At 73.6% G+C, this 57,671-nt stretch carries 44 protein-coding genes and 1 pseudogene (2 of these 45 cut by a window edge); 29 read left to right on the top strand and 16 right to left on the bottom strand.

Annotation, left to right across the window (positions count from 1 at the left end; genetic code table 11):
- Positions 1–908, top strand: partial view of a peptidase C39 family protein gene (locus QFZ71_RS03090; RefSeq protein ID WP_307666703.1) — the 3' portion only. 451 nt of this gene lie to the left of the window's left edge; 908 of the gene's 1,359 nt are visible here — the last part of the coding sequence; its start codon lies off the left edge, out of view; it ends in the stop codon at positions 906–908.
- 201 nt (positions 909–1,109) lie between these two features.
- Here the strand turns inward: QFZ71_RS03090 and QFZ71_RS03085 are convergent, their stop codons facing one another.
- Positions 1,110–1,517 (bottom strand): metalloregulator ArsR/SmtB family transcription factor, encoded by a 408-nt coding sequence (locus QFZ71_RS03085; protein WP_307666702.1) that lies wholly within the window; start codon positions 1,515–1,517, stop codon positions 1,110–1,112.
- 95 nt (positions 1,518–1,612) lie between these two features.
- On the opposite strand from QFZ71_RS03085, the gene QFZ71_RS03080 reads away from it, so the two are divergent.
- The 3 genes from QFZ71_RS03080 (at position 1,613) to QFZ71_RS03070 (ending at position 6,452) form a co-directional block, all read left to right on the top strand.
- Positions 1,613–3,589: a heavy metal translocating P-type ATPase gene (locus QFZ71_RS03080; RefSeq protein ID WP_307671327.1), complete on the top strand. Its 1,977-nt coding sequence runs from the start codon at positions 1,613–1,615 to the stop codon at positions 3,587–3,589.
- A 173-nt stretch (positions 3,590–3,762) separates the two neighbouring features.
- Positions 3,763–4,605 (top strand): DUF1963 domain-containing protein, encoded by an 843-nt coding sequence (locus QFZ71_RS03075; protein WP_307666701.1) that lies wholly within the window; start codon positions 3,763–3,765, stop codon positions 4,603–4,605.
- 104 nt (positions 4,606–4,709) lie between these two features.
- Positions 4,710–6,452, top strand: a complete 1,743-nt coding sequence (locus QFZ71_RS03070; RefSeq protein ID WP_307666700.1) for a LamG-like jellyroll fold domain-containing protein — start codon at positions 4,710–4,712, stop codon at positions 6,450–6,452.
- A gap of 154 nt (positions 6,453–6,606) precedes the next feature.
- Here the strand turns inward: QFZ71_RS03070 and QFZ71_RS03065 are convergent, their stop codons facing one another.
- Positions 6,607–7,017 carry a RidA family protein gene (locus QFZ71_RS03065; protein WP_307666699.1) on the bottom strand — a complete coding sequence of 137 codons (411 nt, stop codon included), beginning with the start codon at positions 7,015–7,017 and terminating at the stop codon, positions 6,607–6,609.
- A gap of 77 nt (positions 7,018–7,094) precedes the next feature.
- Here QFZ71_RS03065 and QFZ71_RS03060 point away from each other — a divergent pair, with 77 nt between their 5' ends.
- From QFZ71_RS03060 to QFZ71_RS03035, 6 genes are all read left to right on the top strand, one after another.
- On the top strand, positions 7,095–7,469 hold the full coding sequence (locus QFZ71_RS03060) for a helix-turn-helix domain-containing protein (protein ID WP_307666698.1): 375 nt from the start codon (positions 7,095–7,097) through the stop codon (positions 7,467–7,469).
- Between the two features lie 301 nt (positions 7,470–7,770).
- Positions 7,771–7,938, top strand: coding sequence for a hypothetical protein (locus tag QFZ71_RS03055; RefSeq protein ID WP_307666697.1), 168 nt, complete (start codon positions 7,771–7,773; stop codon positions 7,936–7,938).
- Between the two features lie 205 nt (positions 7,939–8,143).
- Positions 8,144–9,211 (top strand): TrkA family potassium uptake protein, encoded by a 1,068-nt coding sequence (locus QFZ71_RS03050; RefSeq protein ID WP_307666696.1) that lies wholly within the window; start codon positions 8,144–8,146, stop codon positions 9,209–9,211.
- Positions 9,212–9,337: 126 nt separating this feature from the next.
- Complete coding sequence (locus tag QFZ71_RS03045) at positions 9,338–10,249, top strand: aldose 1-epimerase family protein (protein ID WP_307666695.1); 912 nt, start codon at positions 9,338–9,340, stop codon at positions 10,247–10,249.
- Positions 10,250–10,393: 144 nt separating this feature from the next.
- Positions 10,394–11,371 (top strand): 3-hydroxyacyl-CoA dehydrogenase NAD-binding domain-containing protein, encoded by a 978-nt coding sequence (locus QFZ71_RS03040; protein ID WP_307666694.1) that lies wholly within the window; start codon positions 10,394–10,396, stop codon positions 11,369–11,371.
- 56 nt (positions 11,372–11,427) lie between these two features.
- Positions 11,428–12,345: a hypothetical protein gene (locus tag QFZ71_RS03035; protein WP_307666693.1), complete on the top strand. Its 918-nt coding sequence runs from the start codon at positions 11,428–11,430 to the stop codon at positions 12,343–12,345.
- A 13-nt stretch (positions 12,346–12,358) separates the two neighbouring features.
- On the opposite strand, the gene QFZ71_RS03030 is transcribed toward QFZ71_RS03035, so the two are convergent.
- Together QFZ71_RS03030 and QFZ71_RS03025 are read right to left on the bottom strand one after the other, a co-directional pair.
- Positions 12,359–13,639, bottom strand: coding sequence for a YhgE/Pip domain-containing protein (locus QFZ71_RS03030; protein WP_307666692.1), 1,281 nt, complete (start codon positions 13,637–13,639; stop codon positions 12,359–12,361).
- On the bottom strand, positions 13,636–14,514 hold the full coding sequence (locus QFZ71_RS03025; protein ID WP_307666691.1) for a 3-hydroxyacyl-CoA dehydrogenase family protein: 879 nt from the start codon (positions 14,512–14,514) through the stop codon (positions 13,636–13,638). Before QFZ71_RS03025 ends, QFZ71_RS03030 begins: the two co-directional genes overlap by 4 nt.
- 489 nt (positions 14,515–15,003) lie before the next feature.
- On the opposite strand from QFZ71_RS03025, the gene QFZ71_RS03020 reads away from it, so the two are divergent.
- Positions 15,004–16,176, top strand: a complete 1,173-nt coding sequence (locus QFZ71_RS03020) for an acyl-CoA dehydrogenase family protein (protein ID WP_307666690.1) — start codon at positions 15,004–15,006, stop codon at positions 16,174–16,176.
- Positions 16,177–16,603: 427 nt separating this feature from the next.
- Here the strand turns inward: QFZ71_RS03020 and QFZ71_RS03015 are convergent, their stop codons facing one another.
- On the bottom strand, positions 16,604–17,002 hold the full coding sequence (locus QFZ71_RS03015) for a hypothetical protein (RefSeq protein ID WP_307666689.1): 399 nt from the start codon (positions 17,000–17,002) through the stop codon (positions 16,604–16,606).
- 198 nt (positions 17,003–17,200) lie between these two features.
- Between QFZ71_RS03015 and QFZ71_RS03010 the strand changes: the two genes are divergently transcribed.
- The 4 genes from QFZ71_RS03010 (at position 17,201) to fxsA (ending at position 21,407) form a co-directional block, all read left to right on the top strand.
- Positions 17,201–17,641: an Lrp/AsnC family transcriptional regulator gene (locus QFZ71_RS03010; protein WP_073769944.1), complete on the top strand. Its 441-nt coding sequence runs from the start codon at positions 17,201–17,203 to the stop codon at positions 17,639–17,641.
- 69 nt (positions 17,642–17,710) lie between these two features.
- Positions 17,711–19,357, top strand: a complete 1,647-nt coding sequence (locus QFZ71_RS03005; RefSeq protein WP_307666688.1) for an amidohydrolase — start codon at positions 17,711–17,713, stop codon at positions 19,355–19,357.
- Positions 19,358–19,879: 522 nt separating this feature from the next.
- The gene (locus tag QFZ71_RS03000; protein ID WP_307666687.1) at positions 19,880–20,650 is read left to right on the top strand and encodes a polyprenol monophosphomannose synthase; all 771 of its coding nucleotides are present in this window, start codon (positions 19,880–19,882) and stop codon (positions 20,648–20,650) included.
- 148 nt (positions 20,651–20,798) lie between these two features.
- Positions 20,799–21,407: an FxsA family membrane protein gene (gene fxsA, locus QFZ71_RS02995; RefSeq protein WP_307666686.1), complete on the top strand. Its 609-nt coding sequence runs from the start codon at positions 20,799–20,801 to the stop codon at positions 21,405–21,407.
- A gap of 148 nt (positions 21,408–21,555) precedes the next feature.
- On the opposite strand, the gene QFZ71_RS02990 is transcribed toward fxsA, so the two are convergent.
- The 4 genes from QFZ71_RS02990 to QFZ71_RS02975 form a co-directional block, all read right to left on the bottom strand.
- On the bottom strand, positions 21,556–21,930 hold the full coding sequence (locus tag QFZ71_RS02990; RefSeq protein ID WP_003959706.1) for an RNA polymerase-binding protein RbpA: 375 nt from the start codon (positions 21,928–21,930) through the stop codon (positions 21,556–21,558).
- Between the two features lie 265 nt (positions 21,931–22,195).
- Positions 22,196–23,569 (bottom strand): MFS transporter, encoded by a 1,374-nt coding sequence (locus QFZ71_RS02985; RefSeq protein WP_307666685.1) that lies wholly within the window; start codon positions 23,567–23,569, stop codon positions 22,196–22,198.
- A gap of 46 nt (positions 23,570–23,615) precedes the next feature.
- Positions 23,616–24,377, bottom strand: a complete 762-nt coding sequence (locus tag QFZ71_RS02980; protein WP_307666684.1) for a glycerophosphodiester phosphodiesterase — start codon at positions 24,375–24,377, stop codon at positions 23,616–23,618.
- Positions 24,374–25,093, bottom strand: coding sequence for a YitT family protein (locus tag QFZ71_RS02975; protein ID WP_307666683.1), 720 nt, complete (start codon positions 25,091–25,093; stop codon positions 24,374–24,376). The genes QFZ71_RS02980 and QFZ71_RS02975 overlap by 4 nt, the downstream gene beginning before the upstream one ends.
- A gap of 102 nt (positions 25,094–25,195) precedes the next feature.
- Between QFZ71_RS02975 and QFZ71_RS02970 the strand changes: the two genes are divergently transcribed.
- Positions 25,196–26,695, top strand: a complete 1,500-nt coding sequence (locus QFZ71_RS02970; RefSeq protein ID WP_307666682.1) for a PLP-dependent aminotransferase family protein — start codon at positions 25,196–25,198, stop codon at positions 26,693–26,695.
- A gap of 85 nt (positions 26,696–26,780) precedes the next feature.
- On the opposite strand, the gene QFZ71_RS02965 is transcribed toward QFZ71_RS02970, so the two are convergent.
- Together QFZ71_RS02965 and QFZ71_RS02960 are read right to left on the bottom strand one after the other, a co-directional pair.
- Positions 26,781–28,439, bottom strand: coding sequence for a hypothetical protein (locus QFZ71_RS02965; protein ID WP_307666681.1), 1,659 nt, complete (start codon positions 28,437–28,439; stop codon positions 26,781–26,783).
- A gap of 37 nt (positions 28,440–28,476) precedes the next feature.
- On the bottom strand, positions 28,477–28,671 hold the full coding sequence (locus tag QFZ71_RS02960) for a hypothetical protein (protein WP_030589427.1): 195 nt from the start codon (positions 28,669–28,671) through the stop codon (positions 28,477–28,479).
- Positions 28,672–29,001: 330 nt separating this feature from the next.
- Here QFZ71_RS02960 and QFZ71_RS02955 point away from each other — a divergent pair, with 330 nt between their 5' ends.
- From QFZ71_RS02955 to QFZ71_RS02930, 6 genes are all read left to right on the top strand, one after another.
- The gene (locus QFZ71_RS02955; protein ID WP_307666680.1) at positions 29,002–29,394 is read left to right on the top strand and encodes an ankyrin repeat domain-containing protein; all 393 of its coding nucleotides are present in this window, start codon (positions 29,002–29,004) and stop codon (positions 29,392–29,394) included.
- A gap of 290 nt (positions 29,395–29,684) precedes the next feature.
- Positions 29,685–31,103 (top strand): HEAT repeat domain-containing protein, encoded by a 1,419-nt coding sequence (locus QFZ71_RS02950; RefSeq protein WP_307666679.1) that lies wholly within the window; start codon positions 29,685–29,687, stop codon positions 31,101–31,103.
- Between the two features lie 171 nt (positions 31,104–31,274).
- Complete coding sequence (locus QFZ71_RS02945) at positions 31,275–35,012, top strand: hydantoinase B/oxoprolinase family protein (RefSeq protein WP_307666678.1); 3,738 nt, start codon at positions 31,275–31,277, stop codon at positions 35,010–35,012.
- Between the two features lie 136 nt (positions 35,013–35,148).
- Complete coding sequence (locus QFZ71_RS02940) at positions 35,149–36,684, top strand: hypothetical protein (protein ID WP_307666677.1); 1,536 nt, start codon at positions 35,149–35,151, stop codon at positions 36,682–36,684.
- A gap of 91 nt (positions 36,685–36,775) precedes the next feature.
- Positions 36,776–37,720 carry a hypothetical protein gene (locus QFZ71_RS02935; protein ID WP_307666676.1) on the top strand — a complete coding sequence of 315 codons (945 nt, stop codon included), beginning with the start codon at positions 36,776–36,778 and terminating at the stop codon, positions 37,718–37,720.
- Between the two features lie 136 nt (positions 37,721–37,856).
- Entirely contained in the window at positions 37,857–42,647 is a 4,791-nt protein-coding gene (locus QFZ71_RS02930) for a hypothetical protein (protein WP_307666675.1), read from the top strand.
- A gap of 132 nt (positions 42,648–42,779) precedes the next feature.
- Here QFZ71_RS02930 and QFZ71_RS02925 read toward each other — a convergent pair whose 3' ends face one another.
- A complete protein-coding gene (locus QFZ71_RS02925) occupies positions 42,780–43,133 on the bottom strand; it encodes a hypothetical protein (protein WP_373465181.1) in 354 nt (117 codons plus the stop codon).
- Positions 43,134–43,756: 623 nt separating this feature from the next.
- Between QFZ71_RS02925 and QFZ71_RS02920 the strand changes: the two genes are divergently transcribed.
- Genes QFZ71_RS02920 through QFZ71_RS02905 form a run of 4 tightly spaced genes read left to right on the top strand, consistent with a single transcriptional unit; the run spans position 43,757 to position 48,318 of the window.
- Complete coding sequence (locus tag QFZ71_RS02920) at positions 43,757–46,843, top strand: nitrate- and nitrite sensing domain-containing protein (RefSeq protein ID WP_307666673.1); 3,087 nt, start codon at positions 43,757–43,759, stop codon at positions 46,841–46,843.
- Positions 46,840–47,283, top strand: a complete 444-nt coding sequence (locus tag QFZ71_RS02915; protein ID WP_307666672.1) for a roadblock/LC7 domain-containing protein — start codon at positions 46,840–46,842, stop codon at positions 47,281–47,283. Before QFZ71_RS02920 ends, QFZ71_RS02915 begins: the two co-directional genes overlap by 4 nt.
- Before the next feature lie 11 nt (positions 47,284–47,294).
- A complete protein-coding gene (locus QFZ71_RS02910; protein WP_307666671.1) occupies positions 47,295–47,729 on the top strand; it encodes a DUF742 domain-containing protein in 435 nt (144 codons plus the stop codon).
- Positions 47,710–48,318: an ATP/GTP-binding protein gene (locus QFZ71_RS02905; RefSeq protein ID WP_307666670.1), complete on the top strand. Its 609-nt coding sequence runs from the start codon at positions 47,710–47,712 to the stop codon at positions 48,316–48,318. Before QFZ71_RS02910 ends, QFZ71_RS02905 begins: the two co-directional genes overlap by 20 nt.
- 284 nt (positions 48,319–48,602) lie before the next feature.
- Here the strand turns inward: QFZ71_RS02905 and QFZ71_RS02900 are convergent, their stop codons facing one another.
- Both QFZ71_RS02900 and QFZ71_RS02895 read right to left on the bottom strand, forming a co-directional pair.
- A complete protein-coding gene (locus QFZ71_RS02900) occupies positions 48,603–48,962 on the bottom strand; it encodes a DUF962 domain-containing protein (protein ID WP_307666669.1) in 360 nt (119 codons plus the stop codon).
- A gap of 123 nt (positions 48,963–49,085) precedes the next feature.
- Positions 49,086–49,886 carry a M15 family metallopeptidase gene (locus QFZ71_RS02895; protein WP_307671326.1) on the bottom strand — a complete coding sequence of 267 codons (801 nt, stop codon included), beginning with the start codon at positions 49,884–49,886 and terminating at the stop codon, positions 49,086–49,088.
- A gap of 167 nt (positions 49,887–50,053) precedes the next feature.
- Here QFZ71_RS02895 and QFZ71_RS02890 point away from each other — a divergent pair, with 167 nt between their 5' ends.
- Entirely contained in the window at positions 50,054–50,617 is a 564-nt protein-coding gene (locus QFZ71_RS02890) for an NUDIX domain-containing protein (protein WP_307666668.1), read from the top strand.
- Positions 50,618–50,712: 95 nt separating this feature from the next.
- Here the strand turns inward: QFZ71_RS02890 and QFZ71_RS02885 are convergent.
- Positions 50,713–53,077 (bottom strand): annotated as a pseudogene (locus QFZ71_RS02885) (glycoside hydrolase family 31 protein).
- Between the two features lie 218 nt (positions 53,078–53,295).
- On the opposite strand from QFZ71_RS02885, the gene QFZ71_RS02880 reads away from it, so the two are divergent.
- Both QFZ71_RS02880 and QFZ71_RS02875 read left to right on the top strand, forming a co-directional pair.
- Positions 53,296–55,275 (top strand): acetoacetate--CoA ligase, encoded by a 1,980-nt coding sequence (locus QFZ71_RS02880; protein WP_307666667.1) that lies wholly within the window; start codon positions 53,296–53,298, stop codon positions 55,273–55,275.
- Between the two features lie 76 nt (positions 55,276–55,351).
- Positions 55,352–56,299, top strand: a complete 948-nt coding sequence (locus tag QFZ71_RS02875; RefSeq protein ID WP_307666666.1) for a hypothetical protein — start codon at positions 55,352–55,354, stop codon at positions 56,297–56,299.
- Positions 56,300–56,407: 108 nt separating this feature from the next.
- On the opposite strand, the gene ptsP is transcribed toward QFZ71_RS02875, so the two are convergent.
- Positions 56,408–57,671, bottom strand: partial view of a phosphoenolpyruvate--protein phosphotransferase gene (gene ptsP / locus QFZ71_RS02870; RefSeq protein ID WP_307666665.1) — the 3' portion only. It continues 407 nt past the right edge of the window; the window shows 1,264 of its 1,671 coding nt (coding positions 408–1,671); its start codon lies beyond the right edge, outside the window; it ends in the stop codon at positions 56,408–56,410.

Here is a 57,671-nt window from a genome sequence, read left to right as displayed (position 1 = left end):
GCTGGGCGTCGGGCGACGGAGACGTCCGGCGGACCTCCGTGGACGACCAGGGTGACGCGTACGGCTCCGTGTGGACGGACACCTTCTCGGTGGACGACCCGGCGAGCGGCGTGCGCCTGGTCTCCCACCAACTGCGGCTCACCCTGTACCGGGCACCGGGCAGCCGCCTCACCCCGACCGTGTGGCGGGTCGGTGCGATGGCCTCCGACGTACCCGACCGCTTCACGGTGCCCGCGAGCGCCCCGGCCATCGCACGCGAACTGTCCGTGCCCCGCTACTCGCAGAACGTCCACATCGGGCAGTACCCCGAGTACGACAACGGCGGCGAGGCCTGGTGCAGCCCCACCTCCTCGCAGATGATCATCGAGTACTGGGGCCGGCGGCCCACCGCGCAGGATCTCGCCTGGGTCAAGCCCGGCCTGCCCGACCCCCAGGTCTGCCACGCGGCCCGCCACACCTACGACTACCAGTACGCGGGCTGCGGGAACTGGCCGTTCAACGCCGCGTACGCCGCCACGTACCGCGATCTGAACGCCGTCGTCACCCGGATCGGCTCCCTGACCGACGTGGAACGGCTGATCCGCGTCGGCATCCCGGTCATCACCTCCCAGTCCTTCCTGGAGGAGGAGCTGACCGGCGCGGGGTACGGGACGGCCGGGCATCTGATGACGGTCATCGGTTTCACCCGCGAGGGTGACGTCATCGCCAACGACCCCGCGTCACCCGACAACGAGGCGGTGCGCCGGGTCTACCGGAGGCGCGAGTTCGAGAACATCTGGCTCCGCACCAAGCGGTACGGGGCCGACGGCCGGGTGAGGAGCGGTACGGGCGGGGTGTGCTACGTCTACTGGCCGACGCGGCCGACGCCGTCCCAGCACCGTGTGCTGCGGTCGCTCGGCCTGTCGTAGGGTGTGCGGCCCGCCGGCCCGAGGGGGACGGGAGGCCGGCCGGGCGGCCGGCCTCCCGGTTCGCCCCGCCGGACGTGGCCGGGCCGGCGTGGCGAGGGGCCGTGACGCCACGGCCGTGGCGGGGGGTGAGCACGCTGCGCCCGTGTGCCGGTGAGGAGGGCCTCCGCCGCGTCGAGGCCGCGACGATCCGCTCGCCGTCGCCTACGACGTGCCCCTCGCGCCACCACCGGCGGCGGCCGGGGCGGTTTCGCGGGTCCGGGTTTCGTGCAGTCCCAGGCGCAGGTGCTCGACGTGGTAGAGGGCCTGGTCGAGAAGTTCGGCGACGTGATCGTCGTAGAGGGAGTAGACGATGCTGCGGCCCTGGCGTTCGCCGGTGACCAGGCCGAGGTTGCGGAGCAGGCGGAGCTGGTGGGAGCAGGCCGAGCTCTCCATGCCGACCGCCTCGGCGAGTTCGCCGACGGGGCACGGGCCCTCCTGGAGGCGGGCGAGGATGTAGAGCCGCGAGGGGGTGGCCAGGGCCTGGAGGGTGGCGGCGACGTCGGCGGTGCCGACCGCGTCGAGCCGCTCGCGGGTGCTGGCGCTGCTGGTGGTGACGCGTCCGTGGCCCATGCGCCCATCATACGGGCAACATATGAAGAATTGTTCATGTGTTCCTGTATGCTGAGGTCTTCGTCCTCGCCCCACCCGTGAAGGGGTCCTCCACCATGCCCTCTGCTCTGGACCGGCGGCCCGCGCTGCCCGTCGGCGGCCCCCGCCAGGTCGTTCCCCGGCGCCGTACCCGTCTGCTGGCGCTGTCGGAGGTCCGGTGGGCGCTCGCAGCGCTGGTGCTGTTCCTGCTCGCCCTGCCGGTGCACCTGCTGGACGGCCCGGTCTGGCTGTCGGGATCGCTGTTCGCCGCCACCTACGCCACCGGCGGGTGGGAGCCGGGCTGGGAAGGGCTGAAGGCCCTCGGGAACAGGACGCTGGACGTGGACCTGCTGATGGTGGTGGCCGCGCTCGGCGCCGCCTCGATCGGTCAGGTGCTCGACGGCGCGCTGCTGATCGTCATCTTCGCCACCTCCGGCGCCCTGGAAGCCCTCGCCACCGCGCGGACGGCGGACTCCGTGCACGGTCTGCTCGATCTCGCGCCCACCACCGCGACCCGCCTGCTGCCCGGAGGCGGCGAGGAGTCGGTGGACACCGGCGATCTGGCCGTCGGTGACACCGTCCTGATCCGCCCCGGAGAGCGGGTCGGCGCGGACGGGCGGGTGACGGGCGGGGCCGGCGACGTGGACCAGGCCACCATCACCGGCGAGCCCCTGCCGGTGGCCAAGCGGACCGGCGACGAGGTGTTCGCCGGCACCGTCAACGGCGCCGGAGCCCTGCGCGTGCGCGTCGAACGGGATCCGGCCGACTCGGTGATCGCCAGGATCGTGAAGATGGTCGAGGAGGCATCCGGGACCAAGGCCCCCACCCAGCTCTACATCGAGAAGATCGAACAGCGGTACTCGATCGGCATGGTGAGCGCGACCCTCGCCGTCTTCGGTATCCCGCTCGCCTTCGGTGACGCGCTCCAGCCGGCCCTGCTGCGGGCCATGACCTTCATGATCGTCGCCTCCCCGTGCGCGGTGGTGCTCTCCACGATGCCGCCGCTGCTGTCCGCCATCGCCAACGCCGGCCGCCGTGGCGTACTCGCCAAGTCCGCCGTCGTCATGGAACGCATCGGCCAGATCGACACCGTCGCCCTGGACAAGACCGGCACCCTCACCGAAGGCATCCCCTACGTCACCGATCTCCGCCCGCTGCCCGGCAGCGGTCTCGACGACAGCGCGCTCCTGACCCTGGCCGCGTCCGCCGAGCATCCCAGCGAACACCCCCTGGCCCGCGCCGTCGTCGCCGCCGCCCGCGAACGCGGCCTGCCCCTCGCCGACGCCGGGGACTTCGTCTCCACCCCCGGCCGGGGCGTCCGTGCCACCGTCGACGGGCGCACCGTCGCCGTCGGCGCCCCCGACCGGCTCCTCGCCGACGCCGCCGACACCCCGCACCGCACGGCCGTCACCGAACTGCAGGCCGACGGACGCACCGCCGTGACCGTCCTGGTGGCGGGGACTCCGGTCGGGGTGATCGGCGTCGCCGACCGGCTGAGGCCTGACGCGGCCGCCACCGTCGCCGCCCTCACACGCCTGACCGGCCGCTCACCCGTCCTGCTGACCGGGGACAACGAGCGGGCCGCCCGCCGCCTGGCGGCCGAGGTCGGCATCACCGAGGTCCGCGCGGGACTGCTGCCCGAGGACAAGGTCGCCGCCGTGAGGGAGTGGGAAGCCGAAGGCCGCCGGGTGCTCGTGGTCGGCGACGGCGTCAACGACGCCCCCGCCCTGGCCGCCGCGTACTCCGGCATCGCCATGGGGCGCGTCGGATCGGACCTCGCGCTGGAGACCGCCGACGCCGTCGTCGTCCGCGACGAACTGGCCGCCATCCCCTCGATCGTGCAACTCTCGCGCACCGCCCGGCGCCTGGTGCTCCAGAACCTGGCGATCGCCGGGACGTTCATCGCCGTCCTCGTCGCCTGGGATCTGACGGGCACTCTCCCTCTTCCGCTCGGAGTCGCCGGGCACGAGGGCTCCACCATCATCGTCGCCCTCAACGGCCTGCGGCTGCTGCGCGGATCCGCCTGGCCTCGCCTCACCCCGGCCACCGGCTGAGCTGACACACCCGCTGTGCCCCCCGCCGTCGGCCGACAGGAACCCCGGACCGATGGGCGCCGTCCCGGCGGACGACGGCGACGGACGGGCCGCCGATGCGACCCGGCGCGGGGGCCGCATCCGGGGCCGATCCGTTGTCGGTGGCGCGTGGCAGGCCGGCCGTATGGTGAGTCATGAGGGATTTCGTGCGAAAGCCCGTGGGTTGGGCGTCTCCGACGGGGCCCTCGACCAGGATTCTGAGCTGTTCGCACCCTGCCTACGCTCTGACCACAGGGCATTCCGACGAGGGCGCGGGCGGCCGGCCCGGCGGGCTGCCGGACTTGCCGTCCGGCATGACCCGGGACGGCGAGGGGCTCCTCGTCGCGTCCATCGACCTCGCCGCCCTGCCTTCCCGCTCCCTGGACACCGGGCTTCCCGGTGACGGCCGCCTGCTCCTCTTCGCGGGGCCGTTCGCCGATCTCATCGACCTGGACGACCTCTGGCCGCCCTCGTTCCCCCACGCGCTGTACGTCCCGCCCGGCACGGAGACGACGCCGTGGAAGCCTCCGATGGGAGGATCCCGGATGATGAATACGTCCTCGCGCGGCGGCCGCTGCACGCGAGGGCCTTCTGGGACATGGATGTCAACGACGCCTCCGAGGCCTTGGACGCGGCAGTCGAGGAGTTCAGGACGCACGCCGGACACCACCCGGGCCCCCTCCGTGCTGAACGGTTGTCACGACCTCAAGCTGGGCGGGACGGCGCAGGCCCAGCAGGACACCGTCGAGGGCGAGGTCCTCGGCAGGGTCGGCACCCGACGAGGACAGCCGTGGGAGGACGATCCGGACGCGGGCCCGTCGCAGGACGGTCCGGATCTCATCGACCGGGAGGAGCTGGGGTCCGCGTGGAAGCCCCTGGCCGAGGGCAGCCGGAGCGGGACCTTCGGTGAGGGGGACGGTGCGCTGTACTGGCTCACCCCGCGAACGGACCTGGCCAAGGCGCGCTTCGATCGCACCGAACTGGTCCACCAGTGCTGATCATCCAGTTCGTCCCGGTGCGTACGGTGCGTCAGTGAGCGGCACCCTTCCGGGACTTCGCCGTCCCCGCGTCTCCGTCGAACCCGCGGACGGTGGGCAAGTCCGTGGCCCGTAGGCTGCGGCGGTTCGGTCAGTGCGTGCGGGAGGGGTTCGTGGTGGTGCAGCCGTTGAAGCAGGGGGATCCGACTTTTCTGGGCGACTACCGAGTGGTGGGCCGACTGGGTGAAGGCGGGATGGGGCGGGTCTTCCTGGGGCGTTCACCGAGCGGGCGGTCCGTCGCGATCAAGGTGGTGCACGCTTCGCTGGTGCACGAGCCGGAGTTCCGCACCCGCTTCCGCAGTGAGGTGCGGGCTTCGCGCGCGGTCGGTGGCGCCTTCACCGCTCCGGTGATCGACGCCGACACGGAGGCGGAACAGCCCTGGATGGTCTCCAGTTACATCCCCGGCCCCTCACTCCACCAGGAGGTCGCCGAGAAGGGGGTTCTGCCGCCGGTGACGCTGGCCGCGCTGGCGGCGGGCCTGGCCGAGGCACTGGTCTCCATCCACCGGGCCGGGCTGGTGCACCGCGATCTGAAGCCCTCCAACGTGCTGCTCGCCGACGACGGTCCGCGCGTCATCGATTTCGGCATCGCCCGTGCGTTCGATGCCACCAGCCTCACCAGGACCGGGCTCACCATCGGCTCAGCGGGGTACATGTCCCCCGAGCAGGTCAACGGTGGTGATGTCACCCCGGCCTGCGATGTCTTCTCCCTGGGCGCGGTGCTGGCCTTCGCGGCCACCGGCGCCGGGCCGTTCGGTGTCGGCCCGACACCCGTCATGTTCTATCGGGTGGTGTACGAGGCCCCGGACCTGGCAGGCGTCCCGGACCCCGCGCTGCGTGCCCTGCTGGCCGATTGCCTGGCCAAGGATCCGGCTCTCCGCCCCACGCCGCAGCAGATTCTCGGCCGGGTCGCCCCGGCCGTCCCCCGGGTCGGTCGTGTACGGGCGGCCGACCGCGCGGACTGCGGCAGCCAGGCCGGAGTGCCCGCGCGGCCCGCCACCCTCGCCGAGATGTTCAGCCAGTACGGCGGGGTCGAGCTCACCTCGTCGGCAGTCTCCGGCGGGCAGCCGCCCGCGCGGCGTGACGCCGCACCGGCTCTGGCCGCACCTTGGGCGCCCGGCAGCCGTGCCGGCGGCCGCGAGCAGGTGGGGGAGGCCCCGGCGGCTCCGTCGCCCACCTGTGGATCCGGACCGACCGCCGAAGGGCTTCGCCCCGTCGGAGCCTGGCGGCTCGACGAGCGTTCCGGCGTGCGCGCGCTGGACATGACCGGACGCCACCATGCCGTGGCGACGGCGGTCAGGTGGGGCACGGGTCAGGGTGAGGGCGCGGAGTTCAACGGATTCAGCAGTGAAGTGGTCACCGACGCCGCGGTGATCGACACCGCGCGCGGCAGCTTCACCGTCGGCGCATGGGTCCGGCTCGGTGTGATACCCCCGCACTTCGTCACCGCGGTCAGCCAGGACGGCGAGGAGACCAGCGGTTTCTACCTCCAGTACTCCTCCCACGAAGGCCGCTGGGCCTTCGCCCGCCCGGACCTGCGCGTCGCGTCCAGGACCCGGCCGGTCGCCGGGGAATGGACCCACCTGACCGGTGTCTGCGACAGCTTCGCCGGGGAACTGCGTCTCTTCGTGAACGGCGTCGAGGAGGGAGCGATCCACGACCGGATCCTGATCGTGTCCGAGGGGCCTTTCGTCATCGGCCGTGCTCGCTACGGCCGGATGCCGGTCGATCACTTCCCGGGCAGCATCAAGGACGTCATGGTCTTCGACCGCGCCCTCACGGCGACGGAGATCAGCGGCCTGATGTGATCACGGCACCGTACGCCGGTGCCGTGAGCGTCGGTCGAGGCGCTGGTCGGGAAAGAACGAGGCGCCCGCACTCCACCGGGGGAGTACGGGCACCTCGGGCGGCCCTTCGCGGGCGAGGTGGAACGGCAGGCCGTGCACCTCGCCCGGAAGAGGTTCAGTCCAGGAGCGCGGTCGCCTCGACCTCGACGAGGACGTCCGGCTCGAAGAGGTACTCGACGCCGATGAGGGAGGCCGGGGGCATGGGGAGGCCGAGGCCGAGCTCGTCGGCGACCGACTCGACTCCGGCCATGAAGTCGCCCGCCTTCTCCGGGCTCCACCCGGTCACGTAGAACGTCAGACGCAGGACGTCCGCGAACGACGCACCCGCACCGGCCAGTCCGACGGCGGTGTTGTGCAGCGCCTGGGCGACCTGTCCGGCCAGGTCGCCGGGTGCGACCGGAGTCCCGTCGGCCTGGCGTGCCACCTGGCCGCTGACATGGACGTGCCTGGTCCCGGTCCCCACGGCGACATGGTGGTACGGGACCGGCTGCAGCATGCCGTCAGGGGTGAAGTGCTGAACAGTCATGGTTCTCTCTCCTCCGAAGTAGGTATCTGTAAGCTACCTAGTAGGAGAAAGACACTTCAACGAGACCAGGTTTCGCCATGGATACCGACGACGAACTCCGCATCGACGCCCCGCACCGGGAACTGCTCGACCAGATCCTCGACAAGTGGTCCCTCAGCGTCCTCAGCGAACTCTGCGAACGCCCCTGCCGCTTCAACGAACTGCGCCGGGCCATCCCCCGGGTCTCGCAGAAGTCTCTGACCGCGACGCTGCGGCGGCTCGAACGCAACGGCGTGATCGAGCGCGAGGTCGTCTCCACCCGTCCCGTGGCGGTCAGCTACCGGATCGCTCCGCTCGGCAAGACCCTTCGACACCCCATCGACGTGCTGCTGGCGTGGGCCTCGCAGAACATGCCCGCCATCGAACACGCCCGCGAAGGCTTCGATACGCGGGAGGACGAGTCCGGCCGCTGAGCTTGCTCTTCCCGCTGTTCCCCCGGTCGTGCGGTTCCGGCACCCGTGCGAAGCTCGTTCCATGAACCGGGGCGAAGGCGACATCGCGGAGCGGGTGGCCGTGGGCGGCGACTCCGGAGCCGCCACTCCCTCTGGCCCCGGACCCGGCGTTCTCGCCTCGGAGAGCGCTGGTTCCGAGCCGCGGCATCACCTCACGGGCGCCCGCGGCGCATCCGTCGCCGCGCCGCCTCGCCGCGGCCGAGCCGACCGGTACGTCAGCGGCCGTTCTCTGCCCGCCGCCTCCGAAGACAAGGAGTGACCGATGGCCCATCACCACCACAAGTCGAACGAAGAGGTCGAGGGCAACCCCGACACCGGTCACGGACGCGGCATGCCTCGCCGCCCCGACGAGAGGAGGCTGGAGGAGCGCCTGGAGGAGGACCGTGAGGAAGTGGGCCTTCCTCCGGACCCGGAGAACCGCGACGACTGACCGGCTCCCCCCACGTGGCCGTCTCCGCCGAACACCAGGCGGAGGCGGCCACGCGCACGCAGCCTGCCCGATCCGGCCTGCCCGGCCGTCCGGGAACCGGATGACGGCCCGCCCGGACCGCCGGTGCGGCCGGATCGCCCGGCACGTTCGCCCGGCCCGCGCTCTCCGGTGGTCGCCGTTCCGGTTGTGCCGGAGACTCTGCCCTGTGGACGTTCAGGACGAGGACCAGGCCGGCCGGCGGTCCCGTTTCGAGTTTCCCCACCGGGCACGCGGACCGCTCCGGATCATCCTTTCGCGGCTCACCCTCGCCTTCGGGTTCATCGTCCTCGGCACGGTGGTGGTCTTCCTCGGGCGCAGTGGCTACCGGGACTCCACCGGGCACCCTCTCGGCCTGCTGACCAGCTTCTACTACTCGGCCGTCACCCTGACCACGATCGGGTACGGGGATGTCGTCCCGGCCAGCGACACCGCACGGATCGTGAACACCCTGGTGATCACACCCCTGCGGCTGGGCTTCCTGCTGGTCCTGGTCGGCACCACGATCAGCGCGCTGACGGAGCGGACCCGCGCCGAGTGGCGTGAGCAGACCTGGAGGAACAAGGTGCGACAGCACACCGTGATGGTCGGCTACGGCACCAAGGGCCGGGCGGCGGTGGCCACGCTGAGGACGCGGGGAACGCTGCCCCGCGAGATCGTGGTGGTCGACGTCAGCGCGGCCGCCGTCGGCGAGGCGAACCGGCACGGCCTCGTCGGCATCGTCGGTGACGGGACCCGCTCCGACGTGCTGGAACGGGCGGAACTCGGCAAGGCGGGGCACGTGCTGATCGCCACCGCGAGCGACGACACAGCCGTCCTCGCCGCGCTGACCGCCCGCCGGATGAACGCCACCGCCGTCATCACCGCCTCCGTGGCCCGCGCGGAGAACGTCGTCCTGCTGCGTGAAGGCGGCGCGGACAACGTCATCACCTCCTCCGAGACGGCCGGGCACCTGCTCGGCGTCGCATCGCTGAGCCCAGCGGTCGGCACCGTGCTGGAGGAACTGCTCTCCGCCGGACTCGGGCTGGAGGTGGCGGAACGCTCCCCGAAGCCGGAGGAGGTCGGCCAAGCCCCCCGGCAGATCTCCGAACCCGTCCTCGCCGTGGTCCGCGACGGGCGGCCCCTGCGCTACAGCGACCCCCGGATCGGCGCCGTCCGGGCCGACGACCGCCTGGTCATCGCCCGCGAAGCGCCCGGATCCCACCGGCGGGCAGCCGACCAGGACGGGAAGAACTGAGCGACGGCGCACCCGGGGCGGCGCCCGGCAGCGCGGAGGAGCCGTACGGAGCAGGAAACCCGCCCGATCGGCCGACAACGGGCGCCGACCGGTACCAACCCGCCTTCGGTGGACAGCCATCAGCCCATGAGCGAGGACACCACAGGAGAGCAGTACCGACTGGCGGCCGGTGACTACGCGGCGACCGTCACGGAGACGGGCGCGGGCCTCAGGGAGCTGAGCCACCGGGGCGAACCGCTCCTGCTCTCGTACGGCCCCGACGAGCCGGCCCCGGCGGCCTTCGGCCAGCTGCTGATCCCCTGGCCCAACCGGGTCGACCGCGGCCGCTACACCTTCGGCGGCACGGAATACCAGCTCGACGTCTCCGAACCCGAGCTGGACTGCGCGATCCACGGCCTCGTGCGGTGGACGACCTGGCGGCCGGTACGGCAGGACCCGCACGGCATCACCCTCGCCTACAGCCTGCTCGGGTCGACGGGCTACCCGTTCCGCCTCGATCTCGCCGTCACGTACACCCTGGACGCGGGTACGGGTCTCACCGTCCGGGTCGTGGCCCGCAACGCCGGCACCCGCCCCGCCCCGTACGCCCACGGCACGCACCCCTACCTGACGGTCGGCGAACCGCTCGACGACTGCGTGCTGACCCTGCCCGGCCACCGCTACCAGCCGGTCGACGAGCGGATGCTCCCCTCCGGCCCGACGATCGACGTCACGGGCACGGAGTACGACTTCACCGCCCCGCGCCGCATCGGTACGCAGACCGTCGACGTGGCCTTCACCGGTCTCGACCGCGACGCCGACGGGCGGGCCTGGGTCCGTCTGGAGGGCTCGCGCCGCGCCACCCGCTTCTGGCTGGACGAGGCCCAGCCGTGGCTGGAGGTCTACACGGCGGACCAGGTGCCGTCCGCCTCGCACCGCCGCGGCATCGGCGTCGAACCGATGACGGGCCCGCCCAACGCCCTGGCCAGCGGTACCGACCTGATCACGCTCGCCCCGGGGGAGTCGTACACGGGCAGCTGGGGCGTTGTTCACGGCTGACCCCGGCAGGAGAACGTCTGTGCGGGCTGTCCGGGGCGGCCCGGCCATCGGGGCCCCGAACGACCCGTCGGCGAGGTCCCGCCGACGAGGGCCCGTACGAGCCGTCCCGGGTGGCCGGGCCCCGCCCGGCCACCCGAGTTGCCGGTGCCCTGCCGCTCCCGTTCCCTGGAACAGGAGCAGCGGCCGAGCAGCTCCGAGCAGGTCTTCCCCTCTCAGCGGGTGGTGGTCTTCGTGGCGGTCGTGACGATCGTCGGTGCCGGCGTCATCGGTGTCTCCTGGGCGCGGTTGTTCGCCGCGGGTGGCTGGGAGGTCCGGGTCAGCGACCCGCGGCCCGATCTGCGGGAGGTGGTGGCGCGGGATCTGGCCGGTGTGGCGGTCACGGCCACCGCGGATCTGGCCGGGGCGGCGGACGGTGCGGACTTCGTGCAGGAGGCGGGGCCCGAGCGCGTCGAGGTCAAGGAGCAGGTGTTCGCCACGCTGGCCGCGCACACGCGTGACGGTGTGGTGCTGGCCTCGTCCTCGTCCTCCCTGCTGCCGTCGGTGATCGCGCGGGGCAATCCGGCGGCGGAGCGCATCGTGGTCGGCCATCCGTTCAATCCGCCGGAGCTGATGCCGCTCGTCGAGGTCGTGCCGGGGCCGGGTACGTCCGGCCGCACGGTCGACCGTGCGGTCGAGGTCTACCGGGAGCTGGGCAAGCTGCCGATCCGGCTGAGGAAGGAGATCCCCGGTTTCGTCGGCAACCGCCTCCAGAAGGTCTTCAACGACCAGGCCGCCCACCTCGTCCAGGAGGGGGTCATCGACGTGCGGGACCTCGACGATCTGGTGCGGGCCTCGCTCGGGCTGCGCTGGGCGACCGTCGGCCCGTTCGAGAGCGGTGTCCTGGGCGGCGGTCCCGGCGGCATGCGGCACCTGGCCCGGCACGTCGGATCCCAGATGGCCTTCGAGACCGGCACCGCGGACCCGGCCCGGATGGGCGAGGTGCTCGACGCCGTCGAAGAGGCGTACGGCACCGGCCAACCCGCCTACGAGCGCCTCGCCGAGCTCCGCGACGGCCGCACCCGCGCCGTCCTCGGGCCGCTCGGCTGGACCGAACCGCCATCCGGCGACGACCGATCGCGGTGACACCCCCCGGCCGGGGATCCAAGGGGCCCGGCCGCTCAGGAACAGGGACGGCCATCATGGAGCGAGAGCTGCTGGCACTGCAGGTGATACCCGGAAAGGTGCTGCGGATCAGCACCGTCGACGGCCGGGCGGACACCTTCGTCGAGGACGCGGGCGACGCGCCCGACGGCATCGTCGTGGACTCGCACACCGCCTACTGGACCACCATGGGCGAGCCGCTGACGGACCCCGGTACCTCCGGCGAGGAGGGGCAGGACTATTCCCGTCGCAACGGCGGTGTCCAGGCCGTGGACCTGGACGGCGGCCTCCGGCGCGACGTGGTCCCACCGGGTGCGATCACCACCGGCAAGCAGCTGACCTCCGACGGCGCCGGAACGCTGTACTGGGGGGACCGGGAGGGCCACCGGGTCAGCCGGGTCCGGGTGGACGGCGGCGGCCCGACCGACCTCGTGGTGAACCCCGCCGAGGACGGCATCATGGCCGAGTGCGTCGGGGTCGCGGTCGACCCGGACCGGGGCTTTCTGTACTGGACCCAGAAGGGCCCGGCCAAGGGCGGTCGGGGCCGCATACTCCGCGCGGGTCTGGAGATCCCGCCCGGCGGGACCGCCGCGAACCGCTCGGACATCGAGGTGCTCTGGGACGGGCTCCCCGAGCCCATCGACCTCCACCTCGACGGCGACCGGCTCTACTGGACCGACCGCGGCGCACCGCCCTCGGGCAACACGCTCAACCGCGCACCCGTCCCCGAACCCGGCGCACGAGGACGCAGCCCCGAGATCCTCGCGGACGGGTTCGCCGAAGCCATCGGCCTCGCCGTCGACGGCGAGGCGGGCATCGCCTACGTCTCCGACCTCGGCGGCCACCTCCGCGCGGTGCCCCTGCCCGACGGCCCCGCCGCCGGACGGCAGCCGTACGAAGTCGTCGACGTGCCGTTCCCTCTGACCGGGCTCTGCCTCCTGCCCGAGGGGTCCTGACGGACCCCCGCCGTCAGCTCGGCTGCGGCACCATGCGGTGCAGGCCCTTGCGGTCGTAGTAGCGGGTCATCAGGAAACCGAAGACGAGTGCGAGGCCGAACCCGACCGCGAGCATGATCCAGGCGCGGGCCAGCCCGGCGTCGGCGCGGGCGTCGAAGTAGAGGATGGCCCGGACCCCGGAGACGAGCTGGCGCATGGGCTCGAAGGTGCCGAGGAACCGGTAGAAGCCGGGTACGGCTTCCAGCGGGATCGTGGCCCCGGAGGACGGCAGCGCCAGGGCGATGAACACGAACATCGACACGATCTGGCCGATGTGGCCGAAGGCCGCGTTGATCGCCTGGACACCCAGGCCCACGGTCAGGCACGAGCAGTACGAGAACAGTGCGAGCAGCGGCACGTGCGAGGCGTCCATCCCCAGCATCGTGATGCACGCGAGCATGACCAGGGCGGTCATCGGCAGGCACAGCACCGCCGTCATGACCGACTTCAGCAGCAGGGTCTCCGTGCGGTTGACGGGAACGGTGCGGTGGCGCGTGTGCCACGGCCCGATCTCCGCGTCCGCGTAGCCCAGGGCGGTGTCGACACCGTTGTGGATGATGTTGCCCCCCAGGAACCCCGCCAGTACGAGCAGCAGCGTGTAGTAGAACGCGCTGAGCCCCAGGCCGCTGTGGTCGCCGATCGGATGCCCGACCTTGGTGACCACCGCGACCGGGTCGTCGAGCAGCAGCCCCTCAGCCGGGCCGGCGTCGGCGAAGGCCGGTGAGGACGTGAGCTGCTTCCCGATCCTCGTCGACGCCTCCTGCGCGGCGTGCTGCCCGATCCGGGACGCGAAGGACGAACCGAAGCTGCCCATGCCGGGGTTGGTGAGCACGGTCAGGGTGGGCCGGGTGGCCTCGCGCCCGCCGAGCGACCGGACGTCGTCCGTGAAGCCCTTCGGGATGACGAGGGCGCCATAGATCTTCCCGGAGGCGAGCTCGCCCTTGAGCTCCGCGGTGTCGAGACGGCGCCACCGCACCTCGTCGGACGAGGTGGCGTCGATGACCTGAGCGCTGATGAGGGCGCCCAGGTTCTGGTCGGCCCCCGGCAGCGGCCTGCCCGCGTCCTCGTTCACCAGAGCGACCGGGAACTTGTGCAGACGGTTCTCCGGATCGAGGATGCCGCCCATGTAGAGCAGGGACAGCACCAGGGCGACCACGGCGGTGAGCAGTCCGGGCATGATCCACAGCTTCGGCCGTCCGAGCAGCGCCCGGAGCCTCCCGGCATCGACGGCCGTACGGTGGCGTTCGGCGGTCATGCGGTCGCGTCGGGCCGGTCGTACGTGTAGAAGCCCTGCCCCGTCTTGACGCCGAGGTGGCCCGCGTCCACGTACTTCTTGAGCAGCTCCCGCGGGCCGGGGGAGAGGTGGGGGTTCTCTTCGGCGTAGTGGTTCTCGATGTCCAGGACCACATCGAGTCCGACCTGGTCCATCATGCGGAAGGGACCGGCCTCGAGACCCATGTTGATCTTCCACATCTCGTCGACGTCCTGCGGGGTGGAGACCCCCTCCGCCACCACGGAGAGCGCCTCACGTTTGATGGCGGCCCAGATGCGGTTGAAGATGAAGCCGGTCGACTCCTTGTGCGCCTCGAACGGGAACACCCCGTACTTGGGCAGCACCTTCTTCAGCAACTCCATGACGGCGGGAGCGGTCGCGCCGTCCGACATGATGTCGACGGCGTTCTGCCGCGGCGGCATGTAGAAGTGCATGTTCAGCACCCGCTCGGGGTGCCTGACCCGGTCGATGAACTCGCTCGACGCGTACGAGGAGGAGTTGCTCGCCAGGATCGCGTCGGAGGCCGCCGTACGGTCGAGCTCGCCGAAGATCTCCTTCTTCAGGTCGAGGTGCTCGGGCACGGCCTCGACCACGAGCCAGGCGTCGGACAGGGCCTCGGCCAGGTCGTCGGTGACGACCACCCGCCCCGCCCTGCCGCCGTCGATGCGGGTGACCAGGTCGGGAAGCTGCTCCTCGACGTAGCTGCGCGCGGCGGCGCCCGCCTCGCCGGACTTGTCGTGGATGCGGACCAGCCCGCCGCGGTCGGCGAACATCAGCGCGATCCGGCGCCCGAGGGTGCCCGCGCCGATGACCGCGACCGGTCGTTCCTCGATGTTCCCGGGGAGCGTGAAAGACATGGGTGTGCCTCTTCTCGTACGGATGCCGCTGCCGCGCGTCGGCTGCCGGATCAGTCTCGGTCCGGGGCCCGCCGGCGGCGATCGGAGACCGCCGTACGGGGGACACGGCGCGCGGCGGGCCACAGGGCGCACCTCTGCGGGACGCCGGTCGAACTACCGGGCGGACGGCGCCCGGTCGGCATCGACATGTCGGACGTGCGAGGGCGCCGTGGAAGGACCGGACCCGTGGGGTCGACGGCGCGGACCGATGCGGCGGCCTTCCAGGGCACGTCGGGCCGTTGACCTGCTCCGTCACCCCGTGACGGGAGCCGTCCGATCGGGCATACTCAACGCGCCACAGCCGATGGCCGTGCCCCCGTGATCCGGAAGGGCAGGATCGGCGCGGCAGTCTGTTTTTCCCCGGCTCACTTCCGGGGGATCACCCGGCGGCGCCTCTCCCACCCCGAGCGCGCGACCGCCGCAACGCCCGACAGGGAGGAGAGCGCCGTCATGACCGACCGTGCCCCGCAGCCGGTGGAACGCCGTCTGCCCACCGAGGAGTCCTGGCAGCTCGTGGAGCTCGTCCGCGACATCGCCTCGAAGGAGATCGCTCCCCGGACGGCCGAGGAGGAGGAAGCGGGTGTCTTCCCGCGCGAGGTCTTCTCCCTCCTGTCCGAGTCCGGACTCCTGGGCCTCCCGTACGACTCCGCCCACGGCGGCGGTGACCAGCCCTACGAGGTCTACCTCCAGGTCCTGGAGGAGCTGGCCGCCGCCCGGCTCACCGTCGGACTCGGCGTCAGCGTCCACTCCCTCGCCTGCCACGCCCTCGCCGGCTACGGAACGGACGAACAGCGCGCCGCCCATCTGCCGGACATGCTCTCCGGCGGTCTGCTCGGCGCGTACTGCCTCTCCGAACCCGCCTCCGGCTCCGACGCGGCCTCGCTGCGCACCAAGGCCGTGCGGGACGGGGACGACTGGGTCATCACCGGGACCAAGGCGTGGATCACCCACGGCGGCGTCGCGGACTTCTGCACCGTGCTGGCCAGGACCGGCGTCGAGGGTGCCCGCGGCATCACGGCCTTCCTCGTCCCCGGCGACGCCGAGGGGCTGAACGCCGCGCTCCCCGAGAAGAAGATGGGGATGAAGGGCTCGCCCACCGCACAGCTCCACTTCGACGGCGTACGGGTCGGCGACGACCGGCGCATCGGCGAGGAGGGCCAGGGCTTCGCCATCGCCCTGTCCGCCCTCGACTCCGGGCGGCTCGGCATCGCCGCGTGTGCCGTCGGGGTCGCCCAGGCGGCCCTGGACGAGGCCGTCCGGTACGCCACCGACCGGCGGCAGTTCGGCCGTCCCATCGCGGACTTCCAGGGGCTGCGGTTCATGCTCGCCGACATGGCCACCCAGATCGAGGCCGGGCGGGCGCTGTACCTGGAGGCCGCGCGGCTGCGGGACGCGGGGAAGCCGTTCTCCCGGCAGGCCGCCATGGCGAAGCTGTTCTGCACGGACGCGGCCATGCGGGTGACCACCGACGCCGTCCAGGTGCTCGGCGGATACGGCTACACGCTCGACTTCCCGGCCGAACGGCTGATGCGCGAGGCGAAGGTGCTCCAGATCGTGGAGGGCACCAATCAGATCCAGCGCATGGTCATCGCGCGCCACCTCGCGGGTCCCGAGACGCGCTGAACCGCGAGGCCCCCTCGGTCCAGGAGGGCAGCGCCGCGGCCTGGTTCCACTCCGCGTCGCGGCGGCCCGGCACCGTACGGCCGGAGCTCTCCCACTGTCGGAGCAGCGCGCTGTAGATCGGCGGGTCCGCGGGGGAGCCCATCGGCGAGGCCCCCGTGGACCGGGGCAGCGGCTGAGCGGGCGCTCCCGGCTGCGGAACCGATTCTTCCGGGGCGGGCGGAGCGAGTCGGCGACGGCCCGACCCGACGGGCGAAGGCAGCGTGGTCATACCCGGCCAACGCGGCGGGGCGGGCCGGGGTCACTGCCACGCCGATTCGACCGCCCGTTCGTGGGTGTCCGCCCTTCGCGCCGGTGCCCCGCGGAGGGAGACCGCCGGCACCACGGCGGCCGGGCCGACATGGTGCGGGGCGCCTCCACGGCGTACGGATCAGGCGGCGTCGCGCCGCATCCGCGGTACGCGCAGCGGACGGGAGCCGGGTCCTCCGGCGTGCGAGAAGGGCTGCATCCGCCAGTCGAGGCCCTGGGGGAGCGTCAACAGCAGCCCGGCCTCCTGCTCCTGGAGCTCCAGCGTCTCGTCCGCCGGCCGCGCGTCGGCCACGCCGCGGCCGGTCCCGGCGCAGACGGTGAGGACGAAGGGGTTCCACGGCGAGGGGCACCTGGCGTGCTCCGGCAGCGCGTCCTCGTCGGCCAGCAGCGCGATGGGCTGGGCGCAGTCCGGGCAGATCACCCGGACCATCTCGCACATGTCGTACGCGTCGGCGGTGCCGTCCTCGTCCGGATCGACAGGCTCCGGTTCGGTACGTCCGGTGAGCTTCAGGCTCTGCATGAATTCCCCCTCGGGTGGGCCGACAAGGCCCGTGGCCTCGACCACAGCAAGCACTTCCCGCCGCGCATGGCCGGTAACCACGCGAGGGCTTGCTACCGACCCGTAAACATGTGGCATTCGTCACATGCCGCCCGCAGGTGCCCCTCCATGGCCCGCAGGGCTGTGCCGACCGGCTCCCGGGGCCATAGGTTGATCCGTATGGAGGAGCTGGACCGTCAGATCGTCGATTTGCTCGTCAAGGACGGGCGGATGAGCTACACCGACCTGGGCAAGGCCACGGGCCTGTCCACCTCGGCGGTTCATCAGCGCGTCCGCCGACTGGAGCAGCGCGGGGTGATCCGCGGTTATGCCGCGGTCGTGGACCCCGAGGCCGTCGGACTGCCCCTCACCGCGTTCATCTCGGTGAAGCCGTTCGACCCGAGCGCCCCCGACGACATCGCCGAGCGGCTCTCCGGCGTGCCCGAACTGGAGGCGTGCCACAGCGTCGCCGGGGACGAGAACTACATCCTCAAGGTGCGGGTGGCGACCCCGCTGGAGCTGGAGCACCTGCTCACGCGGATCCGTACGCTCGCGGGCGTCTCGACCCGGACCACGGTCGTGCTGTCCACCCCGTACGAGGCCCGGCCGCCGCGGATCTGAGCCCCGGGCGCCGCCCTCGCCGGAGGGGGCGGGGGCCGGGCGGTGGGCGGCAGGCGCGAGACTGGTCCCATGAGTGAGAGCACCGCCCCCCAGAGCGCCCCCGACCACCGCACCGTGCTGCTGCGCGGCGGCGACGTCCACAGCCCCGCCGACCCGTTCGCCACCGCGATGGTCGTCGAACGCGGCCATGTCGCCTGGGTGGGGTCCGAGGGGGCGGCGGACGCCTTCGCGAGCGGCGTGGACGAGGTGGTCGACCTCGAAGGCGCCCTGGTCACCCCGGCGTTCACCGACGCCCATGTGCACACCACCGCCACCGGCCTGGCCCTGACCGGACTCGACCTCTCCGACGCCCGCACCCTCTCCGACGCCCTGGGCCTCGTCCGCGCGTTCGGCGCCGGCCGCCCCGCCGGGGACGTCCTGCTCGGACACGGCTGGGACTCCGCCCGCTGGCCCGAGCGGCGTCACCCCTCGCGCGCCGAGCTCGACGAGGCGGCCGGCGGCCGGGCCCTCTACCTGCCGCGGATCGACGTCCACTCCGCCGTGGTCACCACGGCCCTGCTGGACCTCGTCCCCGGCGTCACCGCGATGCACGGGTACCACCCGGAGGGGCCGCTGACCGGCGACGCCCACCACGCGGTACGGGCCGCCGCCCACGGCGCGCTCTCCGCCGCCCAGCGGACCGCCGCCCAGCGCGCCGCCCTCGACCACGCCGCATCCCTCGGCATCGGCAGCGTGCACGAGTGCGGCGGGCCCGAGATCTCCGACGAGGAGGACTTCACCGCCCTGCTCGCGCTCGCCGCGGACCGGCCGGGGCCGCGCGTCCTCGGCCTCTGGGCCGAGGAGGTCACGAACGAGAAGGACGCCCGGCGCATCCGCGAACTCGGCGCGATCGGCGCGGCCGGCGACCTCTTCGTCGACGGCTCCCTCGGCTCGCACACCGCCTGCCTGCACCAGCCCTACGCCGACGCCCCGCACACCGGCACCGCCCATCTGGACCCGGCCCGGATCGCCGGCCACGTCACCGCCTGTACCGAGGCGGGACTCCAGGCGGGCTTCCACGCCATCGGCGACGCGGCGGTCACCGCCGTCGTGGACGGGATCAGGGCCGCCGCCGAGACGCTCGGCCTCGACCGGATCCGGGCCGCCCGGCACCGTGTCGAGCACGCCGAGATGCTCACCCCCGAGACGATCGCCGCCTTCGCGGAACTGGGCCTCACCGCCTCGGTCCAGCCCGCCTTCGACGCCGCCTGGGGCGGCCCGGACGGCATGTACGCCGAGCGGCTCGGCGCGGAACGGGCCGCCGGGCTCAACCCTTACGCGGCGCTGCTGCGCGCCGGGGTGCCCCTCGCCTTCGGCTCCGACAGCCCGGTCACCCCGCTCGACCCGTGGGGCACCGTGCGGGCCGCCGCCCACCACCGCACCCCGGAGCACCGCGTCTCCGTCCGCGCCGCCTTCACCGCCCACACGCGGGGCGGCTGGCGGGCCGCCGGCCGCGACGACGCGGGCCTCCTGGTGCCCGGCGCCCCGGCCGACTACGCCGTCTGGCGCACCGCCGAACTCCTGGTCCAGGCCCCCGACGACCGGGTCGCCCGGTGGTCCACCGACCCCCGGTCCGGCACGCCCGGTCTGCCCGATCTCACACCCGGAGCCGACCTCCCGGTCTGCCTGCGGACCGTGGTCCTCGGACAAACGGTCTACGTGCGACCGAACGAGTGACGTCAGGACATTTCGTACCGCCGCCCGGTGGTCCGATCACCCGTCCGCGACCTGCGGCCCTTCGGTGCTGACCAGGTGATTCCGGAAGAAGTCGCAGGTCACCCGGCTGTTGACAGAAAGCGGCCGGGGGCCGGTAGGTTCGGCCGGGTCCACCACAGGACGTCCGACCGGTCGAACCTCCACGCAGTCGTCGAACGCCGCTGGGTCATGAGGTGGTGTGCCGCACCGGCCCACCACCACTGACAGCCAGGTTCAGCGCCCGCGCCTCGGGGGCGAGGGAAGGTCTCGGCCGGACGGAGGGTGCGACCCGGGTGGGGCCCGGACGTTCAGTAGACAACGGCTTTCGGTCGACCCGCAGCCAGCGGGTCCCAGGTCGGCCCGAAGGGCGCCGGGCCCCGATCCGCAGCTCCGCGGCGAGATCCCTGTGGGTCCCGCGAGCCGGACACCGTGGTGGGGGCGGCCCCCCGGCGGCCCGTGCGCTGGATATGGTGTCCCCCTGTGCACGGACTCTAAGGGGCAGTAGTGAACGACGGCGGTCAGAGGCGGTTCGGCCCGCTCGGCAAGGTCCTGGTGATCATTCCGACCTACAACGAGGTCGAGAACATCGGACCGATCGTCGGCCGGGTGCGCGCCGCCGTCCCGGATGCGCACATCCTGGTGGCCGACGACAACAGCCCCGACGGCACCGGCAAGGCGGCCGACGAGATCGCGGCCGCCGACGACCAGGTCCACGTCCTGCACCGCCAGGGAAAGGAAGGGCTCGGCGCCGCCTACCTCGCCGGCTTCGCCTGGGGCCGCGAGAACGGCTACGGCGTACTCGTCGAGATGGACGCCGACGGCTCCCACCAGCCCGAGGAGCTGCCCCGGCTGCTCACCGCGCTCAAGGGCGCCGACCTGGTCCTCGGATCGCGCTGGGTGCCCGGTGGCCGGGTGGTCAACTGGCCCAGGAGCCGTGAGGTCATCTCGCGCGGCGGCAGCCTCTACTCCCGGCTCGCCCTCGGTCTCTCCGTCCGGGACGTCACCGGCGGCTACCGCGCCTTCCGCACCGAGACGCTCGACGGCCTCGGGCTGGGCGAGGTCGCCTCGCAGGGCTACTGCTTCCAGGTGGACCTGGCCCGCCGCGCGGTCGCGGCCGGCTACCACGTGGTCGAGGTCCCCATCACCTTCGTCGACCGGGAGATCGGTGACTCGAAGATGAGCCGCGACATCCTCGTCGAGGCGCTGTGGCGGGTCACCGGCTGGGGCATCACCTCCCGCGCGAACAAGGCCCTGGGCCGCAAGACCACCCCCTGACACCACGGGCGGCGGACCGGAGGCCGCAGACGGCGGACCGGGCCCGGATACCGGGCGCGGCGGATCGCCGATCGCGGGCGCCCGGCCCACGCCGCTCCATGATCACCCCCTTACGCGGCTCGCACCCCGGTACGGGCACACTGGGAACATGACGACCGGCACCCCGCCCCCGACCCGTCCCCGGCGCTCGCGCGTCCGCAGATTCCTGCCGCCGGCCCTGGCCGCCTGGCTGGTCCTGGAGATCTGGCTGCTGACCCTCGTCGCCTCTGCGGCGGGCGGCCTCACCGTCCTGCTGATCCTGGTGGCCGGCGCCGTGCTCGGCTCCGTGGTCATCAAGAGCGCCGGCCGACGCGCCTTCAAGAACCTCACCGAGACCCTCCAGCAGATGCCGGGACAGCCCGGCGCGTCCGCCGAGCCCGCGGGCGCGATCACGGGCGGCAAGGGTACCCGCGGCAACGGACTGCTGATGCTGGGTGGGCTGCTGCTCCTGATCCCCGGCCTGATCTCGGACGCGGCCGGACTGATCCTGCTGGTGCCGCCGGTGCGCACCATGATCAGCCGCTCCACGGAGCGCTCGCTGGAGCGCCGGATGCGGGCCGCCGCGCCCGGCACCTTCTCGGACGCCTTCCAGCAGGCGAGGATCCACCGGCCGGACGGAAAGGTCGTCCAGGGCGAGGTCATCCGCGAGGACGGCCCCCGGACCTCCGCCGGGCCGGACGACGAACCACGGGGCCCCCGCCCGCCTCTCGCGCCCTGAGGCGGAACGCGGCTCCCGGCCCCGGCCGGGAGCCGCGCCGCACGTCATCGGCAGCCGTGCCGCGGGGGCATGCCAAGAGCCGCGGGCCGTGACACAGGATCTGTGTCACGGCCCGCGGCTCTCAGTGCTGCTGTGCGGTGTTACGCGGTCAGGCAGACTTCCTGCTGTCCCGCGGGTGCACGGCGATGTTCATGGCTCCGGAGCGCAGAACCGCCAGCCTCTCGGCCAGCACCTCCTCCAGCTCCTCGCGGGTGCGCCGCTCCATGAGCATGTCCCAGTGCGTGCGCGCCGGCTTGCCCTTCTTCTCTTCGGGGCCGTCCCCGTCCACCAGGAGTGCCTGGGCGCCGCACGCCTTGCACTCCCACTCCGGCGGAATTTCCGCCTCCACCGAGAACGGCATCTCGAATCGATGTCCGTTCTGGCATGCGTACTCCACCGCCTGGCGCGGGGCCAGATCGATGCCGCGGTCCGTCTCGTAGCTGGTAACCACAAGTCGCGTGCCGCGGAGAGCTCGCTCACTCATGAATCGTGCCTCCCGGGCTTGTCGCCCACAGGACAAAATGTCGCTGTCGTCGTCATCCGGTCAACGTCCGGTCGGCGGCAAAGATTCCCGTTGCCGGTCATGCGTCGCCCGTCGTGCCGCTGCCTTGTCTGGGTTGAGTACCCGCCCATGCCCGGTTTGTCACCTCTCGTGGATGTTGTCACTCAACGGTCGAGCTGCTTCCACCGGCAGTAACGGTCCTCCGGGCAGGCCAAAGGCGTACACTACCGGCCTTTGACTTCAACGTCTAAATCCGTTCCGGCACGGGATTGCCCGCGGCCTCCACCGCGCGCCGCACCGGGACCCGCGCGAGCAGCACCGCGCCCAGGGCGAAGAACACGATCAGCGAGATGATCGCGTCCCGGTAGCTGCCGGTCACCTGGTAGGCCAGACCGAACACCAGGGGCCCCAGCCAGCTCAGTCCGCGATCGCTCATCTCGTACGCGGAGAAGTACTCCGCCTCCTTGCCGCGCGGCACCAGGTGCGAGAAGAGCGACCGTGACAGAGCCTGGCTGCCGCCCAGCACCAGACCGATCGCCGCCGCCAGGACGAAGAAGAACACGGGCGCGTCGGCCGGCAGCAGGTAGGCCGAGAGCAGGATCAGGGTCCACACGGCCAGCGACACCAGGATCGTGCGCTTCGCCCCGTACGTGCGGGCGAGCCGCCCCATGCCGAGCGCCCCCGCGACGGCCAGGACCTGCACCAGGAGCACGGCCACGATCAGCGTCGTCTGGTCCAGGCCCAGCTCCTCGGAGCCGTACAGCGATGCCTGGGAGATCACCGTCTGGATGCCGTCGTTGTAGACGAGATAGGCCAGCAGGAAGGAGAGCGTCAGCGGATGGCGCCGCATGTCGCGCAGGGTCGCCCGCAGTTGCTTCCACCCCGAGCCGACCGCTCCCTCGCCGCTCGGCACCACCCGGCGGTCGCGCAGCCGGCGCAGTGGTACGAGGGTGAACGCGCCCCACCACAGACCGGCCGAGGCGAGGCAGATCCGTACCGCGTCGGACTCCGCCAGCCCGAACGACTCGTGGCCGGTGTACAGGATCAGGTCGAGGACCAGGACGAGGGCCCCCGAGGTGTAGCCGAAGGCCCAGCCGCGCGAGGAGACCGCGTCGCGCTCCTCCGGTTCGGCGATCTGCGGCAGATAGGCGTTGTACAGCACCATCGACACGGAGATCGAGGCGTTCGCCACGATCAGCAGGAAGGCGCCCAGCAGGTAGCGGTGGCCGTCCAGGAAGAACATCCCCGCGGTCGCCGCCGCCCCCGTGTAGGCGGCCGCGGCCAGCAGCGGCTTCTTGCGTCCCGTACGGTCCGCCGCCGCGCCGACGACCGGCATCAGGACCACGGCCACCACGATGGACGCCGAGACGGAGTACGCGAACAGCGAGCCCGCGCGCACGGGTATGCCCAGCGGGTGCACGAACCCGTCGGGATCGGCCGCCGCCTTGGCGATCGACGTCAGATACGGGCCGAGGAAGACGGTCAGCACGCTGGTGGAGTAGACGGAGCACGCGAAGTCGTAGAAGTACCAGCCGTGCTGCTCGCGCTTGCGGGCGGCGGCCGTCCCGTCGTCCGGGCGGCCCCCGGACGGATCGGCCTTCCCTGCGGTGCCGGTGCTCATGCCGCGCCCCCTCGCTCGTCCCCTGCGCACGCGGACGGACCGGGCGTCAGGACCAGGCCCCCCGCTCGCTCAGCACCGTACGCAGCGTCTCGATGTGATCGGTCATGATGCCATCCACGCCGAGGTCCAGGAGAGCCGCCATCCGATCCGGTTCGTTCACCGTCCACACGTGGACCTGGAGCCCGAGCGCGTGCGCCGCGCGGACGAAACGGGCGTCCACCACCGGGATGCCGCCCTGGCTCTCCGGCACCTGGGCGCAGACCGCGCCCGCCCGTAGCGGAGCCGGGACGCCGTACGAGCGCAGCCGCAGCGCCAGTACGCCGCGCACCCCGTACGAGGTGGCCAGGCGGGGGCCCGCCAAGCGGTGCGCGCGGGCCACCCGCGCCTCCGAGAACGAGCCGACGCAGACCCGGTCCCAGGCGTCCGTCCGGCGGATCAGGTCCAGCAGCGGCTCCAGCGCCGACGCGGCCTTGAGGTCCACGTTCCAGCGGGCCTCGGGGAACTCCTCCAGCAGCTCCTCGAAGAGCGGCAGCGGCTCGCTGCCCCCGACCCTGGCCCGCCGCACCTCGCTCCACGGCAGATCGCCGATCCGGCCGCGGACGTCGGTGACCCGGTCCAGCGTCGCGTCGTGGAAGGCGACCAGCCGACCGTCCGCCGTGGTGTGCACGTCGGTCTCGAAGTAGCGGTAACCCGCGTCGGCCGCCCGGCGGAAGGCGGTCACGGTGTTCTCCACGCCGTCCGCCGCCCCGCCGCGATGGGCGAAGGCGATCGGCGAGGGATGGTCCAGATAGGGGTGGCTCGGTTTCACTGCGGCAGTATGGCCTGCCCGGACTCCGGGGCGGCAACGGGGCCGGAACCGGCGGGCGGCGCGGGGGCGGACGGGCCCTCCGGGGCGGCGGTGGCGGCCGCGTCGGCGGGTTCGGGCAGCGCGAAGATCCGCAGGAAGAACTGGGCCAGCGGGCCGATGGCCAGGGCGTAGAGCACCGTGCCCGCCCCCAGCGAGCCGCCCAGCACGAAGCCGGTGACCACGACCGCCACCTCGATCGCCGTGCGGACCAGCCGGATGGAGCGCCCGGTGACCCGGTTCAGCCCGGTCATCAGGCCGTCGCGCGGCCCCGGCCCGAACCGGGCCGCGATGTACAGCCCGGTCGCCACCCCGTTGAGCACGATGCCCAGGACCATCACGGGAACGCGGAACCCGAGCCCGTCCGGATTCCCGACCACGGCGAGTGTCCCGTCCATCGCCAGCCCGACGACGAAGACGTTCGAGACGGTGCCGAGCCCCGGCCGCTGGCGCATCGGGATCCACAGCAGCAGTACCACCGCGCCGACGATGATCGACACGACCCCGATCGAGATCCCGGTCAGTTCCGCGAGCCCCTGGTGCAGTACGCCCCACGGCTCCAGGCCGAGCCCGGCCCGGACCAGGAGCGCGGAGCTCACGCCGTAGAGAGCCAGACCGACGTACAGCTGGACCAGCCGCCGGGTGAGGTGGGTGCTGCTCCGGTCCGTGGTGCCGGCCACGTTGTGCCCCTCGACGTAGTGATGGTGGACTGCTTCGTGTCACTCTGTGGCAGGGGATCGGTCACCAACTATGGCCAATTCGAGGAAGGTGGACTGATTTCGATGGTGCAGTGGACATCGACGGTGGGCGCGGCCCAGCTCGCCCGTCAGCTCCGGAGCCAGCAGGCCCGGCCCACCGGGCCCGCCGGCCGCAAGCCGCCCGCCTACCGCGCGCTCGCCGACGGCGTACGCCTGCTGGTCCTGGAGGGCCGGGTCCCGGTCGCCGCCCGGCTCCCCGCCGAACGCGAACTCGCCCTCGCCCTGTCCGTCAGCCGCACGACCGTCGCCGCCGCCTACGAGGCGCTGCGCTCGGAGGGCTTCCTGGAGTCGCGGCGCGGCGCGGGGAGCTGGACCGCCGCCCCGGCAGGCAACCCGCTGCCCGCCCGCGGCCTCGAACCGCTGCCGCCGGAATCGCTCGGCTCGATGATCGACCTGGGCTGTGCGGCGCTGCCCGCGCCCGAGCCGTGGCTGACCCGCGCGGTCCAGGGCGCGCTGGAGGAGCTCCCGCCGTACGCCCACACGCACGGCGACTACCCGGCCGGGCTGCCCGCCCTGCGCCGGATGATCGCCGAACGCTACACCGCGCTCGGCGTCCCGACCATGCCCGAGCAGATCATGGTCACCACCGGGGCGATGGGCGCCATCGACGCGATCTGCCATCTCTTCGCCGGCCGCGGCGAGCGGATCGCCGTCGAGTCCCCGAGTTACGCCAACATCCTCCAGCTGATGCGCGGGACCGGCGCCCGGCTGGTCCCGGTCGCGATGGAGGAAGGGCTCGGCGGCTGGGACATGAGCCGCTGGCGTCAGGTGCTGCGGGACGCCGCGCCCCGGCTCGCCTACGTGGTGGCCGACTTCCACAACCCCACCGGCGCGCTCACCGACGAGCAGCAGCGGCGGGACCTGGTGGACGCGGCCCGGTCCGCCGGAACGGTCCTGGTCGTCGACGAGACGATGATCGAACTCCGCCTGGACCCCGACACCGCGATGCCGCGCCGGGTCTGCTCCTTCGACCCGGCCGGCAGCACCGTGCTGACCGTCGGCTCGGCCAGCAAGGCGTTCTGGGCCGGGATGCGCATCGGCTGGGTGCGCGCGGCCCCGGACGTCATCCGCAGCCTGGTCGCCGCCCGTGCGTACGCCGACATGGGCACCCCCGTACTGGAGCAGCTCGCCATCAACTGGCTGATGGGCACGGGCGGCTGGGAGGAGGCCGTGGAGCTCCGCCGGAGCCAGGCGCGGGAGAACCGGGACGCCCTGGTCGCGGCGGTGCGCCGGGAGCTGCCGGACTGGGAGTTCGCCGTGCCGCGCGGCGGCCTGACCCTCTGGGCGCGCACCGGGGGCCTCTCCGGGTCGCGGCTGGCGGTGGCGGGCGAACGCGTCGGGGTCCGCGTGCCGTCCGGCCCCCGCTTCGGGGTGGACGGAGCGTTCGAGGGGTACGTACGGCTGCCGTTCACGGTGAGCGGGCCGGTCGCCGACGAGGCGGCCGTACGTCTGGCGGCGGCGGTGGAACTGGTGCGCTCCGGGGCCGGCGCGGCCTCCGACACCCCGCGGTCCTTCGTGGCCTGATGCTTTCCGGGGGAACGGACGGCTGCGGGCGGCGGACCGGTGACGGTCCGCCGCCCGCCCGCGGTGGGGCGGCCGTGCTCCCGGCTCAGCTCTCCGCGCCCGCCGGCTGCGCCTCCGCCGGCAGCCCGGACGGCCCGGCCGCGCCGCCCGTCGCCCGCGCCGTCTCCACGGACACGGGGACCTGCTCCGTCGTGCGGCCCTCGGCGGCGGACTCCCACGCGGGCTCCGCCTCCGCCGGGGCGTGCCGGCCGGGCAGCAGGCCGAGGACCGCCTCCCGGTGCGCGTCGCTCGCGTCGTCGTCGTACGGGTCCGGGGTGGCCGGCACCTGGAGGCGCAGGACCGGTCCCGTGCCGAGGCGGACATAGCCGCGCCCCGGCGGGACGCGGGGCGGCGGGGTGGTGTGCGGTTCGGCGCCCAGGACCGCGGCGATCTGCTCGCGGGAGGCCGGACCGAGGACCGCGCGGGCGCGGGTGTGGTTCAGCACGGTCCCGGTGAGGGTGTCCAACGCGTCGAACTGCTCGGCCAGGACGACGGTGACCTGGGCGGCCCGGCCGTGCCGCAACGGGACACGGAGCAGCTCCTGCGGGTCGCACCTGCCGTCGGCCGCCGCGAGATGGCCCAGCGCGCCGGGGCGGTCCAGCAGGATCCACAGTGGCCGCAGGATGTCGTCCGGCACGGGGTGGCCGCTCTGCCGGGCCCGGTTGGCGGTGATCAGCCGGCGTTCGGTCTCGTGCGCCGCCCACTCCAGCGTGGCGAGCGCCCCGCCGGGTCCGGACTCGACGGCGAGCACGCCGGCGCGCCCGGCGAGCGCGGCGTACTCGCCGGTCCCGCTGCCGTCGATGACGATGACGTCCCCGCCCTGGAGGGCCTGCAGGGCGATCGAGCGGACCAGGGTCGTGGTGCCGCCGCCGGGCTGGCCGACGGCCAGCAGGTGGGGCTCGGTCGAGCGCCCGCCGGTCCGCCAGAGAACGGGCGGGGCGTCCACGGTGGAGTCGCCGTCGCGCACGGGGACGGTGCGGGACACGGCGTCCGGGTCCGTGAAGCCGAGGACCGTCTCGCCGGGCGCGGTGACGAAGCGCTGTGCGGCGATGGTGGTGGGGAGCGCGTCCAGCACGGACATGACGAGGCGGTTGGCCTCCTCGTCCCAGCCGAAGTGGTATTCGCGGCCCCGTCCGGACTTGGCGTGGAGCAGCTGTTCGATCCGGGAGCGGGCGGCGGCCTCGCCGTCCGTGAAGTACGCCGGGTAGGCGATCCGGAGCCGGGTGAGCCGCCCGTCCCGGTCGAAGGCGTACGCGTCGAACGCCTTCGTCCAGTCGCCGCCGTGGGCGAACAGCGGCTCGGGGTCGTCGGCCGTCGAGAAGTACGGCACGAGCGCCTCGTACAGGGAGCGCAGGCGGGCGCACTCCGACTCGTCGGGCCCGGTTCGCGCGGGGGTCCGCTCCCGCCCTTTCCAGGCGGCCACGCCCATCACCGTGACCAGGGCCAGGATCGGCCCGAACGGGACGAGCGCCGCCGCGAGCACGCAGGCCGCGGCGAGGAACAGCTTGGGACCACGCCGTTCCCTGGGCGTCGCGGCCCAGTTCCGCCGACCGGCCACGGCCAGCAGCCGCAGACCGCGGACCACCGTGATCAGCGGATGGAGGACATCGGTGGCGCTGTCGGCGGCCGTGCGCGCGATCTCTCTGCCACGAGTGATCGAAACGCTGCCGCTGCTCAGAATGCGGGGGAGTGGTCGCCGGGCCACATCGGTCTCCTGAAGGGGTGGGAGCGGTTGCGGAGCGTCAGAACTTGATCCCGCCCAGCAGGCCGGCGAGGCTCGCCCCGCCCGCCGTGATGCTCGGTGCGATGGCGGTGCCGGCCAGGTAGAAGCCGAACAGTGCGCAGACGATGGCGTGGGACGCCTTGAGCCCGTCCTTCTTGAAGAACAGGAAGACGATGACGGCGAGCAGTACCACGCCCGAGATGGAAAGGATCATGAGCGGTTCTCTCCTGGTCGAAGGGGACGGTCACCATGAGTTCTTCCAGGATCACGCGAAGTATCTATATGACAAAAGGTGCAATCGAGTGAATATGGCGCACTTTCACTTGACCGGCCCAGGGAAAAGGGCTCGCGGGGAGCGGCATCGCCCGGTCCGTGCGGGGAAGGATCAGCCGCGGTGATCCCTCGCCGGGTCGGGGCCGGGCCATGTGGGCTCAGGACCAGTACCCTGTCGATTCACTCGTACGGCCCCCGTGCCGTACGGCCCACACCAGGTCGATCGCGGCGGTGACAGCCGCGACAGCAGTCGAGGAAGGCGGCCCGTCCGATGAGCGAAACCCCTGATCCCGAGGTGGTCGAGCTGGCGACCAAGGTCTTCGACCTGGCCCGCGGCGGCGAGACCGAGGCGCTCATCGCGTACGTCGAGGCCGGGGTGCCCGCCAACCTCACCAACGACCAGGGCGACACGCTGCTGATGCTCGCCGCCTACCACGGCCACGCGGCCACGGTCGCCGCCCTCGTCGCCCGCGACGCCGACCCGGACCGGGCCAACGACCGCGGCCAGACCCCGCTGGCCGGAGCCGTCTTCAAGGGCGAGGACGCCGTCGTCGACGCCCTGCTCGCCGCCGGCGCCGACCCGGCGGCCGGAACGCCGTCCGCGCTGGACACGGCCCGGATGTTCGGCAAGTCCGACCTGCTGGAACGCTTCGGTGCGCGGTGAGTCGGCGGCGGGGCCGCTGCTCGGGGCGTCCGCCGTGGGCTCCGCTGACCGGTCCGTCGTAAATGTGGTCGCGGTGGCGAAATGGCTGGGTCATCATGACGTCGCGGGCCCGCCCAGGGCCACCGACGAGAGGCAGAGGAAGATGCTCTACACCAGGCGAAGGACGGCGGTCGGCCGATCATGTCACTGCGCGGCGTAACGGTGTCCCCCCGGACACCCCCGCGTGCCGAGAGGCACGGGGCACTGCACAGTCCCGGTTGCGTCGACAGCTTGATGTGAGGCTTTCTCCCATGTTCGATCCGTTCATAGCGCCGAGCGGCACCCTGCTCGGCCTGCTGCAGAGGGGCCGCGGCGACGGCACGCTCCACGCGCTCGCCGCACCGCGCCCCGAGGCCCTCGCGGCCCTCAACCACTGCGTCGTGAGCGACCCCCGCCACGACTGGCAGGTGGAGAACCGCTCCCTCTACTACGCGCGCCTCTATCTCGACCTCGACGGCGGCATCGAGGAGATCGAGCGGCACCTCCTCGATCCCGACGACCACACCGACACCGACGACACCCGTACCGGGCTGGCGCTCTCGGTCCTCGGCCACCTCGCCTCCTACGGGCGCGACGACGCCCTGGCCCTGCTCCGCCGCTACGCGACGACCGGCGCCAACTGGGCCTGGGCCCTGGACGAACTCGCGCTGCGCGACGACGACGCAGGCCTGCGCTCCCTCGCGCTGCCCGTCCTCGCCCGCTTCCCGGCCACCGACCAGGGCACGGCCGACCTCGCCGCCGCCGTACGCGACGCCTTCGAGCCACGCCCCTGGCGGCTGTGGGCGGACGACCCGCGCGAAGCGGTCGGCGCCCGCGTCCGGGCCGCCGGCGAACAAGGCTCGTTCGACCGGTGGCAGCGCCAGATGCGCCCCGGCGGCCCCCGCCCCGGCTGGAGCGTCCAGGCGGTGTTCGACTGGGCCGAGGAGGCCCTGGAACGCGGCAGCGAACTGCACGTCCCCGCAGCCCGCTGCCTCACCGCCGTCGCCGGACCCGACGACCTCCCCCGGATCGTCGAGGCCGCCCGCCGAGGACCCGACGGCGCCCGCTGCGCCGCCCTGCACTACCTCGCGGAGGCCGGCGAACCCGTCGTCCTCGACCTCATCGAGGCCGCCGCGATCAGCCCCTCCCGCACCGTCGCCGACACGGCCGTCGCCGCCTTCGAGCGGATGACCGCCGACGACGCCGTGCGGCGGGCCCGGCGCTGGGCCCACCGCCCCGACGCCCTGGGAGCCTCCGCCGCCGGAGTGCTCGCCTGCCGAGGCACCGCCCAGGACGCTCCCCAAGTCCTCGGCGCGCTGCGGGAGGCCGTACGCGGCGACGGACCCGACGCCCCCCGTCTGTGGACCCTGGTCGACGGAGCCGGCCGCCTCGGCATCAGCTGCGCCGCCCCCGTGCTGCGCCACGTCTACCGCGAGACGTCCTCCTCGCACCTGCGGGGGAGGGCCGCCCGCGCCCTGGCCGCCACCGACCCGTCCTTCGCGACCGGGTTCGCGGTGGAGTGCCTGTGGGACTGCGAGGAGACCACCCGCGAGGTGGCCGCCCTGCACGCCGAGACCGGCGACATCCGCGTCGCCGAACGGCTGCGCCGCCTCGCCGCCGATCCGGCCGAGGAGGCCGAGGTCCAGACCGCGGTACGGAGCCGGATCGGCCCGGACGCCTCGGCGGTCTGACCGCACGGATTCCCGGAGGAGGGCCGCTCCCGGACCCTCCTCCCGGAGCCTTCCGGGGCGGCGCTCCTGCCGGACCGGGCCGGCCCTGCGGCCCCGGAGACTCCGCGCCCCCTCGGCCCGCCCCTCCCGTCCGCCCCTGCGGGGGCGCGGCCGCGGGCCCACAATGGCGCCATGACCGGACGCTGGGAGTTCTGGATCGACCGGGGCGGAACCTTCACCGACATCGTGGGCCGCCGCCCCGACGGCCGCCTGATCACCCGCAAGCTCCTCTCCCACGACCCCGGCCGCTACGACGACGCGGCCGTCGCCGGGATCCGCCTGCTCCTCGGGCTGGACCCCGGCGATCCGGTGCCCGCCGACCGGGTCGCCGCCGTGCGGATGGGCACCACCGTCGCCACCAACGCCCTGCTGGAGCGACGGGGCGAGCCGACCGTCCTGCTGATCACCGAGGGCTTCCGGGACGCGCTGCGGATCGCGTACCAGAACCGGCCCCGCCTCTTCGACCGGCACATCGTCCTGCCCGAAGCCGTCCACGAGCGCGTGATCGAGGTCCCGGAACGCCTCGACGCCGAAGGCCGCACCGTACGGCCCCTCGAACTCGGCCCCGTACGCGAACAGCTGCGCGCCGCCCACGCGGACGGGCTGCGCAGCGCCGCCGTCGTCCTGATGCACGGCTACCGCCACCCCGCCCACGAACGAGCCGTCCGGGAGGCGGCGCGCGAGGCGGGTTTCCCGCAGGTCAGCACCTCCCACGAGGTCAGCCCGCTGATCAGGCTCGTCCCCCGCGGCGACACCACCGTCGTCGACGCCTACCTCTCGCCCGTCCTGCGCCGGTACGTCGACGAGGTGGCCGCCCGCCTCGACGGGATCCGGCTGATGTTCCTCCAGTCCAACGGCGGCCTGCGCGAAGCCGCCCGGTTCCGGGGCAAGGACGCCGTCCTCTCCGGCCCGGCGGGCGGCGTCGTCGGCATGGTCCGCACCTCGCGGCTGGCCGGACACGACCGCGTCATCGGGTTCGACATGGGCGGCACCTCCACCGACGTCTCCCACTACGCCGGCGCGTTCGAACGGGGGCTGGGCACCGAGGTCGCGGGGGTGCGGATGCGCGCCCCGATGATGAGCATCCACACCGTCGCGGCCGGCGGCGGCTCCGTCCTGCACTTCGACGGCAGCCGCTACCGCGTCGGCCCCGACTCGGCCGGTGCCCATCCCGGCCCCGCCTGCTACCGCCGGGGCGGCCCCCTCACCGTCACCGACGCCAACGTGATGCTCGGCCGCGTCCAGCCCGCCCACTTCCCGGCGGTCTTCGGAGAGAACGGCGACCTTCCGCTCGACGCCGGCCCGGTCCGCGAGCGGTTCACCGCGCTCGCCGACGAGGTGGGGCGCGCCACCGGGCGGCGACCGGACGAGGCGGAGGTCGCGGCGGGCTTCCTGGAGATCGCCGTGCTCAACATGGCCAACGCCGTCAAGAAGATCTCGGTGCAGCGCGGCCACGACGTCACCCGCTACGCGCTGACCGGCTTCGGCGGCGCGGGCGGCCAGCACGTCTGCGCCGTCGCGGACGCCCTGGGCATCGACACCGTCCTCGTCCCCCCGCTCGCCGGAGTGCTCTCCGCGTACGGCATCGGGCTGGCCGACGCCACGGCGATACGCGAGCGGTCGGTGGAGGAACAGCTCGACGCGGCCTGCCAGGGGCGGGTGGCGCGGCTCTGCGCGGAGCTGGCCGACCGTACCCGCGAAGCCCTGCGCGCCGACGGAGTGGCCGACTCCGCGATCACCACGCGGGCGCGCGTGCTGCTGCGGTACGCCGGTACGGACGCGGCGCTTCCGGTGGACCTGGACGCGGAGGGCGCCATGGCCGAGGCGTTCGCCGCCGCCCACCGGGCCCGGTTCGGCTTCACCATGGACCAACCGGTCGTCGTCGAGACCGTCACCGTGGAGGCCACCGGGGCCACCGCCACGACCTCCACCGGGGCCTGCGGCACGAGCGACGGCGCCGGGCCCGCCTCCGGCCCCGGGCCCGGCCCGGAAGGCATCGCGCCCGCCCCCGGCCCGGACGCCGACCCCGGCTCCGGGACCCCGCCCGGCCCGGCCGACACCGTGGACCTGTACGCCGAAGGGCGGTGGCAGCGGGCTCCGCTGTACCGCCGGGCGGACCTGCGCCCCACCGACGCCCTCACCGGGCCCGCGATCGTCGCCGAGGAGGACGCCACCACCGTCGTCGACCCCGGCTGGCGCGCCGAAGCGTCCCCGACCGGCCATCTCGTCCTCACCCGCAGCAGCCCCCGGCCCGAACGCACCGCCGTCGGCACCCGGGTGGACCCGGTGATGCTGGAGGTCTTCAACAACCTCTTCATGTCGATCGCCGAGCAGATGGGCGTCCGCCTGCAGAACACCGCCCACTCCGTCAACATCAAGGAGCGCCTCGACTTCTCCTGCGCCCTGTTCGACGCCGAGGGCAACCTGATCGCCAACGCCCCGCACATCCCCGTGCACCTCGGCTCGATGGGCGAGTCGATCAAGGAGGTCCTGCGGCGCAACAAGGGCGCTCTGCGCCCCGGCGACGTGTACGCCGTCAACGACCCGTACCACGGCGGCACCCACCTGCCCGACGTCACCGTGGTCACCCCCGTCTTCGACGAGGACGAGGACGAGCACCGGGACGGGGAGGGCGACGGGGACGGGGGTGCGGACGGCGTCCGGGGCGGCCGGCTCCGCTTCCTGGTGGCCTCGCGCGGGCACCACGCCGAGATCGGCGGCATCACCCCCGGCTCCATGCCCGCCTTCAGCCGGACGATCCACGAGGAGGGCGTGCTCTTCGACCACTGGCTCCTCGTCCGCGGCGGGCGGCTGCGCGAGGCCGAGACCCGCGAACTCCTCGCCTCCGCCCCGTACCCCTCCCGCGACCCGGACACCAACCTCGCCGACCTCCGCGCCCAGATCGCCGCCAACGAGAAGGGCATCGCCGAACTGCGGCGCGTGGTGGGCCAGTTCGGCTCGGACGTCGTGCACGCCTACATGGGCCACGTCCAGGACAACGCCGAGGAAGCGGTACGCCGCATCGTCGCCCGCCTGCACGACGGGGAATGCCGCTACGAGACCGACAGCGGGGCCGTGATCCAGGTGCGGCTCACCGTCGACCGGGACGCCCGCGCCGCCCATCTCGACTTCACCGGGACCTCGCCCCAGCTGCCCGGCAACGCCAACGCGCCCCGCTCCGTCGTCATGGCCGCCGTCCTCTACGTCTTCCGCACCCTCGTCGGGGAGGACATCCCGCTCAACAGCGGCTGCCTGAAGCCCCTGGAGGTGACGATCCCGCCCGGCTCCCTGCTCGACCCCGCGTACCCGGCGGCCACCGTCGCGGGCAACGTGGAGACCTCCCAGGCGGTCACCGGAGCGCTGTACGGGGCGATCGGCGGCCAGGCCGAGGGCTCCGGCACCATGAACAACCTCACCTTCGGCAACGACCACGTCCAGTACTACGAGACGATCGCCAGCGGGTCCGGCGCGGGCGACGGCTTCGACGGCGCGGACGCCGTGCAGACCCACATGACCAACTCGCGGCTCACCGACCCGGAGATCCTGGAGTGGCGGCTCCCCGTCCGCCTGGAGTCCTTCACGGTCCGCGACGGCAGCGGGGGAGCGGGCCGATGGCACGGCGGCGACGGCGTCGAGCGCCGCCTCCGCTTCCTGGAACCCGTCACGGCCACCCTGCTCTCCGGCCACCGCCGCGTCCCGCCGTACGGAGCGGGCGGCGGGGAGCCCGGAGCGCTCGGGGAGCAGCACATCGAGCGTGCGGACGGCGGAGTCGTCCCGCTGGAGGGATGCGACACCGCCGGACTGGAGGCGGGAGACGTGCTGGTGGTCCGCACTCCGGGCGGCGGGGGATACGGCCCCGCGCGACCGTAGGGCCTGTTCCCGTCCGCCGCGCCTCCCCCTGCGGGCGACGACGGGAACGGCCGGACAGGCCGCGGGGCCCCGTGCCGCACCGGTCGCATAAGCGCCGTTTCGACCGTTGTCCGTGCGAGGACCTAATCTGTCCCACGTGACTTCGCCTGCCTACCCGGACACCGCCTCGCCGCAGCTCGGCGCGGGGCCGCGGCCTGCCCCGGGCCCCGCCGCCGACGAGGGGCTCTCGCGGCGGCTGCGCGCGCTCGCGTGCACGGCGCCGCTGCACGACCTGGACGTCCGCAAGGCGAATCTGGCCGGCGAGTACACGGTGTACGCCATGGCGGAGGTCGCGCTCGCCGCGATCGACCACGTCACCCTCAACATGGACTTCGACACCGGGGCCGACCACGACCAGATAGTGGCCAGACTGCTGCCCCGGGTCGGCGCCCAGGCCCCCGACCGTCCCGTCGCCGAGCACGAACGGGTCGCCCGCTGGGTCCTGGAGAACCTGATCAACGTCGGCAGCGTCGACCGGGGCTTCCGCGCGGTCTACGGAACCTTCGGCCCCGACGGGACCTACGTCCGCCGGGACTACGACTTCAAGCTCATCGAAGAGGTGCCGGGCCACGGCGGCACGGTCTACCTCCGCGCCACCGACGAAGCGGTCAACGTCCTCGTCGGCGCGCTCGACACCGATGTCACCAGCGCCCAGATCGCCGCCGAGGTCAAGCTGGAGGTCCTCATCAGCCGGGGGCGCCTCGCGGACGCCCAGCTCGCCGCCGAACAGGCCCGCTACCGCACCGTGCAGTACGCCGAGACCCTGCGCCGGACCCTGGAGGCCACCCGGCGCAACGTCCGCGCCGTCGACTGGCTCCACACCGTCCCGGACATGATCGCCGAGGCCCTGGAGCACGTCGCCGACCGCTACCGCCACGAGAACGCGATCCTCACCAACATCCGCAAGGCCCGCGACGAGGCCGAGGAGCCCGAGCACAAGCGCCGGGCCGCCGAACTGGTCGACATCGTCAAGGACTGCATCCGCCGCCACACCCAGCTCCAGTCCCGGCTGCTGGAAGCGGGCCCCCTCTTCCGCGCCGAGCAGGACCGCCAGGCGTTCGCCCCGCCCGCCGCCCACACGGGCCTCGATCTGTACGGGCAGCTCCTCGCCCCGCTCCTCCCGCTCCCCGTCGAACGGTCCGGCCGGGTCACCGACGCCTTCTTCGCCCACGGCACCGGGCTGCGCACCCCCACCGCCGTACGCGTCGGGGACCTGGTCGACCTGCTCCTCACCCCGCCGCTGGAGCGCGAGCACCTGGGCGCGGAGATGCCCGAGCCCGACCTGATCGCCACCCCGGACGACAGCCGGTTCAGCGAGGAGCAGCTCGCCCGCGCCATGACCCTGCTCGACCTGGAGCACGACGCCCCGCGCCGGCTCTCCGGACTGCTCGCCGAGGCCCGCCGCAGCGGCGGCGACGGCGAGGACCTCGCCTACCTGGTCGCCCTGCTCGCCGTGCACGCCGCCAGCCCGCCGGTCGGCACCGCCTACCGGCAGGGCGAGCGGCGACTGCTGTTCGCCGTCGACGACGGCACCGAGCTGGACGACCCGAAGTTCGGCGGCGCCGACCTGATCGTGGGCACCGCACTGCTGGACGCCGCCGGGATGGCCGCCGACCGCAAGGAGGCATCGTGACCGGCCCGGCCCCGTCCGCCGCCCCTCCCCGCGCGGCCGGCCCCGTCCTCCCTCCGCACCCCCACGTCTTTCGTACCGAGGAGTCCCAGCCGTGAGCGACCACGACGCCGAGCACCCCGACGCGTGGACCGAGCCCTCCGCGTACGCCGGTCCCCCCACCCCGTACGCGGGTGACTCCGCGCCCTCCGGGGCCGCCGACCCCGCCGGGCACAGCGCCGTCACCCCGGCCGACGCCGCCGACGCGGCCCGCCTGGTCTCCTTCGGGCTCCAGCCCAAGCTGCTGCCCGCCCGCGACGCCGAGTACGCCGACCTGCTGCGGCGCTACCGGGAGGAGAGCGCCTTCGCCCGGCTCGCCGACGCCGTGGCCACCGGACTCGGCCTCATCGTCCTGGAGGTCTCCCCGCGCGCCGGGATGGCCGTGACCGCCGGTGAGGACTCCGTCTTCGCCGTCCGCATGGGCGACTACGCGCGCCGCGCCTCCTCCGACTCCGCCGACCGCTTCCTGCACGGTCTCGCCCACCTCGCCGTCGCCGCCCTGGCCTTCCCCCGCCCCGAGGACCTCGCCGACGACGCGTACATCGGCCGGATCACGGTCAACGGCGTCGACGCCTTCGTACGCCAGGCATGCCGGCGCCTGGAGGAGCGCGCCGAGGAACAGGGGGACAACACCGACCCGGCCAGCGACGCCCCCGGCCTCGAAGCGGGCTGGCGGATCTACGCCCGCCGCAGCGCCACCGGCGCCACCAAGGACGCCCGCCGGCTCGCCGGCTCCACCACCGGCATCATCGGCAAGGCCGTCGCCTTCCTCACCGACTCCGGCTTCCTCCAGCGCACCGGCGACGACGCGGGCGGCGCCTACCGCACCACCGCCCGCTACCAGCTCCAGGTCCGCGACCTCGCGGGCAGTGCCGCCATGGCCGAACTGCTGGAGCTCGGCGTCGTCCCCGTCACCGACGGCTCCGCCACCCTGCTGCCGCCACCCGACCCCGACAGCATGGAGCTCGCCGCCGACGCGGGTCTGCCCTTCCACTCCTGACCGCCCCGGCCGGCCTTCCCCTCCGGACCCGTTCCGGCCGACCCCGTCCTGACGGCCGGTGATCCCTCCGGCCGGCCGTCCCGACGGCCGTCCCCGCCCTGCCGCTCCGCTCACCGAACGACGAGAGTCCCCCGCCATGTACGAGTTGTCCCGGGTCCGCCTCTACTCCATCGGGCCTGCCGGTGCGCGCTACGCCGACACCGTCCTCGACCTGCGCGGAGTCGGCGCACCCGTCCCCGACCCCGCCCCCGCCCAGGCGGAGTTCTTCGAGGACGAGCCGGTCGGCCCGCCCCGCCGCCCCGCTCCGGCGGGCGTCCTCTTCCTGGAGAACGGCGGCGGCAAGTCCGTCCTGCTGAAGCTGATCTTCTCCGTGATGCTCCCCGGACACCGCAACACCCTCGGCGGGGCCAGCTCCGGTGTGCTGCGCAAATTCCTCCTCGCCGACGACTGCGGGCACGTAGCCCTGGAGTGGCAGCACACCCTCACCGGTGAGTGCGTCGTCGTCGGCAAGGTCAGCGAGTGGCGGGGACGGCAGGTCTCCAACGACCCGCGCAAGTTCGCCGAAGCCTGGTACTCGTTCCGGCCCGGCCCCGGTCTCAGCCTGGACAGCCTGCCCGTCGCCGAGTCCTCCGCCGTGGGCCGACCCTCCGAAGGCGTCTCCGGCGCACGCGGTAGGCGGCGCACGATGAAGGGCTTCCGCGACGCGCTGATGGACGCGGGCAAGTTCTACGCGCACCTCGACGTGCACTGGGAAGAGATCCACGACCGCTGGAACGAACACCTCGGCGACCTCGGCCTCGACCCCGAACTCTTCCGCTACCAGCGCGAGATGAACGCCGACGAGGGTGAGGCCGCCGGCCTCTTCGCGGTGAAGAAGGACTCCGACTTCACCGACCTCCTGCTCCGCGCCGTCACCGACACCCGCGACACCGACGGGCTCGCGGACCTGGTCGGCGGATTCGGCAACAAGCTGGGCCGGCGCGCCGAGCTGACCGCCGAACGCGACTTCACCGCGGGCTCGGTGGACCTCCTCGGCCGGATCGTCGAGGCCACCGAGACCCGCACCCGTGCCCGCGACATCCACGCCGGGGCCGAACGCCGCACCCGCACCCTGGCCCGCCGCCTCTCCGCCCGCGCCGCCGAGGAACGGGGTCGCGCCGCCGAGCTGGCCGAGCAGGTCACCGCCGCCGCCCACACCGTCACCGAGGCCGAGTCCGCCCGCGGCCGCCGCGCCCTGATCGCCGCCGAACTCGCCTACCGGCACGCCTCGCTGGCCCTGACCGCGGCCGAGAAGAGCGCCGCCGCCGGACGCAAGGAGCTGGTCGAGGCCCGCACCCTGCACGCCGCCTGGCAGGCCGCCGAAGCCGTGCTGCGCCACCGCGCCGCCGCCGACCGCTCGGCCAGGGTCGCCGCCGCCATCCGCGAGGCCGAACGCGACGCCGCCCCCGCCCTCGCCGCCCGCAGCGCCGCCGCCACCGACCTCGTCCGCGCCCTGCACCGGGCCGCCGAGGAGGGTGAACGCCTCGCCAACGAGGAGGAGGAGCGCTCCGACACCCTCCAGGCCACCGGCGAACGCGCCCACCGCGACGCCACCGTCGCCGCCACCGAGGCCCAGCGCGCCCGGAGCGAGGCGGGGCACCTGCGCCAGCGCCTGGCCGAAGTGGGCCAGGAGACCGCCGAAGCCGTCCGGGCCGGCTGGCTCGACGACACCGCGCCCGACGCCGACCCCGCCCGCGCGGCCCTCGCCGCCAGCGACGCCGAACAGTCCGCGGTCGCCGCCTGGGACACCGCCCGCGAAGCAGCCCGCTCCGCCGCCGACACCGCCCGCGAGGCGGCCGCCGCCGAGAGCCGCGCCGAACTGGCCGCCGCCCGCGCCGCCGACGGGGCCAGGGCCGCCGAACACGCCCACCAGGACGAGCTGCGCGCCGCCGCGTCCATCGCCGCCGACCCCCGCCTCGCGGAGCTGCTGGGCCTCCCCACCGCCACCGGCGTCCCCCACCCCCGCCGGGAGACCGGCGACGAGGCGCCGGGATCCGGCCAGGGCGCCACCGCGAGCCCCGGCCGACCGGGTGACGACGCGACCGCCTCCCCCTCCGAACCCCTGGCCGCCGCCGGATCGGCCACCGATCGCGCCGTGGCCCTGGCGGATCAGTCTGCCGCCCAACGGCCGCTGACCGCCGAGGAGTTCGACCGCAGCGCCGACGAGCTGCGCGACCTCCTCGACCAGTCCGTCGCCGCCGCCGAGCGCCGCCTCTTCGACCTGCGCACCGCCGCCGCCGACGACGCCCGCATCCTCGGCGCGCTCGGGGAGGGCGGGCTGCTGCCGCCCGGCCCCGACGTCCTCGCCACCGTCGAGTACCTGGGCGAGCACGGCATCCCCGCCCTGCCCGGCTGGCGCTACCTCGCGCAGGCCGTCGACCCGGCCGACCACGCCGCCGTCCTCGCCGCCCGCCCGGAGCTGGTCGACGGCGTCGTCATCACCGACCCCGACGCCCACACCCGCGCCCGCGAGGTCCTCGGCGGCGCGGCCCTGCTGCCCCGCTCCGCCGTGGCCGTGGGCACCGCCGCCGCCCTCCTCGCCCCCGTACCGCCCCCCGGCGCCGGCTCCGACGACCGGGGCGACGGGGTCTTCCTCGTTCCGCCGAACCCGGCCATGCACGACGAACACGCCGCCGACGAGGAGCGCCACGCGCTGCGCAGCCGCGCCGCCGCCCGCGACGAGGACATCAGGACCCTCGCGGCCCGCCTCTCCGGCGACCGCGCCCTCGCCTCCCGCATCGGCTCCTGGCGCGCCGACTGCCCGCCCGGCATGCTCGCCGAACTGGCCGAGGCCGCCGCCACCGCCCGCACGGCCGCCGAGAGCGCCGAAGCCGTCCTCGCCGAGGCCCGCACCGCCCGCGCCGAGGCCGACGAGGCCGCCGCCGACACCGCCAGGGTCCGCGACGAACGCCAGGAAGCCGCCCAGCGCGCCCGCCGCGCCGCCGACGCCCTGGCCGGCCTCGCCCACCGGCTCCGCGAGCGGGCCGGCTGGCAGGCCAGGCTGCGCGAACTGGTCGACGAGGCCGCCGAGTCGGAGGCCCGCGCCGCCGTCTGCCTCGACCTCGCCCGCGCCGCGGACGAGGACCGCAGGGCCGCCCAGCGCGCCGGGGACGACGCCCGCCGCACCGCCCGCGCCCTGCGGGCCGAGCGCGCCGAGATCGCCGGGGTGCCCGAGGTCCTGCCCGAGGCGGACGAGTCGCGGGCCCGTATCGCCCTGCCCGCCCTGCGCGAGGCGTACCGGGCCGCGTCCCAGCTGTACGAGAAGGTCGGCGTCGGCGCCGACCTGCGCGCCGAACAGGCCCGCGCCGAGAGCGACGAGAGCGCCGCCCTGGCCGAGCTGGACCGCCTCACCAACAAGGTCCGCACCCGTGCCGCCCAGCTCCTGGAGGGCACCGACGGAGCCGACGGCCCGTCCCGCCAGGCCGCCACCGCCCGCGCCGAAGCGCACGTCCAGCTCCTGGAGACCCGCGCCTCCACCGCCAGCGAGCACCTGGGCCGCCTGCGCGGCGAGGCCGAACGGCTCGCCCCCGACGACGAGCGGCCGCACCACACCGAACTGCCCGAGGAACTGGTCCCGGCCGACGCCGAGAGTGCCCAGAACCTGCTGCGCACCGCCACCGCCGAGCTGGCCGAGGCCACCGCCGCCCTGGACACCGCCCGCGCCGCCCACGGCGAACTGCTGCGCGCCCACCGCACCGCCGAGGACTCCGCCGGAGGTTTCGACGAGACCGCCGCCCTCCTGCGCGACCTCCTGCGCGACCACGGCGCGGAGGAGGGGACCGAGGACCCCGACCCGTACCCCGGCACCCTGGAGGAGGCCCGGCAGTCCGCCGCCGAGTCCCGCCGCTCCCTGCGCGGCTGCAACGCCGACCTCTCGGCCGCCGAGAGCGCGGTCCGGGAGGCGAGCGACATCCTCGTCCGGCACGCCAACTCCACCCGGTACGAGCAGGTCCGCACCCCGGCCCGCCAGCAGATCCGCGAGCTGCCCGCCTCGGCCCTGCCCGAGCACGCCGGGAGGTGGGCCGACGCCTTCGCCCCCCGGCTCCGCGTCCTCACCGACGAGCTGATCCAGCTCGAACGCAACCGCGAATCCATCGTCGACCGGCTGCGCGGACTGGTCGAGTCCGCGCTCACCACCCTGCGCTCCGCCCAGCGGCTCTCCCAGCTCCCCGAAGGACTGGGGGAGTGGTCGGGGCAGGAGTTCCTCCGGATCCGTTTCGAGGAGCCCGACCAGGCCACCCTCACCGACCGCCTCGGCGAGGTCATCGACGAGGCCACCCACGCCGCCCTCAAGAAGAACTCCGACCTGCGCCGGGACGGTATGTCCCTGCTGCTGAGGGGCGTCGAGGCGGCGCTGCGGCCCAAGGGCATCGCGGTGGAGATCCTGAAGCCGGACGCCGTACTGCGCGCCGAACGCGTCCCGGTCGGGCAGATGGGCGACGTCTTCTCCGGCGGCCAGCTGCTCACCGCGGCCATCGCCCTCTACTGCACGATGGCCGCGCTGCGCAGCAACGACCGGGGCCGCGACCGCCACCGGCACGCGGGCACCCTGTTCCTCGACAACCCGATCGGCCGCGCCAACGCCACGTATCTGCTGGAGCTCCAGCGCGCCGTGTCGGACGCGCTCGGCGTGCAACTGCTCTACACGACCGGCCTGTTCGACACGACCGCGCTCGCCGAATTCCCCCTCGTCATCCGGCTGCGCAACGACGCCGACCTGAGGGCGGGGCTCAAATACATCAGCGTGGAGGAGCACCTTCGCCCCGGCCTGCCGCAACAGGACCCGGAAGGGGAGACGGTGCACGGTGAGATCACGGCGACCCGGATGTTCAAGCGGAACGAGCAGGGCGCCGTCGGGACGCCGGCCGCGCCGCAGCCCGGCGCGTGACCGCCAGGGGCCCGTGGGGGGACCGCCGCCTGCCGCTTGCGGGCCGGCGGCGACAGACCCTTACGGGCCCCTGGCCGGTCCGCCCGCCCCGGATCTTCCGGACGGGCCGGCCCGCCCCGGAGGAGGGCCGGGTCAGGCCCGCGAAAGGTCCCCGGCGCCCCGGTGGGGGCCTATGCCGCTGCCCACGCCGTCCCGCTCGGCCGCCCGCTGGGCACGGCGGGACCGGCGCCGCTCACGGCGTATCTGCCGGGCCGTGCTGCTCGGCACGGACACCACGCCGTGCCGCTGGTTCCACACCTGCCGGGTGACCCAGACGTCGAGGACCGCCCAGGTGGCGACCACCGTGCTGGCCACACTGCTGAGCACCGTCGGGAAGGCCAGCCAGGAGCCGGCCAAGGTGCTCAGAAAGGCGATCATCGCCTGGATGAGCGTGAACGACACGATCAGAACGGCGCGCACGGCGGCCGTCCGCACCGCGTCGGGCATGCGCCGCCTCGCGGCCGGCTCCTCCACCCACAACTGCCGCGGTGCCCCCGCCCCGTCCCCGGCATCCGTCCGCGCGGCTGCCGGCGCTCCGGCGCTCCCGCGTTCCTGCGTGCTCACGTTCTTCAACTCCCCACCACGGTCCGACTTCAGGGTGGCTGCCCGGCTCGCGCCGGTTCTACGCGGGCGGAACACGTCCGTCCTGCCGCGCACGACCCCACCGTGCGTCTACCCCGTACATATGGACGAACCGCCCGCCCCGATAATTCCCCTGAAAACGCACGCCCGGGGCACAGAAGGTCAGGGAGCGAAGAATTCCAGCCAACTGATACGTGCCGGTACCGGGGGGCCCAGCAGGGGGCCTCTGTCGCTTTCGTGCATTTCATCTCCGGTAATACCGGGATGAGTCATGACCAAAGCGAGGTCGGGCGACGGAAACTCATCCGGACGTGCCTTCGAGTTGGCTCTGTGTCAGTAGTAGGCTCGCGCCGTTTATTGACGCAGGACGGACCTCGCCCGCGTCCGCCCGATGCGCACCGGTGTACGCACGGTGCGCGGCGGAGCGGGGCCGAGGGACGACCGGGAGAAGACCACCCCCGCGACGCGGGGCGGATCTGGGGGAGGCCATGCGCTTTCGCGGGAAGTCCATCCGCAGGAAGATCGTGGCGTTGCTGCTGGTGCCGCTCGTCTCCCTCACGGGCCTCTGGGTCTTCGCCACCTACATCACCGGCCGGCAGGCCGACGAGCTGATGAGCGCGGGATCGATCGTCGAGGAGGTCGGCCACCCGCTGGAGGACGCCGTCCGAGCCGTCCAGGCCGAACGACGGCAGACCCTCGTCTTCCTCGCCGACCCGCGGGCGTCCGACGCGCTTCCCCTCCTCCTGCGCCAACGCGCCGCCACCGACCGCATCGTGGACCGGGTCAGGGAGAACTCCCGTGCCCAGGACGTCCGCGACGCGCTGAGCGCCGCCGACACCCGCCGTCTGGACGCCATCCTCAGCGCCGTCGACGGCCTGGGAGCCCTGCGTGCGTCGGTCGAGGATCGCACCATCGGCCGGGCCAAGGCGCTCGACTTCTACAACGGGCTCGTCGACCCCTCCTACCGCTTCCTCAGTGGGCTCCACGCCCTGGAGAACGTGGCGCTGGACAAGCAGCTCCGAGCCCTCGTCGGGGTCTCCCGTGCGCGGGAGATGCTCTCGCGCGAGGACGCGCTGATCGCCTCGGGCCTCATCGCGGGCCGCTTCACCACCTCCGAACTGCGCCACATATCCGGCCTCGTCGCCCAGCGGGAACTGCTCTACGAGGTCAGCCTCGAGAACCTCCCCGCCGACGAGCGACGACGCGTCGAACAGTTCTGGGGCAGCCCCGACACCGAGCCCCTGCGGACCGCCGAGGACGCCCTGATCTCCGCCGGCCCGACGAAGCGCGCGGACGCCGTCGACACCGAGCGCTGGGAGGAGGTGGCCGTGCCCGTCCTCGACCGGCTCGGGGGCGACGCCGTGGAGATGGGCAACCGCTTCCAGGACCGCGCCGAACCGGCCGGCTACCGGGTCCTCGCCCAGGCCGGGATCGCCGGAGTCCTCGGCTTCCTGGCCCTGATCGTCTCGGTCTTCGTCTCCGTACGGATCGGCCGTGAACTCGTCCGCGACCTCTCCCGGCTGCGCAAGGACGCCCACGAGGTCTCCGGCGTACGCCTGCCGAGCGTCATGCGCCGGCTGGCGGCGGGAGAGCAGGTGGACGTCGAGACCGAGGCACCGCACCTCAGCTACGAGCCCGACGAGATCGGCCAGGTCGGACAGGCCCTCAACACCCTCCAGCGCGCCGCCGTCGAGGCCGCCGTCAAACAGGCGGACATGCGGCGCGGCGTCTCCGAGGTCTTCGTCAACCTCGCCCGCCGCAACCAGGTCCTCCTGCACCGCCAGCTCACCCTGCTGGACGCGATGGAGCGCCGCACCGAGAACAGCGACGAACTGGCCGACCTGTTCCGCCTCGACCACCTCACCACCCGTATGCGGCGGCACGCCGAAGGACTGGTGATCCTCTCCGGCGCCGCCCCCTCCCGCCAGTGGCGCAAGCCCATCCAGCTGATGGACGTGGTGCGGGCGGCCGTCGCCGAGGTCGAGGACTACGAACGCATCGAGGTCCGGCGGCTCGCCCGTATCGGCGTGGGGGGACCCGCCGTGGCCGACCTCACGCACCTGATCGCCGAACTCCTGGAGAACGCCACCGTCTTCTCGCCCCCGCACACCGCGGTCCAGGTGCACGGCGAACGCGTCTCCAACGGCTTCACGCTGGAGATCCACGACCGGGGCCTCGGCATGGCCCCCGAAGTCCTCCTCGACGCCAACCTGCGGCTCGCCGAGACCCCCGACTTCGAGCTCTCCGACACCGACCGCCTCGGCCTGTTCGTCGTCAGCCGCCTCGCCCAGCGCCAGAACGTCCGGGTCTCCCTGCAGAAATCGCCGTACGGAGGCACCACCGCGGTCGTGTTCATCCCGGCCGCCCTGCTCACCGACGCCCCCGACACCCACGGCACCGGGTTCCGCCTCGACCGCCGGGCCGAGCGGGCGATCGGCGGCGGCCCCGAGACGGCCCGCGCCGCGCAGGACGCGACCGCGGGGGGAGAGCGCCGCGTCAACGGCAGGCCCGCCGTCCTGGCGCCCGTGCCCACCGGGCTGACCGGACCGGGCGTCCTGGACGGGCCGGTCGAACTGGAAGCCCCGGTCGGCCCCCTGGACTTCGCGGACGACCCGCTGGACCGTTCGCCGGACCCCGCTCTGGACCCGGCTCTCGGCCCCGTCCTGGACGGCGTGTCGGACCTGGAGGACACCGAGAGCGAGCGCGGCGGCATCTTCCGCGCGCGGGACCTGCGCCGCGACCACGACCGCGAACCCGGCGGCCCCCGCCGGCACACCGACCGGGACCAGCACCAGCAGGCCCGCGACCACGCCGACGGCCCGTCGGCGGAGGTCCGCCCGATGCGCCCCGCCGGAACCGTCCCGTTGCCTCGCCGCACCCCGCCGACGCTGGTCAGCGACCGGGGCCGCCGCGTCGGCGCCACGGGCGAGGACGAGGGCACGGCCGTCCCCGCGAAGGCCACCGGACCGGTCCCGCACCACCCCGTCCGGCGGACCGGCTCCCCGGCCGCCGACGGGACCGGCGCCCCCGAAGCGCCCTGGACCACCCGAGCCGCCGCCCGCCGCCCGACCGGAGGGCCGGACACCGCGGAGGCGACCCGCACGACGGAGGCGTCCCCCAACCGGGAGTCCTTCCACGCGCCGGAGTCGCCCCGCGCCGCGGAACCCCGCACCGGGGGCTCGCGGCACTCCGAGGAAACGTCCCGCCCGACCGAGCCGCCCCGCATTCCCGCGGCGCGACACGACGGCTCCCCGGCGGCGCCCGACACGGTGGGGGGACTGCCCCGGCGCGTCCGGCAGGCCAGCCTCGCGCGCCGCCTCCGTGAGGAAGCCGCCGACCTCCCCCCGCACCGGGCGCCCGTGGACACGCTCGACGACGCCGAGCGCGACGCGGACGCGGTACGCGACCGCATGGCGTCGCTCCAGCGCGGCTGGCAGCGCGGCCGTCGGGAGAACGCGGAACCCGCGGACAACACAGGGACCACCGAAGCCACCGCCACCACCGGGAACGCCGAGAACGCGGGCGGCCCCGGTGGCCCAGCACCAGGAACCACTCCGGGAGGGGACGGTCGATGACCGCACCGAACGCCGCAGCACACCACCCCGTACGCCACGGCTCGGGTGAACTGAACTGGCTGCTCGACGAACTCGTCCAGCGCGTCGCCAGTATCCGCAAGGCGCTGGTGCTCTCCAGCGACGGACTCGCCACCGGCGCGTCCGCGGACCTGACCCGCGAGGACAGCGAGCACCTCGCCGCCGTCGCCTCCGGGTTCCACAGCCTCGCCAAGGGGGTGGGCCACCACTTCGACGCGGGCCGGGTACGCCAGACCGTCGTCGAGCTGGACGAGGCGTTCCTCTTCGTCACGGCGGCCGGCGACGGCAGCTGTCTCGCCGTCCTGGCGGAAGCGGACTCCGACGTGGGCCAGGTCGCGTACGAGATGACGCTGATGGTCAAGCGTGTGGGGGCCCATCTGGCCAACGCCCCACGGACGACCGGTCAGCCCGCCGGAGGGTGAGCGTGGCGGGCATGAGCGCCGACTCCCCGGGCCCCGGCCCCGGCTCCCCGGACGGGACCGCCGACCCGCAGGTCTCGCGCTGGTACGACGCGGAAGCCGGGCCGGTGGTCCGCCCGTACGCGATGACCCGGGGGCGTACGAGCAGCGCCTCCCGTCACCGCCTCGACCTGATCGCGCTCGTCGTGCCGGAACCGGCCGCCGACGACCCCGGCCGGGACCAGACGCTCGCCCCCGAACACGTGGCGATCGTCGAACTCTGCAGCGACATGCCCCAGTCCATCGCCGAGCTGGCCGCCGAACTCGACCTCCCCGTAGGGGTGGTACGGGTCCTGGTCGGCGATCTCGTCGAGGACGAGCTGGTGCACGTCACCCGTCCCGTTCCCCCGGCCGAGCTGCCGGACGTGAACATTCTTCGCGAGGTTATCGATGGCCTTCGGGCGCTCTAGGCGCGACGGACGAAGCCCCGTCGAGCCCGTCACCCTGAAAATCCTGGTGGCGGGTGGGTTCGGCGTGGGCAAGACGACCGCGGTGGGCGCGGTCAGCGAGATCAGGCCCCTGCGCACCGAGGAACGCCTCACCGAGGCGGGCCGTCCGGTGGACGACCTGGCAGGCGTCGAGTCCAAGACGACCACCACGGTAGCGATGGACTTCGGCCGGATCACCCTGCGGGAGGACCTGGTCCTCTATCTGTTCGGCACTCCGGGCCAGGACCGCTTCTGGTTCCTGTGGGACGAACTCGCGCAGGGAGCCCTGGGAGCGGTGGTCCTCGCCGACACCCGGCGTCTGGAGGACTGCTTCGCCGCGGTCGACTACTTCGAGCGCCGGCGCATCCCGTTCACGGTCGCGGTCAACGTCTTCGAGGGCTCCGAGCGATTCCCCGCCACGACGGTGCGGGCGGCACTCGATCTCGACCCCGAGGTTCCGGTGCTGGTCTGCGACGCGCGGGACCGGTCCTCCGTGCGCGACGTCCTGGTCACGGTCGTGGAGAACGCCCTGGAGCGCGCCGCACGGGCCCGCGAACCCGTCGCCACCTGAGCCGGACGACTGCCCGCGACGGCGCGTCGGCACGCGTACGGCCCGTACCCCCGCCGACAGGGGTACGAGCCGCACACGGCCCGGCGCGCCGGGCCCCGAGTGTTCTGCGGCGGTGACGGCCAGTCAAGACAACGGCGGGAAAAACCTGTCGGGCGGAGTGGGCGCAGCGGGCGGGACCGTCGCGGCGACGGGACGAGCCTCCGGTCCCGCCGACCGGAGCCCGGCCGCCCGGACCGGGGCGACAGCCGCCCGCCGGACACCCCCGAGGGGCCGGGCCGCCGGACTCAGCCGCGCCCGCCCCCGTGCTCCGCGAGCCACTTCGCCGCGGTCTCCGCCAGCTCCCCGTCCCGGCCCGCGAGCATCATCCGGATCATCTGCGCGTCTCCGCGCAGTGACCACGCAGGATGCCCGAAGGTGGCCGGGTTGTTCCTCTCGATCAGGAAGTGCGCGGGCCACGCCGCGCCGTACCCGATCAGCGGCAGGGCCGCCAGGTACCGCTTCCGCCCGCGCGTGAGCCCGTACGCCGAGATCGCGAGCCCGGTCAGCGCGCCGGTCAGATGGACCCAGCGGGTGGCGGCACGGGAGTGCATGGCGACGTAGTAGGGCCAGAATTCCTCATACGTGTCGAACGTCTGCTGAGACATACGGGCACCGTATCCGCCCGGTCCGCAACCGGACACGCCCCTTTCGCGTCCGAGATGAAGAACGGGCGGCCGGAGCCCACGGGGGTGGCCCCGGTCGCCCGTTCGGATCTTCGGCCCGTGCCGTCAGCGCCCGGCCACCGACCGGCGGTGCACCGGGAAGTCGAAGTAGGTGTCCGGGAACGGCTCCGGCTTGTACGTGAAGTGCCACCACTCCTCCGGCAGGTTCACGAATCCGACGTCGGCCAGCGTCCGCTTCAGGAGCTGCCGGTTGGCGCGCTGGACGCCCGTGATCCGCGGGTCGTCGGTGTGCGACAGGGTGTCGAAGCAGTCGTAACCGGTGCCCATGTCCACGGAGTTGTCGGGGAACCGTTCGCCCTGCGGCGCGAAGCAGGGCGTCAGCCGCTCACCCGGCCGGTACGGCCTGGTCGGCTGCGCGGGGAGCCGGACGAGCGTCAGGTCCACCGTGCTGCCCCGGCTGTGCCCGGACTTCTCCGCGATGTAACCGTCCTCGAACAGCCGGGACTTGTCGACCCGTGGATAGAACTCCTCCTTCATGGACTGGTCGTCCGGGTCCTCGGCCCACCGCACGAAGTGGTCCACCGCCCGCTGCGGCCGGTAGCAGTCGTACACCTTCAGGGCGTACCCCTGACGCAGCAGCCGCTGCTGCGCCTGGTGCAGGGCGCGGGCCGCGGGCCGGGTCAGGATGCAGACCGGCTGCCGGTAGCCGTCCACCCGCTCGCCCAGGAAGGTGTGCGCCGTGGTGTAGCGCATCTCCTGGATGACGGTCGGGTCCACCGAGCGCGGTGCCACGAACTCCTCGGGTGCTTTCGGTCCGGCGGGGTGTGCTCGCGCGGCGGGGGAGAGGGCGGTCGCGGCGAGGAGGGCGGCGGCCGTGGCGGCCAGGGCACGCAGAGCGGTACGCATTCCTGTCATGGGCACACCGTCTATCAGCTTCGCGCCCTCCGGGAAAGGACGCGGGACACGCATGCGGGAAAAGCACCCCGGCCCACGGCCTCGGAACACGCGCCCCCGCCCCCGTGAAGATGCGCCGTCCCCGGACAGCGGGAAACACAGTCCGATACAGTCCGCCCGTGTCCGAACCCGGCAACAGCCCTTCCCCTACCGCCCCGCAGCCACCCCGGTACGTACGGGACTCCCACTGCACCGCCTGCGGAGCCCCGTATCCCGTCCTTCCGTCCGCCCACGCCTGGCCCCGCACCTGCGCGTGCTGCGGGACCACCGCCTACCGCAACCCGCTCCCCGTCGCGGTGGCCCTGCTCCCCGTCGCCGGCCCCGACGCCACCGGACTCGTCGTCATCACCCGCACCATCGAGCCGCAGAAGGGCGGCACGGCGCTGCCCGGCGGATTCATCGACCACGCCGAGGACTGGCGTACGGCGGTCGTCCGCGAACTGCGCGAGGAGACCGGCATCGAGACCGCTCCCCGGGACGTCCGCCTCGCCGACGTCCTGAGCGACACCGACGGACACCTCCTGGTCTTCGGCCTCCTCCCGACCCGCCCCCTCGCCGTCCTGCCGCCCTCGACGCCGACCGACGAGACGTCCGGCTACGAGGTCCTGTACAGCCCCGGCCCCCTGGCGTTCCCCCTGCACACGGAAGCCGCCGAAGCCTGGTTCGCCGGCCGCTACGGCTGAGCGGACCCGGCCGGGCGAATCGGACCCACGCGGGGAGAGGGCGCGACCGAGCCGGCTCTCCGACAGCGCCGCCCGCCGGGCGGTGGACCGGAGCCCTACGAGCCGTCCGATGCCCCCCGCACCCGTACCGGGCATCCGGCCCCGCCCTCCCCGCCGTCCCGCTCCACCACCACGCGGCCGCCCTCCCACCGCGTCACATACCGCTCGACCTCCGCGTCCGCCCACCCGTCACCCGGATCCCGCACCACCGGCCCGCCGCCGGTACGCCCCGGCGCGGGCGCCCACACCTCCAGCTCCGGCCCCCCGTCCGCGCCCCGCACCGGAATCACCGCTCCCGCCCGCGCCAGCACCGGAACGCCCGACAGCGGCGCGTCCACCACCACCTGGCCCGGCCCCTCGTACGCCCGCCCGGTCGCCGTGTCGTACCAGCGCCCCCTCGGCAGCCGCACGGCCCGCCGCCGCACCCCCGGCTCCAGCACCGGAGCCACCAGCAGCGCGTCGCCCAGCAGGAACGCGTCCTCGCACTCCCGCAGCGCCCGGTCGCCCGGCGCCCCCCCACCACACCGGCCGCACATAGGGCGCCCCCGTCAGCCGCGCCACATGCGACAGCGACACGAAGTACGGGTGCAGCCGCTCCCGCTCCAGCAACGCCGCCCGCGCGTGCTCCAGCACCTCGGGCCCGAACTCCCACGGCTCCCGCCGCCCCGCGTCGATCGCCGCGTGCGTACGGAACAACGGCAGATACGCCCCCAGCTGGAACCACCGCAGATACAGCTCCGGCGACGGGAACCCGTCGAACCCGCCCACATCCGGCCCCGAGTACGGCACCCCGCACAGCCCGAGCCCCACCACCAGCGACAACGAGGCCCGCAGACCCGGCCACCCGGTCGACACATCACCGGACCAGGTGCCCCCGTACCTCTGCATCCCCGCCCAGCCCGACCGGGAGAAGAGGAACGGCCGCTCCTCGGGACGCCACCGCACCAGCCCCTCGTACCCGGCCCGCGCCATCGCCAGCGCGTACACGTTGTGCGCCTCCCGGTGATCACCCCCGGCGCCCTCCAGGACATGGCGGGCCGAACGCGGCAGCGACGGATCGCCGAACGCCGCGAACGACACCGGCTCGTTCATGTCGTGCCACACCCCCGAGAAGCCCTGCGCAAGGCGCTCCTCGTACAGAGATCCCCACCAATCCCGCACAAGCGGATCAGTGAAGTCCGGATAGACGCAGGCTCCGGGCCACACCTCACCGACCACCACCCGACCCCGTGCGTCCCGGACGTACGCACCGCGCTCCCCGACCGCGCGCCCCGCGTCGAACACGGCGTTCCCCGGCTCCGCCTTCACCGCCGGGTCCACGATCGACACCAGCCGCACCCCGTCCTCGCGCAACTCCTCCGCCAGCGCGGGCAGACCGGGGAACCGCTCCCGGTCCACCGTGAACACCCGGTGCCCGTCGTAGTGATCGATGTCCAGATGGAGCACGGACAGCGGCAGCCCCCGCTCCCGGTACCCCGCGACGACCCGCCGCACCTCCTCCTCGCCGCCCCACCCCCACCGGGCGTGCTGCGGCCCCAGCGCCCAGGACGGCGGCAGCGCCGGCGCACCCGTCAGCGCCGTCCACCCCCGCAGAACGCGGGCCGGCGTCCCCGCCACCACCCAGCAGCGCAGCGGCCCGCCCTCCATCCGCACCTCGCACGTCCCCGGCCGGTCATGCCCCGAACCGGCGCCCTCCTCGCCCTCCCGCAGCACCACGCGGCCCGCCCAGCTGTTGTCGTGGAACGCCAGATGCGTCCCCGCGTCCGACACCACCACCTGCACCGGCATCGTCAGGGACAGCGGATCGTCCCCGGGGCCGAACCGCCCGCCCGGATCGGTGTTCCACAGCCCGTACACCCCGTCCCGCAACCGGGGACCGCCCGCACGCCCGCCCAGCCCGAAGAACCGCGCGTCCGCCGGCACCTCGGAGCGCTGCACCCACCGCACCGGCCCCCCGCCCACCGGCTCCCACCAGCGCGGCGGCAGCTCACGCCGCAACAGCACCCCGCCCGGCGTCCGCAACTCCACCGCTCCGGTCCGCGACACCACCACCGTCAGCCGCTCCGAGACCACCTGCCAGCCGCCGTCCTTGCCCGGCTCCAGCACCGCCCGCTCGTCCGGCGCGGGCGCCTCGCCCGCCAGCGCGTACGACGGCAGCGGCTCCGCCCCGTCCCACGCCCAGAACACCGCGCCGCCCACCGACACCCGGATCCGCAGCACCGAACGGGCGAACCGCACCACACCCCCGCCCGGTCCCGGCTCCGCACCCGTCAGCGCACCGGGCACCCGAGCCCGCTCGGGCCCGCGCGCCGGCAGCGCCGCCGCGTCCGCGGACCTGCGCCGCCAGGCCGAACGCACCGTGCGCAGCCCCCGCACCGAACCGACCAACCTCACCCGACGCACCAGGTCACGACCGTCCATGGCGCACACCCTGCCACCCGCCCGACCCGCAGAACCCTCCGTTCAACTCCCGTTCACCCACACCCCGCCCCGCGGGAAACGGCCCCCTGCCGCAGGGTGACCCTGGTGCCGAAGACGATCACGTGGCATCGTCCGTGTCAGCCGCTCACGCGCACACCCCGGCCCGTGCGCGTCGACACGCCCACCCCGCGTACCCGTACAGCCAGGGAGCAGCACTCATGACCGCAGCCACGCCCGACGCCCCGCTCTGGCAGCCCGGCCCCGACCGTATCGAGGCCGCCGCCGTCACCCGCTTCCAGACCTGGGCCGCGAACCGGCACGGCGCCCCGGCCGAGGGCGGGTACGCGGCCCTGCACCGCTGGTCCGTCGACGAGCTCGACACCTTCTGGCGCGCGGTGGCCGAATGGTTCGACATCCGCTTCTCCACCCCGTACGAAAGCGTCCTCGGCGACCGCGCGATGCCCGGCGCCACCTGGTTCCCCGGCGCCACCCTCAACTACGCCGAACACGCCCTGCGCACCGCCGAGGACCCCTCCCGCGCCGACACCCCCGCCCTGCTGCACGTCGACGAGACCCACACCCAGACCCCGGTCACCTGGGCCGAACTCCGCCGCCAGGTCGGCGCGCTGGCCGCCGAACTCCGCGCCCTCGGCGTCACCCCCGGCGACCGTGTCAGCGGCTACCTCCCCAACATCCCGCAGGCCGTCGTCGCCCTCCTCGCCACCGCCGCCGTCGGCGGCGTCTGGACCTCCTGCGCCCCCGACTTCGGCGCCCGCAGCGTCCTCGACCGCTTCCAGCAGATCGAACCCGTCGTCCTGTTCGCCGTCGACGGCTACCGCTACGGCGGCAAGGAGCACGACCGCACCGGGACCGTCGCCGAACTCCGCCGCGAGCTGCCCACGCTGCGTGCCGTCGTCCACATCCCGCTGCTCGGGACCGACGCACCCGAAGGCGCCCTCACCTGGGCCGCCCTCACCTCCGCCGACACCGAGCCGGTCTTCGAACAGGTCCCCTTCGAGCACCCGCTCTGGGTCCTCTACTCCTCCGGCACCACCGGCCTGCCCAAGGCCATCGTCCAGTCCCAGGGCGGCATCCTCCTCGAACACGTCAAGCAGCTCGGCCTGCACTGCGACCTCGGCCCCGAGGACCGCTTCTTCTGGTACACCTCCACCGGCTGGATGATGTGGAACTTCCTCGTCTCCGGCCTCCTCACCGGCACCACCGTCGTCCTGTACGACGGCAGCCCCGGCCACCCCGACATCAGCGCCCAGTGGCGCATCGCCGAACAGACCGGCGCCACCCTCTACGGCACCTCCGCCGCATACGTCATGGCCTGCCGCAAGGCCGGCGTCCACCCGGGCCGCGACTTCGACCTCTCCCGCGTCCAGTGCGTCGCCACCACCGGCTCCCCGCTCCCGCCCGACGGCTTCCGCTGGCTCCACGACGAGGTCGCCGACGACCTCTGGATCGCCTCGGTCAGCGGCGGCACCGACGTCTGCTCCTGCTTCGCCGGAGCCGTCCCCACCCTCCCCGTCCACATCGGCGAACTCCAGGCCCCCAGCCTCGGCACCGACCTCCAGTCCTGGGACCCCGCGGGCAGGCCCCTCACCGACGAGGTCGGCGAACTCGTCGTCACCAACCCGCTGCCGTCCATGCCGATCCGCTTCTGGAACGACCCCGACGGCAGCCGCTACCACGACAGCTACTTCGACGTGTACCCCGGCGTATGGCGGCACGGCGACTGGATCACCATCACCGGCCGCGGCTCGGTGGTCATCCACGGCCGCTCCGACTCCACCCTGAACCGCCAGGGCGTCCGCATGGGCTCCGCCGACATCTACGAGGCCGTCGAACGCCTCCCCGAGATCCGCGAATCCCTCGTCATCGGCCTCGAAGAACCCGACGGCGGCTACTGGATGCCGCTCTTCGTCCACCTCGCCGAAGGCGCCACCCTCGACGACGACCTGCGCGACGCCATCAAGCGGACCATCCGCGAGAACCTCTCCCCCCGCCACGTACCCGACGAGGTCATCGAAGTCCCCGGCATCCCGCACACCCTCACCGGCAAGCGCATCGAGGTTCCGGTCAAGCGCCTGCTCCAGGGAACCGAGCTGTCCAAGGCGGTCAACCCCGGCTCCGTGGACAACCTCGACCTCCTCCGCTTCTACGCCGACCTCGCCGCGACCCGCCGCCGCTGACCCACCGGGGCAACCCTCCTGTCAGTCCCCCTGGTTACGCTGAGTGAGCAAAGATTCACCGCGCACAGGGGGACACATGGCGCAGACCGGCAACACCAGGAACCACGCCGCACACCGCAAGAACCGCACCAGGAGGTACGGCACCCCGCACGCCACCACGCCGCGACGCACCCTGCGCCGCGAAGCCCCCAGCACCGTCGGACTCCTCGTCGACGAGCGGGACTTCGCGGCCATGCGTCGCTACCGCACCTTCCCCTTCGACGACCACACCGCCTATCTGCGCCAGGTCGAGGGCCTGCTCAGGACGTTGACCGCCCAGGGCACCCACACCACCGTCGCCCTCTTCGACCCCGAGGACTACGCCGCGTTCTGCGCGGAGTCCGGAATCGACGCGGACACCGGAGCCGGCCGCAGCCGCTTCACCGCCGAGATCGCCGCCGCCGGGGCCACCGTCGCCTACACCGGTCAACGCCTGAGCGACCTCATCCCCGTCCTCGTCTCCCGTGCGGTCCGCCACGCCACCTGGGAGTACGCCACCCTCCGCCTCACCGACCTGGGCGACTGCGCCGACTGCGGTCAGGACATCGGACGCGCCGCCTTCGACCGCGCCTCGCACCTGATCCTGCGCCTGCTGGAAACGGCCGGGCCGGGCAGTCACCACCTGGTGTGCAGCGTCCCCACCGACCACGACCAACTCCTGGCCGTCCTCCACACCCACCGCGACACCACCGGGCCGGCCCGCCTCGACAGTACGGAGGGCGCGGAGTTCGCCACCGTCCTCGCGGTGGCCGTCGCCCTGGAAGCGCGCGCGGGCGTCGTCCTGCGCACCAGCGCCCCCGACAGTCCCGACCGCGTCCACGGCTGGCGGCTGGCCGGCGGCGGCCTCGCCCCGCTGACCGCCGGCGAGGTCTTCAACGCCTACTGCACGGACGCGGACACCGGGGAGCCCGTCTCCCCGGAATCCGGCGTCGAGTACTGCGCGGGGTTCGACATCGGAGCCGACGCACCGGAACCCCACCACTGACCACCGGAAGGACGGAAGCCGACAGCCACGCACAAGGGGAGGGGCCTCCCGCCACGGCGGAAAGCCCCTCCCCGAAAACCCCTCGGGCCCGGAAAGCCCCTTCGGGTTCTACTCGCCCGAGAGCACGGCCTGCGCCGCGCTGCGCGCCTCGTCGGCCGAGTCGGCCGAACGAGCCGCGTTCGCCGCCCGCTCGCACTGCGCCAGCGAGTACGTGGCCAGCGTGGCCCGTACATAGGGAATGGACGCCGCACCCATGGAGAGCGAGGTGACACCCAGTCCCGTCAGCACACACGCGAGCAGCGGGTCCGCCGCGGCCTCCCCGCACACGCCGCAGCTCTTGCCCTCGGCACGGGCCGCCTCGGCGGACAGCGCCACCAGATCCAGCAGCGCCGGCTGCCACGGGTCCTGGAGCCGTGACACCGCGCCCACCTGACGGTCGGCCGCGAAGGTGTACTGCGCCAGGTCGTTGGTGCCCAGCGAGAGGAACTCCACCTCCTGGAGGATCGACCGCGCCCGCAGGGCCGCCGACGGGATCTCCACCATCGCACCGAACTTCGCCCGCAGCCCGGCCTCGCGGCACGCGTCCGCGAACGCCTTGGCGTCGGCGCGGTCGGCCACCATGGGGGCCATGACCTCCAGGTACACCGGCAGCCCCTCGGCGGCCTTGGCCAGCGCGGTCAGCTGGGTACGCAGCACCTCGGGGTGGTCCAGCAGGCTCCGCAGCCCCCGGACACCCAGCGCCGGATTCGGCTCGTCGGCCGGGGTCAGGAAGTCCAGCGGCTTGTCGGCGCCGGCGTCCAGCACCCGTACGACGACACGCCCCTCGGGGAACGCCTCCAGCACCGCACGGTAGGCCGCGACCTGCTTCTCCTCGGAAGGAGCCTGCTTGCTGTCGTCCAGGAACAGGAACTCGGTGCGGAACAGCCCCACACCCTCGGCGCCCGCCTCGACCGCCGCGGGCACATCGCCCGGACCACCGACATTGGCGAGCAGCGGCACCTTGTGCCCGTCCGACGTGGCGCCCGGACCGGTCGAGGAGGCCAGCGCCGCCTTGCGAGCCGCGGCGGCGCCCTCCAGCTCGGCACGCTTCTCGGCGCTCGGCTCCACGAAGATCTCGCCCGTGCTGCCGTCCACCGCGACGACCGTGCCCTCGGCCAGCTCACCGGCGCCGGGCAGCGCCACCACGGCCGGAACGCCGAGCGCCCGCGCCAGGATCGCGCTGTGGCTGGTCGGCCCGCCCTCCTCGGTGACGAAGCCGAGCACCAGCGTCGGGTCCAGCAGCGCGGTGTCGGCCGGTGCCAGATCGCGCGCGATCAGTACGTACGGCTCGTCGCTGTCCGGCACACCGGGCATCGGCACACCGAGCAGCCGC

The sequence above is a fragment of the Streptomyces sp. V2I9 genome, assembly GCF_030817475.1.
In the GTDB taxonomy this organism is placed as follows: Bacteria; Actinomycetota; Actinomycetes; order Streptomycetales; family Streptomycetaceae; genus Streptomyces.
This window is presented reverse-complemented; position numbering and strand designations above follow the sequence as displayed.

Excerpts from the sequence above, each read along its gene's own strand:
- QFZ71_RS03085 (WP_307666702.1), bottom strand. The coding sequence starts at position 1,517 with ATGGGCCACGGACGCGTCACCACCAGCAGCGCCAGCACCCGCGAGCGG.
- QFZ71_RS03080 (WP_307671327.1), top strand. The coding sequence starts at position 1,613 with ATGCCCTCTGCTCTGGACCGGCGGCCCGCGCTGCCCGTCGGCGGCCCC.
- QFZ71_RS03075 (WP_307666701.1), top strand. The coding sequence starts at position 3,763 with ATGAGGGATTTCGTGCGAAAGCCCGTGGGTTGGGCGTCTCCGACGGGG.
- QFZ71_RS03065 (WP_307666699.1), bottom strand. The coding sequence starts at position 7,017 with ATGACTGTTCAGCACTTCACCCCTGACGGCATGCTGCAGCCGGTCCCG.
- QFZ71_RS03060 (WP_307666698.1), top strand. The coding sequence starts at position 7,095 with ATGGATACCGACGACGAACTCCGCATCGACGCCCCGCACCGGGAACTG.
- QFZ71_RS03055 (WP_307666697.1), top strand. The coding sequence starts at position 7,771 with ATGGCCCATCACCACCACAAGTCGAACGAAGAGGTCGAGGGCAACCCC.
- QFZ71_RS03045 (WP_307666695.1), top strand. The coding sequence starts at position 9,338 with ATGAGCGAGGACACCACAGGAGAGCAGTACCGACTGGCGGCCGGTGAC.
- QFZ71_RS03035 (WP_307666693.1), top strand. The coding sequence starts at position 11,428 with ATGGAGCGAGAGCTGCTGGCACTGCAGGTGATACCCGGAAAGGTGCTG.
- QFZ71_RS03030 (WP_307666692.1), bottom strand. The coding sequence starts at position 13,639 with ATGACCGCCGAACGCCACCGTACGGCCGTCGATGCCGGGAGGCTCCGG.
- QFZ71_RS03025 (WP_307666691.1), bottom strand. The coding sequence starts at position 14,514 with ATGTCTTTCACGCTCCCCGGGAACATCGAGGAACGACCGGTCGCGGTC.
- QFZ71_RS03020 (WP_307666690.1), top strand. The coding sequence starts at position 15,004 with ATGACCGACCGTGCCCCGCAGCCGGTGGAACGCCGTCTGCCCACCGAG.
- QFZ71_RS03015 (WP_307666689.1), bottom strand. The coding sequence starts at position 17,002 with ATGCAGAGCCTGAAGCTCACCGGACGTACCGAACCGGAGCCTGTCGAT.
- QFZ71_RS03010 (WP_073769944.1), top strand. The coding sequence starts at position 17,201 with ATGGAGGAGCTGGACCGTCAGATCGTCGATTTGCTCGTCAAGGACGGG.
- QFZ71_RS03005 (WP_307666688.1), top strand. The coding sequence starts at position 17,711 with ATGAGTGAGAGCACCGCCCCCCAGAGCGCCCCCGACCACCGCACCGTG.
- fxsA (WP_307666686.1), top strand. The coding sequence starts at position 20,799 with ATGACGACCGGCACCCCGCCCCCGACCCGTCCCCGGCGCTCGCGCGTC.
- QFZ71_RS02990 (WP_003959706.1), bottom strand. The coding sequence starts at position 21,930 with ATGAGTGAGCGAGCTCTCCGCGGCACGCGACTTGTGGTTACCAGCTAC.
- QFZ71_RS02985 (WP_307666685.1), bottom strand. The coding sequence starts at position 23,569 with ATGAGCACCGGCACCGCAGGGAAGGCCGATCCGTCCGGGGGCCGCCCG.
- QFZ71_RS02970 (WP_307666682.1), top strand. The coding sequence starts at position 25,196 with ATGGTGCAGTGGACATCGACGGTGGGCGCGGCCCAGCTCGCCCGTCAG.
- QFZ71_RS02960 (WP_030589427.1), bottom strand. The coding sequence starts at position 28,671 with ATGATCCTTTCCATCTCGGGCGTGGTACTGCTCGCCGTCATCGTCTTC.
- QFZ71_RS02955 (WP_307666680.1), top strand. The coding sequence starts at position 29,002 with ATGAGCGAAACCCCTGATCCCGAGGTGGTCGAGCTGGCGACCAAGGTC.
- QFZ71_RS02950 (WP_307666679.1), top strand. The coding sequence starts at position 29,685 with ATGTTCGATCCGTTCATAGCGCCGAGCGGCACCCTGCTCGGCCTGCTG.
- QFZ71_RS02945 (WP_307666678.1), top strand. The coding sequence starts at position 31,275 with ATGACCGGACGCTGGGAGTTCTGGATCGACCGGGGCGGAACCTTCACC.
- QFZ71_RS02930 (WP_307666675.1), top strand. The coding sequence starts at position 37,857 with ATGTACGAGTTGTCCCGGGTCCGCCTCTACTCCATCGGGCCTGCCGGT.
- QFZ71_RS02925 (WP_373465181.1), bottom strand. The coding sequence starts at position 43,133 with ATGCCCGACGCGGTGCGGACGGCCGCCGTGCGCGCCGTTCTGATCGTG.
- QFZ71_RS02920 (WP_307666673.1), top strand. The coding sequence starts at position 43,757 with ATGCGCTTTCGCGGGAAGTCCATCCGCAGGAAGATCGTGGCGTTGCTG.
- QFZ71_RS02915 (WP_307666672.1), top strand. The coding sequence starts at position 46,840 with ATGACCGCACCGAACGCCGCAGCACACCACCCCGTACGCCACGGCTCG.
- QFZ71_RS02910 (WP_307666671.1), top strand. The coding sequence starts at position 47,295 with ATGAGCGCCGACTCCCCGGGCCCCGGCCCCGGCTCCCCGGACGGGACC.
- QFZ71_RS02905 (WP_307666670.1), top strand. The coding sequence starts at position 47,710 with ATGGCCTTCGGGCGCTCTAGGCGCGACGGACGAAGCCCCGTCGAGCCC.
- QFZ71_RS02900 (WP_307666669.1), bottom strand. The coding sequence starts at position 48,962 with ATGTCTCAGCAGACGTTCGACACGTATGAGGAATTCTGGCCCTACTAC.
- QFZ71_RS02895 (WP_307671326.1), bottom strand. The coding sequence starts at position 49,886 with ATGCGTACCGCTCTGCGTGCCCTGGCCGCCACGGCCGCCGCCCTCCTC.
- QFZ71_RS02880 (WP_307666667.1), top strand. The coding sequence starts at position 53,296 with ATGACCGCAGCCACGCCCGACGCCCCGCTCTGGCAGCCCGGCCCCGAC.
- QFZ71_RS02875 (WP_307666666.1), top strand. The coding sequence starts at position 55,352 with ATGGCGCAGACCGGCAACACCAGGAACCACGCCGCACACCGCAAGAAC.